General features: G+C 63.3%; 59 protein-coding genes and 1 tRNA gene (1 of these 60 only partly in view). 44 read left to right on the top strand and 16 right to left on the bottom strand.

What is annotated here, in order from left to right; all coding sequences use genetic code 11:
- Positions 1-35: 35 nt before the first annotated feature.
- Positions 36-935, bottom strand: a complete 900-nt coding sequence (htpX, locus tag HJA_RS14840; protein ID WP_035583716.1) for a zinc metalloprotease HtpX — start codon at positions 933-935, stop codon at positions 36-38.
- 102 nt (positions 936-1,037) lie between these two features.
- On the opposite strand from htpX, the gene HJA_RS14845 reads away from it, so the two are divergent.
- Complete coding sequence (locus HJA_RS14845; RefSeq protein WP_035583718.1) at positions 1,038-1,268, top strand: DUF1674 domain-containing protein; 231 nt, start codon at positions 1,038-1,040, stop codon at positions 1,266-1,268.
- Between the two features lie 329 nt (positions 1,269-1,597).
- Here HJA_RS14845 and HJA_RS14850 read toward each other — a convergent pair whose 3' ends face one another.
- On the bottom strand, positions 1,598-2,782 hold the full coding sequence (locus tag HJA_RS14850) for an acyl-CoA dehydrogenase family protein (RefSeq protein WP_035583720.1): 1,185 nt from the start codon (positions 2,780-2,782) through the stop codon (positions 1,598-1,600).
- Between the two features lie 94 nt (positions 2,783-2,876).
- Positions 2,877-4,754, bottom strand: a complete 1,878-nt coding sequence (locus HJA_RS14855) for a DUF885 domain-containing protein (protein ID WP_035583722.1) — start codon at positions 4,752-4,754, stop codon at positions 2,877-2,879.
- Between the two features lie 105 nt (positions 4,755-4,859).
- On the opposite strand from HJA_RS14855, the gene hemC reads away from it, so the two are divergent.
- From hemC to HJA_RS14895, 8 genes are all read left to right on the top strand, one after another.
- On the top strand, positions 4,860-5,816 hold the full coding sequence (hemC, locus tag HJA_RS14860; RefSeq protein WP_035583725.1) for a hydroxymethylbilane synthase: 957 nt from the start codon (positions 4,860-4,862) through the stop codon (positions 5,814-5,816).
- Entirely contained in the window at positions 5,813-6,517 is a 705-nt protein-coding gene (locus HJA_RS18185; protein ID WP_051597748.1) for a uroporphyrinogen-III synthase, read from the top strand. Before hemC ends, HJA_RS18185 begins: the two co-directional genes overlap by 4 nt.
- A 48-nt stretch (positions 6,518-6,565) precedes the next feature.
- Positions 6,566-7,729 (top strand): COG4223 family protein, encoded by a 1,164-nt coding sequence (locus HJA_RS14870; RefSeq protein WP_035583733.1) that lies wholly within the window; start codon positions 6,566-6,568, stop codon positions 7,727-7,729.
- Positions 7,726-9,165 (top strand): heme biosynthesis protein HemY, encoded by a 1,440-nt coding sequence (locus tag HJA_RS14875; protein ID WP_035583734.1) that lies wholly within the window; start codon positions 7,726-7,728, stop codon positions 9,163-9,165. Before HJA_RS14870 ends, HJA_RS14875 begins: the two co-directional genes overlap by 4 nt.
- Before the next feature lie 93 nt (positions 9,166-9,258).
- Positions 9,259-9,334 (top strand) — tRNA-Thr (locus HJA_RS14880).
- A gap of 329 nt (positions 9,335-9,663) precedes the next feature.
- Positions 9,664-10,821, top strand: coding sequence for a DUF4852 domain-containing protein (locus HJA_RS14885; protein WP_035583736.1), 1,158 nt, complete (start codon positions 9,664-9,666; stop codon positions 10,819-10,821).
- A 21-nt stretch (positions 10,822-10,842) separates the two neighbouring features.
- Entirely contained in the window at positions 10,843-11,844 is a 1,002-nt protein-coding gene (locus tag HJA_RS14890) for a hypothetical protein (protein WP_035583737.1), read from the top strand.
- A 178-nt stretch (positions 11,845-12,022) separates the two neighbouring features.
- On the top strand, positions 12,023-13,567 hold the full coding sequence (locus tag HJA_RS14895; protein WP_051597749.1) for a serine hydrolase domain-containing protein: 1,545 nt from the start codon (positions 12,023-12,025) through the stop codon (positions 13,565-13,567).
- A 4-nt stretch (positions 13,568-13,571) separates the two neighbouring features.
- Here HJA_RS14895 and thpR read toward each other — a convergent pair whose 3' ends face one another.
- Together thpR and HJA_RS14905 are read right to left on the bottom strand one after the other, a co-directional pair.
- Entirely contained in the window at positions 13,572-14,108 is a 537-nt protein-coding gene (gene thpR / locus HJA_RS14900) for an RNA 2',3'-cyclic phosphodiesterase (protein WP_035583738.1), read from the bottom strand.
- 96 nt (positions 14,109-14,204) lie between these two features.
- Positions 14,205-14,540, bottom strand: a complete 336-nt coding sequence (locus HJA_RS14905) for a DUF2853 family protein (protein WP_035583739.1) — start codon at positions 14,538-14,540, stop codon at positions 14,205-14,207.
- A 358-nt stretch (positions 14,541-14,898) separates the two neighbouring features.
- Between HJA_RS14905 and HJA_RS14910 the strand changes: the two genes are divergently transcribed.
- The 12 genes from HJA_RS14910 (at position 14,899) to HJA_RS14965 (ending at position 26,095) form a co-directional block, all read left to right on the top strand.
- The gene (locus tag HJA_RS14910; protein WP_035583740.1) at positions 14,899-15,675 is read left to right on the top strand and encodes a Bax inhibitor-1/YccA family protein; all 777 of its coding nucleotides are present in this window, start codon (positions 14,899-14,901) and stop codon (positions 15,673-15,675) included.
- A gap of 118 nt (positions 15,676-15,793) precedes the next feature.
- The gene (locus tag HJA_RS14915; protein WP_035583741.1) at positions 15,794-16,333 is read left to right on the top strand and encodes a GNAT family N-acetyltransferase; all 540 of its coding nucleotides are present in this window, start codon (positions 15,794-15,796) and stop codon (positions 16,331-16,333) included.
- Positions 16,334-16,417: 84 nt separating this feature from the next.
- Positions 16,418-17,029 carry a peroxiredoxin family protein gene (locus HJA_RS14920; RefSeq protein ID WP_051597750.1) on the top strand — a complete coding sequence of 204 codons (612 nt, stop codon included), beginning with the start codon at positions 16,418-16,420 and terminating at the stop codon, positions 17,027-17,029.
- Between the two features lie 70 nt (positions 17,030-17,099).
- The gene (locus HJA_RS14925) at positions 17,100-18,530 is read left to right on the top strand and encodes a M28 family peptidase (protein WP_035583742.1); all 1,431 of its coding nucleotides are present in this window, start codon (positions 17,100-17,102) and stop codon (positions 18,528-18,530) included.
- A 6-nt stretch (positions 18,531-18,536) separates the two neighbouring features.
- Positions 18,537-19,067, top strand: a complete 531-nt coding sequence (locus tag HJA_RS14930) for a hypothetical protein (RefSeq protein ID WP_035583743.1) — start codon at positions 18,537-18,539, stop codon at positions 19,065-19,067.
- Positions 19,068-19,102: 35 nt separating this feature from the next.
- On the top strand, positions 19,103-20,338 hold the full coding sequence (locus HJA_RS14935; protein ID WP_035583744.1) for a murein hydrolase activator EnvC family protein: 1,236 nt from the start codon (positions 19,103-19,105) through the stop codon (positions 20,336-20,338).
- A gap of 26 nt (positions 20,339-20,364) precedes the next feature.
- A complete protein-coding gene (locus tag HJA_RS14940) occupies positions 20,365-21,696 on the top strand; it encodes a S41 family peptidase (protein WP_035583794.1) in 1,332 nt (443 codons plus the stop codon).
- Between the two features lie 94 nt (positions 21,697-21,790).
- On the top strand, positions 21,791-23,113 hold the full coding sequence (locus HJA_RS14945) for a divergent polysaccharide deacetylase family protein (protein WP_051597751.1): 1,323 nt from the start codon (positions 21,791-21,793) through the stop codon (positions 23,111-23,113).
- Entirely contained in the window at positions 23,110-23,625 is a 516-nt protein-coding gene (locus HJA_RS14950) for an RNA pyrophosphohydrolase (RefSeq protein WP_035583745.1), read from the top strand. Before HJA_RS14945 ends, HJA_RS14950 begins: the two co-directional genes overlap by 4 nt.
- Positions 23,626-23,655: 30 nt before the next feature.
- Positions 23,656-24,432, top strand: coding sequence for an alpha/beta hydrolase (locus HJA_RS14955; protein ID WP_035583796.1), 777 nt, complete (start codon positions 23,656-23,658; stop codon positions 24,430-24,432).
- Positions 24,429-25,358: an aminotransferase class IV gene (locus tag HJA_RS14960; protein WP_035583746.1), complete on the top strand. Its 930-nt coding sequence runs from the start codon at positions 24,429-24,431 to the stop codon at positions 25,356-25,358. Before HJA_RS14955 ends, HJA_RS14960 begins: the two co-directional genes overlap by 4 nt.
- A gap of 8 nt (positions 25,359-25,366) precedes the next feature.
- Positions 25,367-26,095, top strand: coding sequence for a sulfotransferase (locus HJA_RS14965; protein ID WP_241764379.1), 729 nt, complete (start codon positions 25,367-25,369; stop codon positions 26,093-26,095).
- Positions 26,096-26,111: 16 nt separating this feature from the next.
- On the opposite strand, the gene folE is transcribed toward HJA_RS14965, so the two are convergent.
- Complete coding sequence (gene folE, locus HJA_RS14970) at positions 26,112-26,729, bottom strand: GTP cyclohydrolase I FolE (RefSeq protein WP_035583798.1); 618 nt, start codon at positions 26,727-26,729, stop codon at positions 26,112-26,114.
- A 363-nt stretch (positions 26,730-27,092) separates the two neighbouring features.
- Here folE and cysS point away from each other — a divergent pair, with 363 nt between their 5' ends.
- The 6 genes from cysS (at position 27,093) to HJA_RS15000 (ending at position 33,786) form a co-directional block, all read left to right on the top strand.
- Positions 27,093-28,478: a cysteine--tRNA ligase gene (gene cysS / locus HJA_RS14975; protein WP_035583747.1), complete on the top strand. Its 1,386-nt coding sequence runs from the start codon at positions 27,093-27,095 to the stop codon at positions 28,476-28,478.
- Positions 28,479-28,539: 61 nt separating this feature from the next.
- The gene (locus tag HJA_RS14980) at positions 28,540-28,998 is read left to right on the top strand and encodes an iron-sulfur cluster assembly scaffold protein (RefSeq protein WP_035583748.1); all 459 of its coding nucleotides are present in this window, start codon (positions 28,540-28,542) and stop codon (positions 28,996-28,998) included.
- Entirely contained in the window at positions 28,982-29,329 is a 348-nt protein-coding gene (yidD, locus tag HJA_RS14985) for a membrane protein insertion efficiency factor YidD (protein ID WP_051597753.1), read from the top strand. Before HJA_RS14980 ends, yidD begins: the two co-directional genes overlap by 17 nt.
- Before the next feature lie 377 nt (positions 29,330-29,706).
- Positions 29,707-31,671, top strand: coding sequence for a threonine--tRNA ligase (thrS, locus tag HJA_RS14990; protein ID WP_035583749.1), 1,965 nt, complete (start codon positions 29,707-29,709; stop codon positions 31,669-31,671).
- A gap of 64 nt (positions 31,672-31,735) precedes the next feature.
- Positions 31,736-32,980, top strand: a complete 1,245-nt coding sequence (locus HJA_RS14995; RefSeq protein WP_035583750.1) for an O-antigen ligase family protein — start codon at positions 31,736-31,738, stop codon at positions 32,978-32,980.
- Positions 32,977-33,786 (top strand): glycosyltransferase family 2 protein, encoded by an 810-nt coding sequence (locus HJA_RS15000; protein ID WP_051597754.1) that lies wholly within the window; start codon positions 32,977-32,979, stop codon positions 33,784-33,786. Before HJA_RS14995 ends, HJA_RS15000 begins: the two co-directional genes overlap by 4 nt.
- A gap of 12 nt (positions 33,787-33,798) precedes the next feature.
- Here the strand turns inward: HJA_RS15000 and HJA_RS15005 are convergent, their stop codons facing one another.
- Together HJA_RS15005 and gloB are read right to left on the bottom strand one after the other, a co-directional pair.
- On the bottom strand, positions 33,799-34,245 hold the full coding sequence (locus tag HJA_RS15005; RefSeq protein WP_035583751.1) for a cupin domain-containing protein: 447 nt from the start codon (positions 34,243-34,245) through the stop codon (positions 33,799-33,801).
- Positions 34,245-35,018, bottom strand: coding sequence for a hydroxyacylglutathione hydrolase (gene gloB, locus HJA_RS15010; protein WP_035583752.1), 774 nt, complete (start codon positions 35,016-35,018; stop codon positions 34,245-34,247). Before gloB ends, HJA_RS15005 begins: the two co-directional genes overlap by 1 nt.
- Positions 35,019-35,069: 51 nt before the next feature.
- On the opposite strand from gloB, the gene HJA_RS15015 reads away from it, so the two are divergent.
- Positions 35,070-35,813: a class I SAM-dependent methyltransferase gene (locus HJA_RS15015; RefSeq protein WP_035583753.1), complete on the top strand. Its 744-nt coding sequence runs from the start codon at positions 35,070-35,072 to the stop codon at positions 35,811-35,813.
- Positions 35,814-35,869: 56 nt separating this feature from the next.
- Positions 35,870-36,214, top strand: coding sequence for a P-II family nitrogen regulator (locus HJA_RS15020; RefSeq protein WP_035583754.1), 345 nt, complete (start codon positions 35,870-35,872; stop codon positions 36,212-36,214).
- A gap of 8 nt (positions 36,215-36,222) precedes the next feature.
- On the opposite strand, the gene HJA_RS15025 is transcribed toward HJA_RS15020, so the two are convergent.
- Positions 36,223-36,627, bottom strand: a complete 405-nt coding sequence (locus tag HJA_RS15025; protein ID WP_051597755.1) for a DUF983 domain-containing protein — start codon at positions 36,625-36,627, stop codon at positions 36,223-36,225.
- 149 nt (positions 36,628-36,776) lie between these two features.
- Here HJA_RS15025 and HJA_RS15030 point away from each other — a divergent pair, with 149 nt between their 5' ends.
- From HJA_RS15030 to msrB, 3 genes are all read left to right on the top strand, one after another.
- Positions 36,777-37,742, top strand: coding sequence for a prephenate/arogenate dehydrogenase family protein (locus HJA_RS15030; RefSeq protein WP_277813110.1), 966 nt, complete (start codon positions 36,777-36,779; stop codon positions 37,740-37,742).
- Positions 37,739-37,978 carry a DUF2164 domain-containing protein gene (locus HJA_RS15035; protein WP_035583756.1) on the top strand — a complete coding sequence of 80 codons (240 nt, stop codon included), beginning with the start codon at positions 37,739-37,741 and terminating at the stop codon, positions 37,976-37,978. The genes HJA_RS15030 and HJA_RS15035 overlap by 4 nt, the downstream gene beginning before the upstream one ends.
- Positions 37,979-38,044: 66 nt before the next feature.
- A complete protein-coding gene (gene msrB, locus HJA_RS15040) occupies positions 38,045-38,575 on the top strand; it encodes a peptide-methionine (R)-S-oxide reductase MsrB (RefSeq protein WP_035583757.1) in 531 nt (176 codons plus the stop codon).
- 6 nt (positions 38,576-38,581) lie between these two features.
- Here msrB and HJA_RS18720 read toward each other — a convergent pair whose 3' ends face one another.
- Genes HJA_RS18720 through HJA_RS18195 form a run of 4 tightly spaced genes read right to left on the bottom strand, consistent with a single transcriptional unit; the run spans position 38,582 to position 43,307 of the window.
- A complete protein-coding gene (locus HJA_RS18720; RefSeq protein WP_051597756.1) occupies positions 38,582-39,769 on the bottom strand; it encodes a M23 family metallopeptidase in 1,188 nt (395 codons plus the stop codon).
- Positions 39,769-40,425, bottom strand: a complete 657-nt coding sequence (locus HJA_RS15050; RefSeq protein ID WP_155840035.1) for a hypothetical protein — start codon at positions 40,423-40,425, stop codon at positions 39,769-39,771. The genes HJA_RS18720 and HJA_RS15050 overlap by 1 nt, the downstream gene beginning before the upstream one ends.
- Before the next feature lie 5 nt (positions 40,426-40,430).
- Complete coding sequence (locus HJA_RS15055) at positions 40,431-41,036, bottom strand: hypothetical protein (RefSeq protein ID WP_035583759.1); 606 nt, start codon at positions 41,034-41,036, stop codon at positions 40,431-40,433.
- Positions 41,037-43,307, bottom strand: a complete 2,271-nt coding sequence (locus HJA_RS18195) for a S8 family peptidase (protein ID WP_081814749.1) — start codon at positions 43,305-43,307, stop codon at positions 41,037-41,039.
- Between the two features lie 224 nt (positions 43,308-43,531).
- Here HJA_RS18195 and HJA_RS15065 point away from each other — a divergent pair, with 224 nt between their 5' ends.
- Entirely contained in the window at positions 43,532-44,809 is a 1,278-nt protein-coding gene (locus HJA_RS15065; RefSeq protein WP_035583760.1) for an MFS transporter, read from the top strand.
- 1 nt (position 44,810) lies between these two features.
- Here HJA_RS15065 and HJA_RS15070 read toward each other — a convergent pair whose 3' ends face one another.
- Positions 44,811-46,157, bottom strand: coding sequence for a lytic murein transglycosylase (locus HJA_RS15070; protein ID WP_241764381.1), 1,347 nt, complete (start codon positions 46,155-46,157; stop codon positions 44,811-44,813).
- A gap of 111 nt (positions 46,158-46,268) precedes the next feature.
- Here HJA_RS15070 and ykgO point away from each other — a divergent pair, with 111 nt between their 5' ends.
- The 9 genes from ykgO (at position 46,269) to HJA_RS15115 (ending at position 51,844) form a co-directional block, all read left to right on the top strand.
- Complete coding sequence (ykgO, locus tag HJA_RS15075) at positions 46,269-46,394, top strand: type B 50S ribosomal protein L36 (protein ID WP_034762314.1); 126 nt, start codon at positions 46,269-46,271, stop codon at positions 46,392-46,394.
- 31 nt (positions 46,395-46,425) lie between these two features.
- The gene (locus HJA_RS15080) at positions 46,426-47,034 is read left to right on the top strand and encodes an HAD family hydrolase (RefSeq protein ID WP_035583761.1); all 609 of its coding nucleotides are present in this window, start codon (positions 46,426-46,428) and stop codon (positions 47,032-47,034) included.
- Between the two features lie 56 nt (positions 47,035-47,090).
- On the top strand, positions 47,091-47,627 hold the full coding sequence (locus tag HJA_RS15085) for a tetratricopeptide repeat protein (RefSeq protein WP_035583763.1): 537 nt from the start codon (positions 47,091-47,093) through the stop codon (positions 47,625-47,627).
- A gap of 4 nt (positions 47,628-47,631) precedes the next feature.
- A complete protein-coding gene (locus HJA_RS15090; protein ID WP_035583764.1) occupies positions 47,632-48,573 on the top strand; it encodes an alpha/beta fold hydrolase in 942 nt (313 codons plus the stop codon).
- Positions 48,574-48,637: 64 nt separating this feature from the next.
- Positions 48,638-48,898 (top strand): DUF2312 domain-containing protein, encoded by a 261-nt coding sequence (locus HJA_RS15095; protein WP_051597758.1) that lies wholly within the window; start codon positions 48,638-48,640, stop codon positions 48,896-48,898.
- A 7-nt stretch (positions 48,899-48,905) separates the two neighbouring features.
- Positions 48,906-49,439, top strand: a complete 534-nt coding sequence (locus tag HJA_RS15100; RefSeq protein ID WP_155840037.1) for a DUF4269 domain-containing protein — start codon at positions 48,906-48,908, stop codon at positions 49,437-49,439.
- Positions 49,440-49,448: 9 nt separating this feature from the next.
- Positions 49,449-50,000, top strand: a complete 552-nt coding sequence (locus HJA_RS18680; RefSeq protein ID WP_199285805.1) for a hypothetical protein — start codon at positions 49,449-49,451, stop codon at positions 49,998-50,000.
- Positions 50,001-50,030: 30 nt separating this feature from the next.
- A complete protein-coding gene (locus HJA_RS15110) occupies positions 50,031-50,879 on the top strand; it encodes an SDR family oxidoreductase (protein WP_035583765.1) in 849 nt (282 codons plus the stop codon).
- An 83-nt stretch (positions 50,880-50,962) separates the two neighbouring features.
- Positions 50,963-51,844, top strand: coding sequence for an SDR family NAD(P)-dependent oxidoreductase (locus HJA_RS15115; protein ID WP_155840039.1), 882 nt, complete (start codon positions 50,963-50,965; stop codon positions 51,842-51,844).
- 3 nt (positions 51,845-51,847) lie between these two features.
- Here the strand turns inward: HJA_RS15115 and HJA_RS15120 are convergent, their stop codons facing one another.
- A complete protein-coding gene (locus HJA_RS15120; RefSeq protein ID WP_035583767.1) occupies positions 51,848-52,132 on the bottom strand; it encodes a hypothetical protein in 285 nt (94 codons plus the stop codon).
- On the opposite strand from HJA_RS15120, the gene HJA_RS15125 reads away from it, so the two are divergent.
- A complete protein-coding gene (locus tag HJA_RS15125) occupies positions 52,131-53,063 on the top strand; it encodes a DMT family transporter (protein ID WP_035583768.1) in 933 nt (310 codons plus the stop codon). The two genes, HJA_RS15120 and HJA_RS15125, sit on opposite strands and share 2 nt — an antisense overlap.
- A gap of 75 nt (positions 53,064-53,138) precedes the next feature.
- Positions 53,139-54,161, top strand: a complete 1,023-nt coding sequence (locus tag HJA_RS15130) for an SDR family oxidoreductase (protein WP_035583769.1) — start codon at positions 53,139-53,141, stop codon at positions 54,159-54,161.
- Here HJA_RS15130 and HJA_RS15135 read toward each other — a convergent pair.
- Positions 54,158-54,663, bottom strand: the 3' portion of a protein-coding gene (locus HJA_RS15135) for a disulfide bond formation protein B (protein ID WP_035583770.1). It continues 13 nt past the right edge of the window; the window shows 506 of its 519 coding nt (coding positions 14-519); its start codon lies beyond the right edge, outside the window; the stop codon is at positions 54,158-54,160. The genes HJA_RS15130 and HJA_RS15135 overlap by 4 nt on opposite strands.

Below are 54,663 nucleotides of genomic sequence, written 5' to 3' on the forward strand. Positions count from 1 at the left end.
CCCGCCGCACCAGTGCGCCGCTCATGATGTGGTCCTTATCCCCAGGGGCCGGCTTCGCGGCGCATGGCCGGGGAGGCGGGTGCTGCGGTCACGCCCATTTCCGAGGCGAGGCGGCGCAGCGCTTCGATCCGGTTGGCGGTGGCCGGGTGAGTCGAGAAGAGATTGTCGGCGCCGCGCCCGTTCAGCGGGTTCGCGATATACATATGGGCCATGGCCGGGTTGCGCTCTGCGGCGGCATTGATCGTGGAGCGGGCGCCGCGTTCGATCTTTTCCAGCGCCGAGGCGAGCCAGAGCGGATTGCCGCAGATTTCCGCGCCCATCCGGTCGGCCTCGTATTCGCGCGACCGGGAGATCGCCATCTGGACGAGACCGGCGGCGAGTGGGGCAAAGATCATGATCGCGATGGAGCCGATGAGCCCCGTGCGCTCGCGTCCGAAGAAGAGCGCAAAGTTTGCCAGCATGCCGATGGCACCGGCGATGGTGGCGGTGATGGTCATGGTCAGCGTGTCGCGGTGTTTCACGTGTGCCAGCTCATGCGCCATCACGCCGCGCACTTCGTCGCGGTTCAGCATGCCCAGCAGGCCTGTCGTGGCGCAGACAGCCGCATGCTGCGGGTTGCGGCCCGTGGCGAAGGCGTTCGGCTGGGGCGTTTCGATGATGTAGACGCGCGGCGGCGGCAGGCCAGCCCGGTCGGCCATCAGGGCGACGTCCTTGGCGAAAGTCCGCAGCATGGGGGAGGCGGTCTGCGGATCGATCTCTTTCGCGCCCTGCATCGACAGGACGATCTTGTCGGAATTCCAGTAGGAGAAAATATTCATCGCGGCTGCCACGACGAAGGCGACAGCCATGCCGGCGGTGCCGCCGATCAGATAGCCGACGCCCATGAAGAGCGCGGTCATCGCCGCGAGAAGGATGAAGGTTTTCAGCGTGCCCATCGGGCCTTAACTCCAGTCGTTTCTCCGCGTATGTACGCGGTGCGTTAGCACTCCCCAACCGCCACACCTATATGGCGAGCGTTAACGAAAAGAGGAGTCTTCATGGCCAGCGATGACAAAGCTGTAATCCCTGCGCTGACGGACGTGGAAATCGAGCGGCGCAAGGCGCTGCCGGACGCAGCGCGCCGCGCGCTGGAAGAAGCCGATGCCCGCAAGGCCAAGGAGGCTGCAGATGCGGCTGCCCTGCCGGAAGACGAACATGGCGGGCCGAGAAGCATCGAGCCGACAAGGTTCGGAGACTGGGAACGCAAGGGGATTGCGTACGACTTCTGATCCCTCGAAGTCCCCCTCCGACCCGCTTCGCGGCCCACCTCCCCCGCAAGCGGTGGAGGATTGAGCCCGGTGCGGGCGGCAGGCATATCCTCCCCTGCGAAGCGAGGGAGGTGGCAGACGGCAAAGCCGGCTGACGGAGGGGGGGTGTTTCAGCCCGCGGATGGCACCGAAGGATGAAGCGGCACGAACTCTCTCTTCTGTGTCATCCCGGAAAACCCGCAGGGTTTATCCGGGACCCCGAACGATATGGCAGGCCAGCGCTGGGCCCCGGATATTTGCTGCGCAAATTCCGGGGTGACACGGAGGGTGAATCGGGCGCCCCGCCTTTGTCAAAGCCCCAGCACTTTCCGTGCAATGATCGTCCGCTGGATTTCGTTCGTGCCGCCATAGATGGACTGCGCCCGCCCGGCAAAATAGGTTGCCATGTCCCGGCCGGGAGAGCCGCCGGGGTCGTTCTGGCCTGCCCAGAAACTGAAATGCGGCTGGGCGTATGCGCCGGCGGCATCCACCATCAGTTCGGTGATCTGCTGGTGCGTCGTGGTGGCGAGGATCTTGACCGTTGAGGCCGCATCGCCGGGGGAGCCGCCCTGGGCAGCCGCCGAGAGAACGCGGAACACCGTCATCTCCAGGCCATCGACCGCCATTTCCGCTTCGGTCAGGCGGCGGGCAAAGCCTTCATCGTCGATCAGGCGCTCGCCGCTGCCGTCCGGCGTCGTCATGGCGACGTCGCGGATATGGCGCAGCATGGCGCGCTTGCCGCCGATGCGGGCGTAGGACGTCCGCTCGAAGCCGAGCAGGTATTGCGAATAGGTCCAGCCTTTGCCCGCTTCGCCGATGCGGTTGTCCTCGGGCACTTTCACATCCTCGAAGAAAACCTCGTTCAGGACATGATTGCCGTCGATCGTGATGATCGGCTTCACCGTCACGCCGGGCGCATCGATGGGGCAGCAGATGAAGCTGATGCCCTGTTGTTTCTTCTCTTCCTGCGACGTGCGGGCCAGCAGGAAGATCCAGTCCGCATGCTGGGCAGCCGACGTCCAGATCTTGTGGCCGTTCAGCGTGTAAGTGCCGTTCTCCAGCTTGGCGCTGAACTGGAGGGAGGCGAGGTCGGAACCTGCGCCGGGTTCGGAATAGCCCTGCGCCCAGCCGACGGAGCCGTCGCGGATGCCGGGCAGCCAGCGGGCTTTCTGCTCGTCCGATCCGAAGGTGTAGATCACCGGGCCGACATAGATGACGCCCATGGGCGTGACCGTCGGCACACCGGCGCGCTCAAGTTCCTCGTCGAAGACGTATTGCTCTTCGATTCCCCAGCCGGGGCCGCCATATTCCTCCGGCCAGGCGGTGGCGAGCCAGCCCTTCTTGCCGAGGGCCATTTCGGATTTGCGCACTTCCGCCGTGGTGAGCGGCAGGCCGGCCTTGTTCTTGCGGATAATGTCTTCGGGAAATTCGGTTTCGAACCATGTCCGCACCTTGGCGCGGAAGGCTTCGATCTCGGGGCTGAAGGAAAGGTCCATCTTTGGCTCCGTAGCTTTCCCCAAAAGCGTAGGGCAGGGCCTGCCTGATGCAAGCCCTGCCCCGACGTCGCCCGATTGGCGAAATATCCGGTGCTTACGCGGCCTTCTGTTCGGCGATCCACTGGTCGACGCGGCGCTCCAGCAGGTCGAGCGGCATGGCGCCGCCGCCGAGCACGGTGTCGTGGAAGCCGCGGATGTCGAACTTGTCACCCAGCTCTTCCTCGGCGTGCTTGCGCAGGTCCTGGATCTTGATCATGCCGATCTTGTAGGCCGTCGCCTGGCCCGGCATCACGATGTAGCGCTGCACTTCGGACCGTGCCTGCGCTTCGGTGATAGCGGAATTGTCGAGGAAGTACTGCACGGCCTGTTCCTCGGTCCAGCCCTTGGAGTGGAGGCCGGTGTCGAGGACGAGGCGAACGGCGCGCCAGAGTTCGGAGCCGAGACGGCCGAAATCGGAATAGGGGTCTTCATAGGTGCCCGGGAATTCGGTGGCGAGCCATTCCGAATAGAGACCCCAGCCTTCGGCATAGGCGGTGAAGTTGATCTGGGTCCGGAACTTCGGCACGCCGGTCAGCTCCTGCGCGATCGAAATCTGCATGTGGTGGCCCGGAATGCCTTCATGATAGGCGATCACTTCCAGCTCGCCCTTCGGCATGGCCTTCATGTCCGACAGGTGGGCGTAGTAGACGCCAGGGCGCGAGCCATCCGGCGTGCCCGGGAAATAGTGCTGGGCGGCGCCCGGCTGTTCGCGGAAGGCTTCGACGCGCTTCACGACCAGGTCTGCCTTGGGCAGGATGCCGAAGAATTCCGGCAGCTTGGTCTTGATGTTCTCGATCTTCGCCGTGGCGTCATCGATATAGGCCTGACGGCCCTCATCCGTGTCCGGATAGTAGAAGCGGTCGTCGTCCTTGGAATCGCGCTGGAAGGTGAAGAACTCCTGCAGCGTGCCCTCGAAGCCGACCTTGTCCTTGATGGCTTCCATCTCCTTGTGGAGGCGCTCCACTTCGGCCAGGCCGATATTGTGGATCTCGTCGGCGGTCATCGACGTGGTCGTGTTGTTGGCGAGGCGTTCCTCGTAATAGGCTGCGCCATCCGGCTGCAGGAAGGCGCCGACGGCCTGGGAGGAATCCGGCGAATTCGCCATGTCCTCGGTGGCAAAGGCGATGATGTTCTCGAACGCGGTCTTGAACTCGTTCGTCATCGCGTCGGTGGCGTCGGCGAGGATGACGTCGGACTCTTCCTGGGTCAGATCGCCATTCTCCACCAGCGTGGCCAGTTCGGACTTCACATCGGCCATCAGGGCGCTGTCTTCGCCAGCGGTGAACGGCGCGCCTGTGATGACTTTCTGCGACTGGTCGATCACGCCTTCATAGGCAAACTTCGGCGCATGCGTGCCGTGTTCGGCGCTTTCGCGGGCCACATCGGTGGCTTCGTTCAGGGCGCGGGCGGCTTCCCGGATGCGGGACACATAGGCGCGCATGTCGTCGGCATTCTCGACATTGTGGAAGCTGATCAGGAATTGCGGGATGAAGCCCTGCGGGCCGTTCATCTGGTCATAGACGAAGCCGTTATAGCGGAACTTCGCGGCCTCGGCGGCCTGGTTGTACTGGTATTCGAACAGGTCCCAGGAGAGTTTGTCGGCGTCCGACAAATCGTCGTAATTGAAGGTCGCCTTCATTTCCTCGACGGCGGCTTTCTGGCGGGCGAGCTGTTCGTCGGCGCAGGCAAAGGTGAAGCAGTCGATCTTGTCGTTGAGGTCCTTCCGGCCGAGGAAGGTCATCATGATCGGGCTTTCCTGCAGCGCCTCTTCATATTTTGCGTCGAACCATTCGTTCAGCTGCTTGCTGATCTCGGCCTTCTGGTCGGCGGTCAGCTCCGTCGCGGCCTCGGGGGCTGCGGGTTTGTCGGCGGGCTGTCCGCAGGCGGCGAGAGCGAAGGCCAGCGCCAGCGCTGATACGGCAGGTTTGATCATGGGGGTCTCCGAAAAGGGATTTGTCGATAAACGATAAGACGTCGTAGCCCTTTCCGCGGCGCTCTGTCAATTGGCAAGCGGCACGCCCGGCGCTAGGGGAGGGAGATGACTGAAACAAATTCCCCCAGAACGCTCCGGATCGGGACACGTGGTTCACCGCTGGCCCTGATTCAGGCAAATCAGATCGCCGCCGGAATCGAGGCCGCCTCCGAAGGCGCCATGAAGGGCGAGATCGTCACCTTCACCACATCCGGCGACCAGCTGACCACCGAACGCCTGATCAATTCCGGCGGCAAGGGCCTGTTCACCCGTGAGCTGGATGCGGCGCTGACCCGCGGCGAGGTCGACCTCACCGTCCACAGCCTGAAGGACGTGCCGTCCGTGCTGGAGCCGGGGCAGGTGTTTGCCGCGTTTCCGGAGCGGGAAGACCCGCGCGAGGGCTTCCTCTCGCCGCATGCGAAGAGCCTGAAAGACCTGCCGCGGGGCGCCAAGGTCGGCACGGCGTCGCTGCGCCGGGAAGCGCAGACCCGCGCTTTGCGTCCGGACCTCGAGATCGTCACCTTCCGCGGCAATGTTGCGACCCGCATGCGCAAGCTGGAAGAAGGCCTCGCTGACGCGACTTATCTCGCCATGGCCGGTCTGACGCGCCTCGGCCAGCCGGAAGTGGCGACGCCGATTCCGCTGACCGACATGCTGCCGGCCGCCGCGCAGGGCATTGTCGGCGTGGTCATGCGCGAGGATGCCGACGCCGACACGGCCGCGGTTTTACACAAGCTGAACCATGTGCCGACCGCCGCTGCCGCCATGATCGAGCGGGCGTTCCTGCTGGCGCTGGACGGGTCCTGCCGCACACCGATCGCGGCCCACACGTTCGACAAGGGCGAGGAGTGGCATCTCGTCGGCGAAGTCCTGGCCATGGATGGCAGCGCCCGCTGGCGCGCCGAGGGCGTCTGCCGGAAAGGGGCCAGCGAGCTGCAGCTTGAGGCGCTCGGCAAGGACATCGCAAACGAGATCCGCCAGCAGGCAGGCGGCCAGCTGCCGGCCTTCGAGGGGGACTGGTGAGCCTGCCGGTCATCGTGACACGCGCCGAGCCTGGCGCGTCCGACACCATGGCCCGGCTGAAGGCGATGAACCTGCCGGCCATCGCGTCGCCCATGCTGGCGCTCGCGCGTCTGAAGGTGGACCTGCCGGATCTCTCCGGCGTTCATCATCTCGTCTTCACCAGCGCCAATGGCGTGCGTTTCTTTACCGAGGCCAGTACACTACGCGCGGCAAAGGCCTGGTGCGTCGGCCCGTCCACCGCTGCCGCAGCACGGGAAGCGGGGTTCGCGGCTGTCTATGAAGGTGCAGGCGATGCGGCGGCTCTGGCGGCGGACATTCTGGTCGCTCTGCCGGAAGGCACCGAAGGCGTGCTGCATGTTGCCAATGAGGCTGCGGCCGGCGAGCTCGTCGCCCGGCTGAAAGAGGGCGGCATTCCGGCGGACTTTCTGGCGCTCTACGAAACCCGCCCGTCCGAAGACCTGACGCAGGAGGCTGAAGCGGCGCTGGCGGCGGGACCTGCCTGCGTGCTGATCCATTCGGCGAAAGCAGCGGCGGCCTTTGCCTGGGCGGCGGGCGGACTGGAACATGCCATCATCGTTGCCATATCAGAGGCCGCCACCCGTCCGCTGCAGGGCCGGGAGGTTGCCGCGATCCACATTGCCGACGCGCCGAATGAAGATGCGCTGATGGCGGTCCTCGCAGAGGTGGCGGACGGCCTTTGAGCCGCCGGAATCCTGTGCGAGTGTGCTGGGTCAGAAACCGGATTCGAAATGACAGACGATTCTATCCCTGAAAGCTCCGTCGACCCGGGCGAACCGATCGACGCGGATTTCGAACTGGCCCCGGAAGAGGGGAAGGCGCCGAAGTCCGGCAGCGGACCGGGCTGGCTGGGCGCAGGCCTGATGAGTGTCGTGGCGGCCGGACTGGGCGGCATGATCGGCATTGGCGGGCACCTGATGATGCCGAGCGGCCTTGGCGATGCAAACGAGGAAGTCGCCGCGCTGAATGACCGGATCGGCAAGCTGGAACAGTCTGCCCCGGATGATCGCGCCGCGCTGAAAGCCGGTATCGATGCGCTGGCCAATCGGATCGACAATCTTCCCAAAGGCGGCGGCAATAGCGAACCGGTCGATCTGACCGGGATCATCGCCCGTCTCGACGCGCTGGAATCGGTGGAAGTGGGCGACACGGTTGCCCCCGAAGACCTCGCCCGTGCGCTTGGCGCCCTGTCCGACCGGCTGGATGTGCTCGAAAACCGCCCGGTGGCGCCAGACATGAGCGCCCGCATTGTCGCGCTGGAACGGGAAATCGAGACGCTGCGCGATTCGACCCTGGAACAGACAAAGCAGGGCCGCTCTCTCGCCGACATGCTGGCGCGCGTTCAGACAGAACAGAGCGATGCCCGGGCCGAAGCGGCCTCGGCCAGTTCGGTTGCGGAAGCGGCGCTCGCCCTGTCGGCCATCGAAGCGGCGTCCCGCCGGGGGGAGCCGTTTGAATCGGATTACCGCTCTCTGCGCTCAGCCCTGCCGACCGTGGATGATGTGCGGGCGCTTGGCCCGCTGGCCACTTCAGGCGCGCCGACCCTGGCGGATCTGAAAGATGCCTTCGGGGCGGCGGCAGATGAAGCGCGCCGCACGGTGCCGACGGAAGACTCCGGGCGCTGGGGCTGGATCAACAAATTTTTCGGCGGCGCGGTCACTGTCCGCAAGGCCGACGGCACGGATGCCGATCCGTTCGCGCTTCTCTCGCGGGCGGCAGAGGCCCTCGAAAAGGGTGACCTCGAAGAGGCCGTATCCTATACAAGCCGGCTGGACGGACCGCCGGGCACGGCAATGTCCGGATGGACCGAAGATGCGAAACGCCGCATCACTCTGGAAAACTCGCTGGAGGCCGTGCGCCTCGCCCTGGCGGATGGGGGCGCCAAGACACCATGAACCGGATCATCGTGTTCCTCGTGCTTCTGATCGTGCTGATCGCGGCCCTCGCTTTCGGCTGGTGGGCCTATACGCTTCCCGGCAAGGTGACCGTTCCGATCGGGGCAGAAGAGATTTCCATCAAGTCCGGCGCCGCCGTGGCGCTCGTGCTGGCCCTGTCTGGCCTGATGGCCGCCGCCTGGTGGGTCATCTCCGGCATCTTCGTGCTGCCGGGCCGGATCGCCCGCTCGCGCCGCCGCTCGAAATCGCGCAAGGCGAATGCCGCGCTGACCGAAGGCCTTCTGGCCGCGGAAGCCGGCGATGCCGAGGCCGCGCTGAAGCTTGCCCGCAAGGCCGCGAAACATGCCGAGGACGAACGCCTCAAACTGCTGCTGGAAGCGCGCGCCGCCGAAGCCAATGATGACTGGGCCGGGGCCGAACGCGCCTGGAGCCAGCTGACCCGTCTGCCGGGCGGCCAGCTTGCCGGTCTGCGCGGCTCTGCCATGGCGGCCTCCGAACGCGGCGACCAGCTAACGGCGGAGACCCGCGCCCGCGAAGCGCTTGGCCTCAAATCTTCCGCCGACTGGCCGTTCAATTCCCTGTTCGACCTGCAGGTCTCGAAAGGGGAGTGGGAGAAGGCACTCGACACGCTGACCACGGGCGAACGCCGCGGCATGATCAAGGGCGACAGTCTGCGCCGCCGCCGCGCCGTGCTGCTGACCGCCCATGCCGTTGGCCTGCCGCATGACGAAAAGAGCGCGGCCCAGAAGGCGCTGGCCGAAGCGATCCGCTCCGCGCCGGGCTTCCCGCCGGCGGCCTTCCATGGCGCCAAGGCGCTGATGGTGGACGGCAAGGCGAAGGCCGCGCAAGGCGTGCTGGAACTTGGCTGGAAGGCGCGCCCGCACCCGGCGCTGGCGCAGCTCTCCCGCCGTCTTGTGCCACAGGACACGCAGGCCAACATTGCCCAGCGCCTGCAGGCGCTGATCGCGGCCCAGCCGAACCACCGCGAAAGCAAGATCCTGATGGCCGAGATCGCCATGGACAAAGCCGAATGGGTGGGCGCCATCCGTTCGCTCGCCCTGCTGGTGGAAGAGAATCCGACCGCGCGGCTCTGCCTGCTGATGGAACGCGCGCTGAAAGGCTATGGCGACCCGTCCGAAGCGGCCCGCTGGGGCCGTATGGCGGTGTCGGCCTCACGCGAGCCGGACTGGTCGGACATCGACCCGAAGGGCAATGCCTTCGATTTCGACAAGCAGGGCTGGTCGCGTCTCGTCTATGCTTTCGGCGATGTCGGCGACCTCGTGCACCCGCGCTACGAATCCTATGGCCGCGAACTGGAAGCGGGCCGCGTGCCCGCACTGCCGGGGCCGGAACTGGACGAACCGGCCGCCGAAGCGCCGAAAACGCCGGACCGTCCGCTCAGCCCGCCGCTGGACTATGCCTCCGACGACGACTGACGGCGCCGGCCGCCTTGCTGAAATGGGGTGGCAAAAGCGTCTTGCGAAACGGGGCATCTGCCGGTATGAGGCGGGCCTTCAGAATGGTCTTAAGCCGCTATAGCTCAGCTGGTAGAGCATCGCATTCGTAATGCGGGGGTCAGGTGTTCAAGTCACCTTAGCGGCACCATTCCTTCCTTCCCTTGCGAAAACCTGATCCTGTTGATTCCGTAGCAGAATCGACGATCAATTTGTCCATGAGCCAAATTCACATTACGTTCATGTTAGCTGAACAAGCTTGTGGGTGGTGAGGGCGCAGATCAGGGGCTTAATCCAAATTGCATAACCTTCTGTGGCAGGGCGCTCGCCCTGACCAACAACCGCTTTTACCGCTCGTGCGTCCGGCTCGCGCCCTGCAGGCGTTTCCGCACAAGACATTTCTCATGCTGGCTCTCCCTCGTTCCCTGGCGACCTGAAACCAGCACTTCTTCTTTCGCAGCAGACCCGGAGTCACTTCCCATGCTTCACTTTCTCAGCCCGAAACGTTCCCTGAAAGCTGGCAGTCTTGCCGCAGTTGCCACGGTCCTTGCCGCCACATCTCTCTTCGCCGCTCCGGCAAGCGCGAAGGAATTTGAGTATGAGAACATGCTGTACTCGTGGATGAAGCTCGACAGCTATTTCGATTATGAAAGCAACGTCGATTGCTACATGCGTCTCTACCGCAGCGAAGTCTGGCAGCGCTCGCGCGAGGACGAATTCCTGCGCCAGGACAAGCGCGACGAGACGATCGAGATGATGAAGGCCCGCGTCGGCGAGGCAAATCTTGAAGACGTCTATACCGTCCGGACCAACAAGGATTTCGGCGACTATGATTTCGACACGAACGTTTTCGAATTCGCGCCGGTGTCCAAGACGACTTACTTCTATGTCCGCAACAACAATTCCTGCGGGCTGCCTTCTGAAATCCGGGTCAAGTTCGACAATCCCGAAATCATCGATGGAATCGCCATGTCGCGGGATGACGCCCAGGCGCTGCTGACATCCCGCAAGCGCTATGGCGACATCGACCGGAGCGTTTCGCTCGAAATCGATTTCGTCCTGCAGGCCCGCGATGGCCAGATGGTGCAGGCGCATATTCTGGATGCGCGGGTGCTGAACGCGGCGCGCAACAGGGATCTCGATGGCCGCAAGCTGGCTGAATATACCGGGTCGCCCGTCACGGCATCGTCTTCGGCTGCGGCGCCGGCGTCCGGCGGCCTCAGCCTGTTCGGCATGTTGCCAGGCGGGTCGCTCCAGTCGATCAAGGACGAGCTGCCGCGCGGCAGCGTGGTCTGCAATCCGGCGGGCGGGGAGTGCGAAGTCAATCTGAAGACCGGACAGAAGCTCATCGCAAAAATCGACAGCAGCAAAAATGTCACGGCCCTGGAGCACCGCGTGGACGCCGGCAATGAGTCGCCCGGCAAAGTCGCGGATGATCTGAAGGCGGTCTATGGCCTGCCGATCAACGACACCAACAAGGACCCGCAGGCCGGCGGCTTCACGGCCTATGGCCAGGTCCCGCATGTACAGGGCGAGCGCCAGCTGACCTGGCGCTCTGATAGCTATGAGATGGTCGCGACGATTTTCTATGGCGCACATGCGAAGACGAAAGTCGTCACATCGATCCGGCCGCGCTAGGCAATAAGGGGAGCAATCATCATGAAGAAACTCGTTTCTGCGGTCCTCGCCGCACTTATGCTCGCGGCCGTTCCGGCCTGTTCTGCCGGTGATGACACCGGAGGCAGCAATTCCGTCAGCGGAGAAACCGGTGGCAAAACCGCTGCGAAGACGCCGAAGGAAAACAAGCTGGCCGAGCTGTCACCGGCCGATGCGCGCCAGCAATTGATGGAGCGGGGCTACACGCTCGATCAGAATGGCTTCCGTGAAGCGGTTGATTTTCTTGATCCTGACGCAGTCGCCCTGTTCGTTGCCCTGGGGTTCGATGTGAATGCCATGGCCGACGCGCTCAGCTATCCGGTCAACCGGGCAGGGGCCTATGAGGAATCGAAGCTTCCCGGACATCTGGAAGCGAACCTTGCCGATCCTGCCTACCGGGCGATTCTGGCAATCCTGTTCCAGAACGGCTTTTCACCAATGGAACCGGTACGCGCCGAAGCCTCCACGACAAGTCTCTTCGCTGAGAGCCTGCGTATCGGCGACGAGGACTTCATCAGTTTCCTGCGGGGCTTTGATGCAGACTGGGTCACCAAGCCGGGCTGCTACCAGCATAATCCAAGATGCCGGAATGAGGGCACCCTGGACGGGTGGCTGTTCTATATTCCGGACAGGGAGCCGTCCTGGGATGTCGATACGGCATTGGCCGCCTATGCGCGCCTGACGGATCTTGGCATGGCGCAGCCGGTCGCGGGGGAGGACTCCGATCCCTACCTCATGGCATCGCTGGCGTTCCAGAAATTCCTCTGGGCGCGGGACAATGCCGAAATCGATGCGCTCTGGCAGCAGGTCGGCAGCCCGCGCATCATCCTGCCCTATGGAACCGACGTCGAAGAGGAGGCGAAGTGGGCTGATCCGGAGAGGGCCATGGCCGCCAGCGGGGCGCGGTCGCGCCAGCGCAAATACCTGCTCGACAAGGTCTTCAACTGTATCGCTGACAATGGCGACGATTACTGGGGCTGCCTTGAAAGTCCGCCGGCAAAGTAGCTGGCTCAGCAACGGTAAAGTAAGCCCCGGTCAGATGGCCGGGGCTTTTTTCTGGGTGAGGGTTGGCACCCTTTCGTTTTCCTTCGCTTTTTGCCGCCTTGCGCTTGCTGCGCATCCGGAACCGCAGCTAGGGTCGGCAGCGTGCGCGCATGGCGCGGGAAGAAGGAAAAGGATTGCCATGATGAAGCTCCACCCGATGAAAACCCTGCTGGCCGGTACGGCAATTGCCATGGCCGCGCTGGGGGCATCTGCGGACGAGAGCGTCCGTGCGCAGGAGGCCGCCGCGCCCGCCATTCCGGAGGAGGTCACTGACCGCATCGATGCGCGCTTCCTGGACTACCAGACGGAGCAGCACGTGCCGGGCCTTGTCTGGGGCATCGTGAAGGATGGGGAACTGGTCTATTTCAAAACCTCCGGCGTCGGGAACCTCGAAACGGAGGCACCTGTCACCTCGGATTCGCTCTTTTCCATCGCGTCCATGAGCAAGGCGTTCACGGCACTTGCCATCCTGAAGCTGCGCGATGAAGGCAAGCTCTATCTCGATGCGCCGGCCGAATATTACGTGCCGGAACTGAGGGGCTGGACCTATCCGACTACGGACTCGCCGCGCATTCGCGTGCGGGATCTTCTGGCCCATGTCAGCGGGCTGGTCACCGACAATCCCTGGGGCGACCGCCAGCAGGACATGCCCGAGGACGTCTTTACCGAAGTCCTGAAAGAGGGCGTTCCGTTCGAGCGTGCCCCGCAGATGGCTTACGAATATTCCAATTTCGGTTACGCCCTTCTGGGCCGGATCGTTACCAATGTCTCGGGCATGCCGTATGAGGATTATATCCGCACCGAGATCATGCTGCCGCTGGGCATGACGTCCACCGGCTATGACGTTTATGCTGTCGATCAGAACCGCCGCGCCCTCGGCTATCGCTGGGAAGAGGGGGCCTTCTCGAAAGAGCCAGCACTCGGTCCGGGCGTCTTCGGCGCCATGGGCGGGGTGATGACCAATGCCGACGATTACGAGAAATGGGTCACCTTCCTGCTGGACGCCTGGCCGCCGCGCGATGGCGAAGAAACCGGACCGGTGAAACGCTCGACCGTGCGCGAGCTTTCCCAGGGACTGAACTTCCCGCGTGTCTACGAGCGTGATGGCCTGGAAGAGGGCGAGACCTGCGATGTCGCGATGACCTATGCGATGGGCTTTGCCGTCAGCGCCGAGTGTGATCTCGGCACGACGCTGGCGCATTCCGGCGGCTATCCGGGTTATGGCTCGAACGTCCTGCTGATGCCGGACGCAGGCGTCGGTATTTTCGCTTTTGCGAACCGGACCTATGCCGCCCCGTCGCGGATCGTGCGCGAGGCTGCGCTGGAACTGGCGAAAGCGGGCGAAATGCCTGCCCGGGAGTGGCCCGTCAGCGATGTGCTGGCCGATGCCTATGCCGCCACTGGCGATGTCTATGAGCAGGACAGTCTTGCGCCGCTGGATGGCAAGCTGGCCATGAACTTCACAATGGATGCGTCCATTCCGGTACGTGAACGCGTGCTGGCAGACCTGAAGGAACAGGCCGGCGCCTGCGAGACCGATGCGCCGTTCAAGGCCAACGGCCACCTCAGCGGCACTTTCACCTGGACCTGCGAGAATGGACAGATGGACGGCTGGCTCCTGATGTCGCCCAACAATCCGCCGCTGGTCCAGGAGCTGGACCTCAGTTTCACGCCCGCGATCTGATCATCTATTCCAGCACATAGTCCGCCTCTGCCTCATACCGGCTGGGGCGGCCTTTGGCACTGTGGCTGGAATAGAGGTGGAAGCGGTCTGCGATGAACGGCCCGCTGCGGTAATCGTGGTGGCGCTCCACCCAGCGGCGGGTGTCCTCCAGCGTGGCATTGTGGAGATAGGCGAGCGTCACATGCGGCGTAAACGGGCGCCGGTCCGGCTCGAAGCCGAGGCGCCGCGCGGCCTGTTCGCACCGGGCCGAGAGGCTGCGCAATTCGTCGCTCTCGCGCACGCGTGCCCAGACCGCGGACGGTTCGCGCCGTCCGAACCAGCCGGCGCCTTCGATCGAAACCTCGAACGGGGCGCACTGGATGTCGCCCAGCAGATCGTCGAGGTCGCGTGCCTGGCGATGCGTGAGATCGCCGAAGAAGCGCAGCGTGATGTGGAAGTTTTCCTCCGGGCGCCAGCTGGCCCCGGGCAGGTCATCCTGCAGGTCTGTGAGGTCATCCCACAGGTCTTCCGGCACGGGCAGGGCGGCAAACAATCTGTACATGACCCGCTGTCTGCCTCCTGAGGCGGAAAAAGAAAACCCGGCCAAAGAAAACCCGGCCAGTGAGGCCGGGTTTGTCCGTTGGTCTGTGAGGCCGGATCAGCTTGCGAGTTCTGTGAGCTTTCCGAAGTGTTCGGCCAGAAGGTAGTAGAAGGTGACCCGTGACTTCTGCCCGCCTTCGGCATTCATGCGATCACAGACCGTCTTGATGGCTGCGTCCAGCTCTCCCTGCTTTTCGGCAAGGCCGAGCTTCCCGCGGCACCACTTTTCCCGCACGCGGTCCAGTTCGCCGGAGTCGCTGCAGGCGACGATGGAGCTGTCCTTGTTGCGCAGGGCGATGCCGAGATGTCCCACGATCTTCTCGGCGGCGGCCTGGTTGTACCCGCCATTTGCGTATTTCTTGATATTCTCGGCGTAAGCCGATGCGTCTGCCATAACTGTATCCCCTAGTGCTTTGGCGCCCCCACTGCCGGAACTGCGCCAGATTCAGCAGATTAACTCTGTGCAAGGCTTAGTCAATCCACTTACGAGTAAGCGCAGGGAACATTGGTGCGTCAGTGCAAACTGTATTGCGAATACTTGCTGAATTTTCTCGCATAGAAAGTATTGTTTTGCCGTATTTAAAATATTCGTAGCAAGTTCTTGAAGTCTAATTCGTGACCTGCCCCAGGCCGGTGTATGAACAAGTTGCAGGAAATTCCGGTTTTGCTTGCGAACGGGGGCAAGCTCTCCCATATTTCGCCCATGTTCCGGGCAAATTCTCCGCCCGGTGAAGAGAAAGGGCTTGAATCTTATGAATGATTTCAATCGTGCTTATACGCCGTCCACCGGCGCAGGCTCGATGGACATGGCGGTCAATGAAGGCCTTCGCGCCTTCATGCTGGGCGTTTACCAGAAGCTGGCCTATGGCATCGCGCTGGCAGGTGGCCTGGCTTTCCTGGTCGGATCCAACACGTTTCCGCCGCTGACCGAATTCGTGCTGTTCTCGCCGTTCCGCCTTGTTGTGCAGTTCGGTCCGATCGCGCTGATCCTGATTTCCGCCTTCGCGATGAAGCGGCCATCGCCGCTGGGCACGGCCGTCCTTTACTGGACCATCGTCACCTTGCTGGGCCTCAGCCTGTCGGTCTGGGTGCTCATGGCCACGATGAACACCGAAGCGGCCAGCCGCGCGGGGATTGTCTACAGCACCACATTCATCACCATCGCCAAGGCCTTCTTCCTGACGGCCACGGCCTTCGGTGCCCTCTCGCTGTACGGCTACACGACCAAGCGTGACCTGCAGCCGATTGGCGTGGTTGCCATCTTTGCCCTCTGGGGCATTGTCGGCATGTCGCTGCTGAGCTTCCTGTTCCCGCCGTCGGGTTTCTTTGAAACCGCGGTCACCGTGGGCGTGCTGGCGATTTCAGGTGTGCTGGTCGCCTTCGACACGCAGAACCTGAAGCGGTCCTATTTCGCCTTTGAAGGGGACGAGCGCGGCCTTGCCGTGATGACGAATTGGGGTGCGCTGAATTTCTTCATCCTGTTCTACAACATCTTCGTCACGATCATGTCGCTCCTGTCCCGCCGATAGGATACCGATCGCAAAATCCATGAAAGCCCCGCCCGGAAAGGCGGGGCTTTTTCTTTGCGGCAGGCGCAGAATCCGGCGACATCCGCGATCGTTCATATCCAGCCCGGAAAGGATCCCCATGCGTACCCCCGGCCCGACCATTGAAACGGAACGCCTGATCCTGCGCCCGCCGCAGGCGGAGGATTTCGAGCCCATGTGCGCCATGATGGCGGATGAGGAGACTGCGCGCTTCATTGGCGGCGTGATGGCACCGTCTACCGTCTGGCGTTCGCTTTGCGCGCTGGCCGGGGCGTGGACGATCCGCGGTTATTCCATGTTCTCGGTGATCGAGAAGTCCACCGGCGACTGGATCGGGCGCCTCGGCCCCTGGCAGCCAGAAGGCTGGCCGGGCACCGAGATCGCTTACGGCCTGACCCGTGCCGCGCAGGGCCGGGGCTATGCACAGGAAGGCGTCTCGGCGGCAATCGACTATGCGGTGGACATTCTCGGCTGGGACGAGATCATCCATTGTATCGATGCGAAGAACGACGCCTCCCTGCGCGTCGCAGAGCGGCTCGGGGCGCGCAAGCTCAGGCAGGCGCAGGCCCCGGCGCCGTTTTCCGACATGTACTGGGATGTCTACGGCCAGAGCGCTGATGAATGGCGTGCCCGGCGGTAACGCATGCGTGAGCTCACGCGCTCGTGCATCGCCTGCCGGGCAGGGGGCGGGTTAGGGCTGGGGGTCAAAGAAAAGGAACCGCCCATGATCCGTACTGCTTCTCTCGCGTCTCTTCTCGCCTTGCTGCCTGCCGCCGCCGCGGCGCAGGAGCCCTCAGATACTCAGATGGCGGCAAAATCCGCCGAAGCGGAACGCGCCGCCATGGCAGAGGAGATGCGGGTTGGCCCCATTGTCGGTCAGCCCGCACCGGCCGTCACGGTGACGGGACCGGAAGGCAGTGTCAGCTTTACCGACCTTGCCGGAGAGAAGGGGACAGCCATCGCCTTCTTCCGTTCGGCCGATTGGTGCCCTTACTGCAAGAAACAGCTGATAGACCTGAAAGCGGCGGCGGCTCCGCTGGCCGAAGAGGGCTGGACGCTGATCGGTGTCTCCTATGACAGCCCGGAGACGCTGGCAGATTTCAAGGCGGCGAAAGACCTGCCTTACGGGCTCTATTCCGATGCCGGGTCTGCAGCCATCGATGCGTTCAACCTGCGCAACCCGGATGTGCCGGCGGGCTCGCGCTATGACGGCATTCCGCACCCCGCCATCGTCTTCATTGCTGCAGATGGCACGGTGAAGGCCGTGATGCGGGAAGAAGGCTACAAGGACCGTCCGGCGGTCGAATCCGTGCTCGCGCTGGCTGCGGCGCTCTGATTTTGCCTGGCGGGTTCCAAGTCTGACCGGAATGGCCTAGCGTCCGCGCAAGCTGTTCCGGAGAGACCTGATGAGACCTGTTGCCCTCGTTGCCATAGGCGCGCTTGCCGCCTGCCAGATGATGACCGCGGCCGCCGAGACGCCCGCCGACCGGGAAGCGGAGATCCTGAAAACGGCGACCTCGCTGGCCAATGCCGGGACGTGGGACAATGTCGGCCTGCAGTTTGTCGAGGACCTGACAACCGAGATCGGCCCGCGCCTTGCCGGTTCCCCGGACGAGAAACGCGCACGCGACTGGGCTGTCGCGGAGCTGACGGAAATGGGCTTTGCGAATGTCCATGTCGAAGACTTCACCGTGCCTTACTGGAAGCGCACGCACGAAACCGCGCGTGTGGTGGGCGCCAGTGCCCAGCCGCTGATCATCACGGCACTTGGCGGCAGCGCGCCGACCCCCGAAGGCGGGCTGGAAGCTGACATCGTCCGCTTCGAACTCCTGGCCGACATGCTGGCCGCGGATGACGTGGACGTTGCCGGGAAGATCGTTTTCATCGACGAATACATGACCCGCACCCAGACGGGCGCGGGCTATGGCCTGGCTGTTGCGAAGCGCGCGGCCTGCCCGAAAGCGGCGGCAGCGAAAGGCGCGGTCGCCTGCCTGATCCGGTCTGTCGGAACAGATCATTTCCGCCGCCCGCATACAGGCGGGATAGACCGGCGCGGCCCGGACGGCGTGGCAAAGCCGATGGGGCCGATCCCGGCCGCGGCGCTGTCTGCGCCGGACGGTGACCAGCTGGCCCGCCTGCTGGAGCGGGGGCCGGTGACCGTCAATCTCGACATTGGTGTCGAGACGGCTGATGCCGCGCCCTCCGGCAACGTCATTGCCGAGGTCGAAGGCGGCGCCAACAAGGACGAGATCGTGCTGCTCGGCTGCCACCTCGACTCCTGGGACCTCGGCACCGGCGCCATTGATGACGGGGCCGGTTGCGGCATCGTTGTCGGCGCGGCCAAGCTGATCGACCAGCTGCCCGGCAAGCCGGACCGGACGATCCGTGTCGTGCTCTACGGGTCTGAAGAGATCGGCCTGTTCGGCGGCGATGCCTATGCCCGTCAGCATGCAGATGAACTGGACAAGCATGTCCTCGCTTCGGAAAGCGACCATGGTGCGAGCTATATCTGGCAGTTCCAGACCAAATTCGGCGAAGGTGCGCTGGATTACGCGAACAAGATCCAGGGCGTGCTGGCCCGCTATGGCGTTGCGGCCGGCGACAATCTGGCAGGCGGCGGGCCTGACATCGGCGTGCTGGCGCGCTCTGGTGTGCCGGTCGTGACCCCGGCGCAGGATGGCTGGGACTATTTCGACTATCACCACACGCCCGACGACACGTTTGACAAGATCGAGCCGGATGCCTTCCGCCAGAATGTCAGCGTCTATGCCGCCTTCGCCTATATCGCGGCGGAGTCCGGCTGGGACTTCCGCAAGCCGGCCGACCCGGAAGAATAGGCGGCCATGGCGCCGCGGCAGCGGATCGGCCCGGCCCTAGGCGCCGTGCTGGAAGGGCTGAAACTGGCCCGGCGGGAATTTGAAGGCAGCACCGCAGACCCGCCGCGCCAGCGCTGGGTACCGGTGGCGCTGGTCTCGGCGCTGCAGGCCGGGCTTGTCGCTGCGCTCTCCGGTTATGAAAGTGCGGGGGAGGGGGATGTGACAGACCCCGCCCAGCCGGACCGGACGGCGCCGGTCGCGCTCCTGCTGCGCCGGGCCCGGTCAACCGAGTACCTGAACCCGCCGGAATTGCTGGAACTGCCCGGACGCACAGTCCGTGACATCGAAACATTGGTGACTGCCCGCAATGCCGTGCTGCACGGACCGGACGTCTCCGAAATCCCTGTGAGGAACGATGCGTACCATTCCGTCCTGCAGGTCCTGCAACAGGTTTGTCTTATGCATCCGGCATTCCCGGTAGAGGAGCACGGAATACTGCTCGCCCTGATCCGGGATGAAATTTCCGCATTTGAACGGGCGCTGGCCGGAACTGGTTAATGTGCAGGTCATGATCTTTCGGCAAGACTGGCCGGATGATGCCCGATTCCCGCGTATCCTCTTTCGGTGCCCGGCTTGTCCGCGCCCTGGCACCGGCGGTTTCGCTGCTGCTGCTTGCGGCTGCGGCGCCGGACACATTTTCGCGCGAAGAACTCGAAGCGCTGGAGTCGGAAAAGCGCGTCGCCGAGCAGAAACTGGCAGCCCTTCAGGCGAGCGGCGAGGATGCGCAAAAAGACCTCAAGAATGTCGACGCCGAACTGATCGCGGCGGCCATGGAATCCCGCCGGCGTGAGGATCAGGCAGCTGAGGCCGAAAAGAGCCTCGCCGATCTCGGAACCCGCCGGATCACGGCGCAGATGCGGCTACTGGAAGACCAGCAGGCGTTGGAAGACCTGCTCGCGGCGCTGGCGGCGTCGAACCGGCGCAAGCCGCCCGCACTGGTGATCTCTCCCGGCAAGGCGAATACGGCGGTGCGACGGGCGATCCTTATGAGTGAAACGACCCCAAGGCTCGCTGCGCGGACCGAAACAGTCCGCGCCGAAATTGATGAGCTGAATACGCTGGAGCGCCGGATCCGGGGCGAAAAGGCCCGGTTGGAAGCCGCCGAAGCGACGCTCGCCCTGAAACAGGTGGAGATCGAACGCCTCGCTGCCGCCAAGCGGGGTGCCTTCGAGGACCTGTCTGGCGACATCGCCAGGCTGAAATCACGTTCCGCTGAGCTTGGCGCGCAGGCCGACACGCTTCGGAACCTGCTGCGCGCGCTGGAATCCGACGCGCCGACCGCGCCGGGTGTGAAACCGTCGCTCCGGCCGCGCCTTGTTTCATCCTCACCCAGTGCGCCAGCGACCAAACCTGTCTCTCCTGCGACCCGCCCGCTTGGCAAGGCGGCGCTGGGCGGTCTGGAGCAACCGGTTTCCGGCAATGTGCTGCATTCCTTCGGCGACAAGCTCAACACCGGCGGAAAAGCCGAATGGATCACCTTCACGACCCGGGCCGAGGCGCAGGTTACCGCACCGGTGGCGGGTACGGTCGAATATGCCCGTCCATTCCGGTCTTACGGCACAATGCTAATTTTGCGGACGAGTGACGGATACCATGTTATTCTGTCCGGAATGAGCCGTATCTACGTCACCGAAGGCCAGAAAGTGGCCACGGGCGAGCCGGTAGGCCGTATGCCTGACCGGTCAGACCCGCCTCCGGAACTCAATATGGAATTGAGACTTGGCGACACGGTCATGAATCCTGCAGACTGGTTACCAAGACGCGGATGAGGTCACTCATGAAAGAGGTTTGGAACATGCGTTCATTGATGATTGGCACCGGTGTTGGTTTGATCCTCGGCGCGACGGCTGTCGGCCTGTCCGCGATCGCCGCACCACAGAGCGCGCCGCCGCCTTCCGATCCACGCACGGTAACCTATCAACAGCTTGAATTGTTTGCAGAAATTCTGGCTCGCGCCCGTCAGGACTATGTCACGGAGATCGACGAGCCGGAAGCCATGGAAGCGGCCATCAACGGCATGCTGACCTCGCTGGACCCGCATTCCGGCTATCTGAATGCCGACGATTTCAAATCCATGCAGGTGCAGACGTCCGGCGAATATGGCGGTCTCGGCATTGAAGTGACGATGGAAGACGGCTTCGTGAAAGTTATTTCACCCATGGACGACACGCCCGCCAGCCGGGCCGGGATTCAGCCGGGCGACCTGATTACTGCCATCAATGGCCAGCCGATCATCGGCAAGACCCTGAATGACGCGGTCAAGGAAATGCGCGGCGAGCAGGGCACGCAGATCGACATTACCGTGCTGCGCGAAGGCGTCGACCCGTTCGACGTGACGCTGACTCGCGAAGTCATTGAACAGAAATCCGTGACCTGGGAGCTCGACGAGGACGATATTGGCTATATCCGTATCTCCACCTTCAACGAGCGCACCACCCCTCTGCTGGAAGCAGCCGTGAACGGCATCTCCGAAGAGACCGGCGGGCGTCCGCGCGGCATTGTCATTGACTTGCGCAACAATGGTGGCGGCCTGCTCGACCAGGCCGTGTCGGTCAGCGACATGTTCCTGTCGGGCGGCGAAGTTGTCTCCACGCAGGGGCGGCGCGCGGCGGACATGGAAAGCTACATGGCGCACAATGGCGAAGTGTTCAAAGGCGTGCCGATGATCGTACTGATCAACGGCGGGTCGGCTTCGGCTTCCGAAATCGTGGCCGGCGCCCTGCAGGACCGCCGCCGCGCGACCATTGTCGGCACGACCAGCTTCGGCAAGGGATCGGTCCAGACGGTGATCCCGCTGGGCGCAGATCGCGGGGCGCTGCGCCTGACCACGGCGCGCTACTACACTCCGTCCGGCCACTCGATCCAGGCGCTCGGTATCGAACCGGATGTCTCGATCTCACCGGCCCGTCTGACCGAGGAAGAGCTGGCGAAGATCAAGCGCTTCTCCGAAGCAGACCTGCCGCATGCCCTTCAGAACGAGGAAGGTGCAGAGCGCCGCGCCCTTCAGATGCCGGACGAGCAGCCGCCGGAAGGCTATGAAGGCAAGGACTTCCAGCTGGAACGCGCGAAGCAGATGTTGAAGGACGGTGCCATCACCGCAAGCAACGGCCTGAAACGCGCCGGATAACAGCATTCGGTTAACCTTCGTTTGCAACCTGTTAACCGGATTGAGGCAAATCTGGTCGTTCACAGTCGACTGGATTTGATTACGAGGTTGCCACATGGCAAATCGCCGGGATGCTGAGCCGTCACCGCTGCGCGCAGGCGTCATGCATACGGGTCTCAGCCTGTTGGTGTTCGGCGGGATCGCAGGCGCGCTCGGCGCTGGTATGTACCTCATGGGCGATCCGTCGGAGGCCGGTCCGAAACAGACCCTGGCCCTGTTCGAGACCCAGGACACGGCCGCCCCGCCGCTCAAGACCCGCCTGAAGACCGACATCGCCACAGCGAACCTGTCGATCGAAACGCCAGACTACAGCGAAGAGGGTGGATCGGGTGATCTGCCGGAGTCCGGGCCGGACCTCGGCATCGACGCACCGGAGGAAACCCGCACAGCGCAGCTCGAAGCGGACCTGCCCGCCGGGCAGGGAGATGCTGACGAGGCTGGTGTTCGCATCAATGGCAAACTGGTCAAGCCCGGCGAATCCTATGGGGAAGTCACCCGGATCGTCTCGCTGGAGCGCGCGCCCATCGCCGGCATGACCGAGCGGCTGAACGGCATGACGCTGCCGCGCATCTCGCCGGATGGTCTTGCCCCGGCCGATGCCTATGCCCGGCCCTTCATCAATCCCGGTGACAAGCCGGTCGTGGCGATCGTGGTCGGCGGGCTTGGCATCAATGCCACGCACACACGCTCTGCCATCGATGAATTGCCGCCGGAAGTGACACTGTCTTTCGCGCCGGATGCCACCAGCCTGCAGACCTGGATCAATCGTGCTCGCGCGGCCGGTCATGAAGTGCTGATCGAGACGCCGATGGAGGCCTATGATTACGGCCGGATGAAAATGCATCCGCTGACCCTGCTGGCCAGCGAGGATGAGGCCCGCAACCGGGCACGGCTCGACCGGATCCTAAGCCGCTCGACAGGCTATTTTGGCCTGATCAATTCGCAGGGCTCCAAGATCGGTGACGATGATGCTGCGATGAAGCCGGTCCTGCAGGCGGTCTCAGACCGCGGCCTGGCCTTCATCGATGATGGCGGTCTCAATGCTGCCCATATGAAACAACTCTCCGGTGAGACCGGCCTGCGCTATGTGCGCGCCGATTCCGCGATTGATGCGAAACTGTCGGCAGAGGAAATCTCGTCCGAGTTCATGGAGCTGGAAAGTCAGGCGCTGAAGAATGGCGCGGCACTGGGCTCCGGCTTTGCCTTCCCGATCACGATCGAGATGGTGAAGACCTGGACGGCGGGGCTGGACCAGAAAGGCATCGTCCTGGCGCCGGTCTCTGCTCTGGCGGCGGCGCCTCCCCCGCCGGAAATTCCCAGTGAAGACAGTGTTCGCACTGGCAGCCTTGAGCTGCCTCCTGTAAATCCTCACGGGTGACACAGGTAAAGCAAGACCCCGACCGCTATCGCGCCAATGTTGGCCTGGCCCTCTTTTCGAAGGCCGGGCACGTCTTCATTGGCCGCCGCATCAATGGACGCGGCTCCTTTCAGTGGCAGATGCCCCAAGGCGGCGTCGACAAGGGCGAAGACCCGGCCGAAGCCGCCCTGCGTGAGCTGGAAGAAGAAGTCGGCGTGCCGGCCAAACTCGTCGACACGCTGCAGGAAACCGAAGACTGGCTTTACTACGACTTCCCGCCGGATCTGAAGAAGCGCCTGCCGGGGCCTTATCTCGGCCAGCGGCAGAAATGGTTCGCTTTCCGCTTCAAGGGATCTGACAGCGATGTGCGGCTGGACCGGCACACGCCGGAATTCGATGCCTGGCGCTGGGCCCGGCTTGAGGAGACGCCTTCGCTGGTCGTGCCTTTCAAACGTGCGGTCTATGCCGAAGTGGCTGTCCGGTTCGAACGCTGGACGGCGCCGGTCCTCGGCGGCAAGGTGCCTCAGGGCTGAGGCTGGACACAGGCCAGAGGAGGGATGGGCATGTCAAAGACCCTGTTGATGATTCACGGCGTCGGATGCGGCGGCGACGTCTGGGACCGGATGATCCCGTTCTTTGAGGCAGACGGCTGGACGTGCGAGGCGCCGACCCTGTTTCCGGGCCGAAGGGTCAAATCGAACCCGCCCCAGTCGCTCAGCGAACTTGGCATCGACGATTATATCTCTGCCATGTCTGCGAAGGCGAAAGAGATCGAAAAAACGACCGGGGAGAAACCGGCCGTGATCGGTCATTCCATGGGCGGCCTGATTGCGCAGGTTCTGGCCGAAAAGGGGGATGTGTCGCAGGCCGTGTTCCTGACGCCTGCCCAGCCCAAGGGCTGCGCCGTCATCGGGCCGAGCGTGGCGATCACCTTCCTCAATATCCTGATCCAGCAGAACCGGAAGAAATCCTACAAGGTCTGGCGGACAGGCTTCGATTTCGGGGTGACGAACTGTGTGCCCAAGCGGCTGCGCGAAGACATCTATGCTGAGGCGCTCTACGATTCCGGAAAAGTCTATGGCGACCTGACCGACGGCGTGGAAGTCGACGAGTCGAAGATCAAAATCCCGACCCTGACAATCGCGGCCGGCAAGGACCGGGCGACGCTGGCCTCGGCCGTCCGCAAGGTCGCCGAGAAATACAGCCGCGCGCCCGTCGCCGGTGATTTCCTGGAGTATCCGAAGAACGGACACTGGATCGTCGATGAACCGGGAACGGACAAAGTCGCTGCCGACATTGCCGGCTGGCTGGAGCGCACACGTGCAAAGGAAACCGCATGATGGAAGACGACGCCCACGGCGTTCATGATTATCTCACCGACCCACGCAATGCGGACATTCTCATCTCGGTGAATGGCGAATTGAAGAAACGGGACGAAGCGGTCGTCTCTGTTTTCGACAGCGGTTACATTCTGGGTGATGGCGTCTGGGAAGGTTTGCGGGTCATGGATGGCGGCATCGCCTTCCTGCCGGAACACCTGAAACGCCTCTGGGCGGGCGCCAAGACGATCGACATGGACATCGGCCTGACGAAGGATGAGCTGACCGCGCGGTTGGTCGACTGCCTGAAGGCCAACGGCATGGATGATGGCGTCCATATCCGCCTTATGGTCACGCGGGGGATCAAGAAGACCCCTTATCAGGGGCCGCGCTTCACCATCACCAAGCCGACCATTGTGATCATCCCGGAATACAAGACGCCGGTGCCGGAGATCGTGAACGCGGGCGTGACGCTGTTCACGGTACATGTGCGCCGGACCGGCCCGGCCGAGCAGGACCAGAAACTGAACTCGCACTCGAAGCTGAACTGCATCCTCGCCTGTATCCAGGCGGACAAGGCCGGCGCCGACGAGGCGCTGATGCTCGACCCGATGGGTTTTGTCGCGACCTGCAATTCCACCCACTTCTTCATCGTGCGCGACGGGGAAGTGTGGACCAGCCCGCCGGAATACTGTCTTGGCGGCATCACGCGCGGCAATATCATCCACGTCTGCCGTGAGGCAGGCATTCCGGTGTTCGAGAAACGCTTCTCCCTGTTCGATGTCTATTCGGCAGACGAGGCCTTCATCACCGGCACGTTCGCGGGCGTCACGCCTGTGCGTGAGGTGGACGGACGATCCATCGAAACCATCGATGGTCCGGTCTCGCAGAAGATCCGCGAAGCCTACAAGGCGCTTCAGGCCCGCAGCCTGACCCCGATCGCATGAGTGTGGACATGACGCAGACGATCCGGATCGCCATGTGGTCCGGCCCGCGCAACATGTCGACGACGATCATGCGCAGTTTCGGCGCGCGGCCGGAAGCCGTCTGCGTGGACGAGCCTTTCTATGCCGCCTGGCTGGCCGCGGCGGGGGAGGTGCACCCGATGCAGGAAGAGATCCTCGCCTCCCAATCGTCCGATCCGGCGGTTGTCGCGCGCGAATTGCTGGCCCCGCTGCCACCGGGCAAGACGCTGCAATACCAGAAGCAGATGACCCACCACATGCTGGAGAGCTTCCCGCTCGATTGGGTGAGCGGTGTGCGCCACGCGTTCCTCGTGCGCCATCCCGGACGGGTGATTGCGTCCTATACGAAGAAAATGGGCGATGTCAGCCTCGACGCCATCGGCGTGCCCCAGCAGGAGCGGCTGTATCGGGAAATCACCGAACGGACGGGCAAAGCCCCGCCGGTTGTGGATTCCGACCAGCTGCTGGCTGACCCGCCTGAAGTCCTGCCGCGCCTTTGCGACGCGCTCGGCATCGACTGGGACCCGTCCATGCTCGGCTGGGCACCAGGAGCGAAGCCGGAAGACGGTGCCTGGGCACCACACTGGTATGATGCGGTCTGGAAGTCTTCCGGCTTCGGCCCGCCGCCCGGCGACCGGCCGGTTCTGGAAGGCAAGGCGGCCGACATAGAAAAAGAGGCGCTCGAAAGTTACGAGCGCCTCCTTCAAAATCACGTTTGAGACGGGGCTTCAGGCCTCAGCCGCGGCCGGTCATCCGCAGGAAGCGGTTGCGCAGGTCCGCGTCCGATTTGAAGACGCCAGTGAACTGGGTCGTGATCGTGGACACATCCTTGTGGTGCACGCCGCGGGTCGACATGCACTCATGCACCGCGTCGATCAGCACGGCCGTGCCCATCGGGGCGAGGCTTTCCGTGATGGCGTCGCAGATCTGGGACGTCATCGTTTCCTGCGTCTGCAGGCGCTTGGAGAAGATCTCCACCACGCGTGCCAGCTTCGAGATGCCGACAACGGCTTCGGTCGGCATGTAGGCGACATAGGCCTTGCCGAGGAAGGGGGCCATATGGTGCTCACAATGGCTTTCCACGTCGATGTCGCGCAGCATGACGATGTCGTCATAGCCCTGAACATCCTCGAAGGTCCGCGAGAGGTATTTCACCGGGTCTTCGGTATAGCCGGAGAACCATTCCTTGTAGGCATTGACCACGCGCTTCGGCGTATCGATCAGGCCTTCACGGGCCGGGTCGTCACCGGCCCACGCGATCAGCGTGCGAACCGCTTCTTCAGCTTCTTCCTGCGAGGGGCGTTTCACTGGGTTCGCGCGCGCAATTTCATTCTTGGGTGTAATGGCGTCCATGGCCATGATGTCGGAGTCCTTCGACTGAGGGACGGGGGTCGAGCCGGGGCGTCCCTTGAAGGTCTTTCACGCCTTCTGCCCGGACTTAACGCCCGCCCGGAGTTTGTACCCTCAGGGCGATAATCTGGAACATAAGGGCCATAAGCCCCGGTTTCCAGCTGATTCTACGGTGACGGCGCGTCACTGGATCAGCCGTCAGTTGCTTTTCGCTGCGTTAACTGGTACCGCCCGGCCCATGTTCGCGCCCGCTTCTGCCCTTTGTTGTCCTTGCTGTTGTTGCCGCTGAGGCCACAACGCGCCATTAGGTCTGTCAGACACTGACCCTGCCGGCATTTCCCGAACAAACCCGATCCAGAGACACAAATGACCATCCGCCTTTACGACACCGCTGCGCGTGAAAAACGCGTTTTCGAGCCGCAGGACCCCAAACGCGTGACGATGTATGTCTGCGGCCCCACGGTCTACAACTACGCCCATATCGGCAATGCGCGTCCGCCCATCGTGTTCGACGTGCTGCGCCGCCTCTTGGTCCGTACCTATGGCGCCGACGCGGTCGTCTATGCCCGCAACATCACGGACATCGAGGACAAGATCATCAAGGCCTCGCTGGAGACCGGCGAGCCGATCGCGGACATCACGAAGAAGTTCGCCGAAATCTACAATGCTGACACCACCGCACTGAACGTGATGGCGCCGACCATCGAGCCGTGGGCGACGGGCCATGTGGCCGAGATGATCGACATGATCGAGAAGCTGGTCCGCCGCGGCTATGCCTATGTCGGCAAGGAGGGCGTCTGGTTCTCGGTGAAGCAGATGAAGGATTACGGCAAGCTGTCGGGCCGCAGGCTGGAAGACAATGAGGCCGGCGCCCGCGTTGAAGTCGATGCCGACAAGCGCGACCCGGCTGATTTTGCCCTCTGGAAATTCGCCAAGCCCGGCGAGCCCGAAGACGCGATCTGGGACAGTCCGTGGGGCAGGGGCCGCCCCGGCTGGCACATCGAATGCTCCGCCATGGCGGCAAAGCATCTTGGCAAGACGATCGACATTCATGGCGGCGGTATCGACCTGCAATTCCCGCATCATGAGAACGAAATCGCCCAGTCCGAATGCGCGCACGGCGAGGTCATGGCGAACTACTGGCTGCACAATGGCTTCCTCGACATGGGCGGGGAGAAGATGTCGAAATCGCTCGGCAATGTCGTGCTGGTGCATGACCTGCTGAAGGCATGGCCCGGCGAAGTGCTGCGCCTCGCCATGCTGAGCGGGCATTACCGCGCGCCGCTCGACTGGACCGAAGACCTGCTGAAACAGGCCAAGACGACGCTCGACCGGATCTATGGCGCCCTGCGCCGGGTGTGGGAGGCAGACGGCGGCGAGGCCCGTGACACGGGCGTTTTGCGCGCGCTGGAAGATGACCTCAACACGCCGGAGGCGCTTGCGGAACTTTCCCGCCTTGCGAGCGAAGCCAACACGGCGGCCGACCAGAAAGATGCCGCCGCCATGGCGAACGCGAAGGCGAACCTGCTGGCCGCCGGCAAGCTGCTTGGCCTGCTGACGCTGACCCCGAAAGACTGGGAGCAGGGCGGGGACAATGACGAAAACGCCCGCATAGACGCCCTCGTGCAGGCCCGGGTCGATGCCCGCGCTAACAAGGACTGGGCCGAGGCCGACCGGATCCGCAATGAACTCGCCGCCGAAGGCATCGAGATCATGGACGGGGCGGGCGGTTCGACCTGGCGCCGGGTCTAGCACGGCTACAAGCCCTTTCGCCGCCTTGCGCTGGCGGAAGGGCAAGGCCATCTTGCCGACGATGAGCGAGCTTTACCACAACCGCATTCTCGAACTGGCTGCCGGCATCCCGTATGTCGGACGGCTCAGCGACGCCGAAGGCTCGGTGACCAAAGTCTCCCGCGTCTGCGGATCGGTCGTGCATGTCGACCTGAAACTGGACGAAACAGGCGAGACCGTTACGGAAATCGCTGTCGATCCAAAGGCTTGCGCCCTCGGGCAGGCGGCAACGGCAATCCTGGCTGAACACGCCGTCGGCGCGCCGGTGTCCGAGATCATCGCCGCGCGCGATGCCCTGAAAGCCATGCTGAAAGACGGCGGCCCGCCGCCCGAAGGCCGCTTCTGGGAGCTGCGCCACCTGGAGCCCGTGGCCGACTATCCGCCCCGCCACGCCTCCACCATGCTCGCCTTCGAAGCCGCCGTCGCCGCCATCGAGGAAGCGCTGCAGAAGCGCGCCGCCGCCCGTGAAGCCGCCGAATAACCGCCTGCGCCGCCGGGCAGCTTATGCGCTGCTCTGGGTCTACAAACATGGGCCGAGCCAGGTGATGTGGGCCTTTGGCGCGCGGTGCCAGCACACGCCAACCTGTAGTGAGTACGGGGCTGAATGCATCTCCCGCTTTGGCTGGTGGCCGGGTTTCTGGATGACGCTGGCGCGGTTCCTGCGCTGCCGTCCGGGCGGGACGATGGGCTGCGACCCGCCGCCTGAAACGAAACCCCAAGTGCCGCTCTGGCAGCCCTGGCGCTATGGCGACTGGACGGGCAGGGGCATGAAGCATGCCTGCAAGCCAGTTGAAAAGCGCCCGGAGGCATGACATATCGCCGCCATGCATTTTCGTCTGATCACCGCTCTGACCACACGAACCCGCCGGGGTGCCTGACGCGCCTTCGGCCCGCACGCTCGTGCGCGCCCGCCTCATGCACCCGCCAAAAGCCCTGAAAACCGAGCCCTGAATGGTGCCGCCAAATCCGGCCGGAACACCATAAACAGGACCATATATACACCGTTTATGGACCATTTAGAGCTCGCCCCATTCCCGGAAGCCGCCTGACTGCATGCCGCCCGCTTTGAGGGTGGGAAAAGCGGTAAAGAAGCGCTAAGCAAGCCGCCGCATAAGGCTTTCAATCAAGGCTTTCCGGGCCCCTGGAGTTTGCGCCCCGCGCGGGCGACCGAAATCGAAGAAGAAGACCGATGATCAAAGTAACGCTGCCTGATGGCTCAGAGCGGGAATATGCCGAAGGCGCCTCGCCGCTGGACGTGGCCGAGAGCATTTCCAAATCCCTCGCCAAAAAGGCCCTCGCCGCCAAGGTGGATGGCGAGATGTGGGACCTTGTCCGCCCTCTGGAGGGTGATGCCGAGGTGGCCATCATCACCGACCGCGACCCCGAAGGCCTTGAACTGATCCGCCACGATGCCGCCCATGTGCTGGCGCAGGCCGTCCAGGATCTGTATCCAGATACGCAGGTGACGATCGGCCCGGTCATCGATGACGGCTTCTACTATGACTTTGCCCGCGAAGAGCCGTTCTCATCAGACGATTTCGAGAAGATCGAAAAGAAGATGCGCGAGATCGTCGACGCCGATTACCCGATCGTGCGCGAAGTCTGGGACAAGGACGAAGCGATCGAGACGTTCAAGAAGATCGGCGAGGACTATAAAGCGCAGATCATCGACGACATCATCCCGCCGGGCGAGGCGATCACGGTCTATCGCCAAGGCGACTGGTTCGACCTCTGCCGCGGCCCGCACCTTCCGTCCACGGGCAAGCTGCCGAAGGCGTTCAAGCTGATGAAGCTGGCGGGCGCTTACTGGCGCGGAGACTCGAAGAACGAGATGCTGCAGCGCATGTACGGCACGGCCTGGGCGAACGAGAAAGACCTCAAGGCTCATCTCGTGCGTCTGGAAGAAGCCGAGAAGCGTGACCACCGGAAGCTTGGCCAGCAGCTGGACCTGTTCCACCTGCAGCCTGAAGCGCAGGGGTCTGTGTTCTGGCACCCGAAAGGCTTCATGATCTGGCGCCAGCTGGAGGCCTATATCCGCCGCGCGCAGGATGAAGACGGCTATGTCGAGGTGAAGACGCCGCAACTGCTCGACTCTGTGTTCTGGGAAAAATCCGGCCACTGGGACAAGTTCCGCGAGAACATGTTCGTGGTGCCTGACTTCATTCCGAATACGGATGAGGACGAGGTCAAGATTCCGGCGGAAACGAGCCTGATGGCGCTGAAGCCGATGAACTGCCCGGCGCACGTTCAGATCTTCAAGAACGCCCAGCGCTCCTACCGGGACCTGCCGATCCGCATGGCGGAATTCGGCTGCTGTCACCGCAACGAAGCGCACGGCGCGCTGCACGGGCTGATGCGCGTGCGGCAGATGACGCAGGACGATGCCCACATTTTCTGCCGTGAAGACCAGATCGGTGAGGAAACGCTGCGCTTCCTGAAGCTGTTCTCCCGCGTCTACAATGATTTCGGCCTGACGGAGATTTCCTACAAGCTCGCCACGCGCCCGGACGTACGCGGCGGAACGGATGAGAACTGGGACCGCGCCGAAAAGGCGCTGGCCGACGCCCTGACCGAAGCCGGGCTCGAATTCGAGATCGCCGAAGGGGAGGGCGCCTTTTACGGCCCCAAACTCGAATTCCACCTGACGGACGCCATCGGGCGGACATGGCAGTGCGGCACGTTCCAGCTGGACTATGTCCTGCCGGAACGTCTGGATGCGGAGTATACCGGTTCCGACGGCGCCAAGCATCGGCCGGTCATGCTGCACCGCGCCGTGTTCGGCACGTTTGAACGTTTCATGGGCATCCTGATTGAGAACTATGCCGGGGCGTTCCCGATGTGGCTTTCCCCGGTTCAGGTCGTCGTGGCTGCCATCACGGATGCCGCCAATGATTATGCCGAGGAAGCCGCCGCGGCGCTTCGCAAGGCTGGCCTGCGCGTGGAGACGGATCTTCGCAATGAGAAGATCAACTACAAGGTCCGCGAGCATTCGCTGCAGAAAGTGCCGGTGATTGCCGTTGTCGGCGGGCGCGAGGCGGAGGAGCGCACGCTGGCGCTGCGCCGGCTTGGCTCGAACGGCCAGCAGATCATCGCGCTGGACGAAGCGGCCGTGTCATTGGCACAGGAAGGCCTTGCACCGGACCTGAAGGCCTGAGACGATTCTGAACGGCTGATCAGGGCAGCTGACAAGCGGGGCGAGTAGAATAGAAGTGCGACTCATGTCCTACGCGCCTGTGCTTGCTGCTGCTTTCGTGCTCTGGCCCCTGATGGGCCTGCTCGGCGCGCAGGGCTATACCCCGCTTCTCGGCCTGGCGGCCCTGCCGGCGCTGGCGCTCGCCCGGCCGAAATGGCCCCCGGCAGTCTATGCCATCCCGGCCTTTCTGTTCGTGGTCTGGGTGGTGATCGGCGAGGCATGGTCGCCGGTCTCTACCGGCCTCGTCAGCGGCAGTTTGCTGGAAGGCAATTTTGCCGTGAAGGCCTCCAGCCTGCGGATCTTCCTGACGGCCGTCTTTGCCCTTCTGGCAGTCGGCGGCGCATTGCGCATTGCGGAAGGTGGCGCGCAGATCACCACACGCGTGATGCTGGGCGCGTTCGCAGCGCAGGGGCTGATCCTGGCGATCACGGTGATTTTCTCCGGTCCGTTGCTGAGGATGGTCTATGGGACGGACCCGAACGAACTGAACTCCGGCATCCAGAATCTGGGGCGCAATGCGAACGCGTTTGCGCTCGTCCTGCCGATCCTGATCGCTTATCTCTCGGCCCGCCCGCAATTCTTCTGGAAGCCGGTGGTGGCGCTACTGGTGGTCACCAGCCTGCTGATCTTCGCCCGGCTCGATGCGCAGAGCCCGATGATCGGGCTGGTTTTCATGATGGCGGCGATCGGCCTCGTTCAGGCGATGCCGAAACTCGGCTTCCGGGTCCTGTTCACTTCGCTTGGCGCCTATGTGGCGGCGGCGCCCATGCTGATCGGGACGACGCTGAAACTGCTGGAGGCGTACAACATCCACCTTCCGGGCTCGTTCCAATCGCGGGCCTGGGCCTGGCATGTCGTGATCAACAAAGTGTCCGAACGGCCGGTGACGGGCCATGGCATCTCCGCCTCGAAGACCTGGAACCAGACCTATGCCGACTATCCCGAATGGGCGGCGCACCTGCCGGAGAACTGGCAGTATTATCCCGTTGTTCCGGGACATCCGCACAATATGGCGCTGCAGATCTGGGCCGAAACCGGGATGATCGGCGCGGTGCTGGTGGCTTTCTCGCTTGTCCTGCTGGGCTTCCGTCTTCCGGCGCCGGGCCAGATGCGGGCCGATGTCCGCTATGCCATCGCAGGCGTGATGGGTGTGGCGCTCAGCGTGTTCAGCTTCGCCTACAATATGTGGAACGAGGCTTTCTGGTCGAGCGTGGCACTGGCGGCGATCGCGATTATCCTGCTTGCCAAACGCCGGCGGGAATCTCTGTGAGCCTGCCGGCGATCAGCGCGCTGGTCGTGTCCTACAAGACAGGCCCGCGTCTGCATGAGGCGCTCTATGCGCTGAAGGGCGATCCGGACATCACAGAGATCATCCTTGTCGACAATGGCAATCCGCCAGCCGATGAGGCCTGGATCGACCGGTTCGTGGCAGCTTGTCCGAAGGCGCGGCTGATCCGGGAAGGGGATAATCCGGGCTTCGGCGCGGCCATGAACCGGGCGGCGGGGCAGGCGAGGGGAGACCTGCTGCTCGCCTGCAATCCGGATTGCGTCATCAAGCGCGGCGCGATGCGGCCGATGGCCGATGCACTGGAAAGTGCGCCGCGCCCGGCCATTGTGGGGGGGCGGATATTTGGCCTCGATGGGCGGGAAGAACGCGGCGCGCGGCGCAACACGCTGACGTTGTGGAACGCCATTGGCCTTGGCCGCTGGGCGCTCGACGGCACGCCGGAGCCGGACGGGCCTGTCCGCGTCGGCGCGGTCACGGGCGCCTTCTTCCTGATCCGCGCAGAAGATTACCGCGCGCTGGGCGGGTTCGATGAAGCCTATTTCCTGCATGTCGAGGATGTGGACCTGTGCCGCCGGGCGATTGAGGCGGGCGGTTCTGTTACCTACCAGCCGAAGGCGGGTGCGCTGCACTACACCTCCACCTCGGATGCGCCGCGGGACAAGGTGCAGGCTCACAAGGCGGCGAGCCTGAAACGCTATTTCCGGAAGTTCGCAAAGACGCCGGGGGAGAAGATTGCTGCCGCGCTGATGGTGCCGCTGATTGGTCTTGCGATGCGCCTGCGCGGCTAGGTCAGGTCTGTTTCAATTCTGGGGCCTCCAGTCCGGCGGGGCGAGTTCGAAGCCTGCAAAGTCGAAGCCCGGCGCCACCACGCAGGAGACCAGCGTCCAGGCGCCCAGTGTTTCGGCAGTCTGCCAGTGATGCGCAGAGACAACGCCTTGCAATGACTGCCCCGCGCGCAAGTCCGGCCCGAGCGTGATGGTGCGCGGATCGGCGCCGTCCGGCGTAGCGGTCGTCAGCACCAGCGGCCCGCCTGCCTGCCACAGCCACATCTCGTCGGCATCGACCCGGTGCCAGGCGGAGACCTCATCGGCTTGCAGCAGGAAATGGATCAGCGTGGAGGCCGGGCGCTCGCCCTCAGCTGCAGCGGCACGGAAAGTCTCCACATAATGCCCGCCCTCCGGGTGCGGCGCCATGTTCAGGAGACGGATCACCTCCCGTGCGCCAAGGTCGCCGGAGATGGCCTGCATCAAAACTTGTCCTTGCGGCCGCGGATTTCGGCGAAGGTTGCGACCGCGTCGCCGGGGTGGCCCATCGCGGCCTGAAGCTCCGGCACATCGGCGCGCAGGAAGGGGTTGGTGGCGAGTTCCCGGCTGAGTACCGTCGGTACGGTCGGGATGCCCTTGGCGCGGCGCTCGTCGATCTGTCTCACATAGGCGGCAAGGTCTGCATTGCCGGTCTCGATCGTCTCGGCAAAGCGGGCATTGGCCTGGGTGTATTCATGCGCGCAATAGATCGTTGTCTCCGGCGGCAGGGCCTTCAGCTTGGAGAGACTGTTCCACATCATTTCCATCGTGCCTTCGAAGACGCGCCCGCAGCCGAGCGCGAAGAGGGCGTCTCCAACAAAGGCTTTGTCCTGCTCCGCGAAGTGATAGGCGATGTGGCCCAGCGTATGGCCCGGCACGTCCAGCACACTTGCTGTCGCGCGGCCAAACTCGACTGTGTCGCCTTCCTTCAGCGTCACATCAATGCCGGGGATCTTCTCTGCCTCACCCGCGGGGCCGTAGATGGTGCAGCCGGTGGCTTCCTTGATCTTCATGTTCCCGCCGGCATGATCGGGGTGCCAGTGCGTGTTGAGGATATGGCTGATATGCCAGCCCATCCGCTTCGCCTCGGCCAGGTATTTGTCGGCGTCAGGCGTGTCGATGGCGGCGGTCTCGCCTGAATAGGCTTCATGCACGAGATAGCCGTAATTATCGTTCAGGCAGGGAAATCGGTGTACGTCGAGGGTGATCTTGGTCATCTTTGTCTCCTGAAGACGTCTCCAGAGGACTGGCCTAGCACAGGGAAACTCATGCGTCAGGATGCTGTCACGCTCGAACGTTTTTACTCTGCCCAGCTGGGGCAGGCGGCGGCGCGTATCCTGTCCGGCAAGCTGACGGATCTGTGGGGCGAGGCGCGGGGCCTGTCGCTGCTGGGGCTCGGCTTTGCCATTCCGGTGCTGGATGCGTTCGGCGAGGCGCCATCGCGCATCATTGCCGGTGTGCCGCACGAGCATGGCCCGGTGAAGTGGGACTATTCCGGCCGGGGCAATGCCACGGTCGGCGTCGGTGATGACCGGCTGCCCTTTCCGGATGGCATGTTCGACCGGGTGATCGTGCTGCATGGGCTGGAAGAGGCGGGCAATCCGCGTACTTACCTGCGCGAAATCTGGCGCATCACGGCGCCGGAAGGGCGCATCGTACTGGCGACGGCCAATCGGGGCGGGCTGTGGTCGCGGGCAACGCGTACCCCGTTCGGGCAGGGACGGCCCTGGACCCGGCCGCAGCTGATAAACCTGCTATCCTCGGGTCTGTTTCAGGTCACCGCATCGACCAGCGCGCTCTATATGCCGCCAGTGTCTGCCGCGCTGGTGACATCGGCGGCCGAGGGCTGGGAAGCGATCGGCAGCCTTATCGCCCCCGGCTTTGGCGGTGTCGTTCTGGTGGAAGCGGTGAAGCGTCTTTATGCGAGCCCCGGTGGCGGGGCACCCGCGCCTGTGACCGAAAAGGTACGGATTCCGCGTCCTGTACCGTCCCCGAAACGCGAAAGTCATTGACGTGTCATATAAGCGGCAGATACTTCGCACCTGCAGCAACTATTAGGAGTAGCGCCATGAAGCTTGTCACAGCCATTTTCAAGCCCAGCCGGCTCGACGCAGTGATCGATGCGCTCTCCGAAGTCGGGGCCACCGGCCTGACTGTTTCCGAGGTCCGCGGCTATGGCCGCCAGCTCGGCAAGACGGAGGTTTATCGCGGCGCCGAATACGAAGTGCGACTACTTCCGAAGGTCAAAGTGGAGGTCGCCTGTCCGGATGATGCGGCAGAGCGATTTGCCGACGCCATCAGCCAGGCGGCCAATACCGGCACGATCGGCGACGGCAAGATCTTTATTCTGGACCTTGGCTCCGTCATCCGCATCCGCACTGGCGAGCGCGACGAACTGGCCGTTTCCGGTTAGATCAAACCTCAGGACGCGTTTCTGTCCGCGCCGGAATCGCTGGCTTTGACGTCGGTCGCTGTGACCTCGGTCGCGCCATGGTGAAGCTGCAGGTTCAGCAGGATTGCCTTGGCTATCGGCAGCAGCGCCAGGATCAGGCCGATCATGATGGCGCACATCACCACGAAAGCCAGGATCTTCAGGCCCACCGGCATCGGGATCATGGGCACGATGAAGATGAAAGGCGCAGTCAGGATCAGCACACCAAAGCCGACAAAGAAAGCAGGGCCGTCGGCAGTGTCGTCATTGCTCATTTCACGGCCGCAGACAGGGCAGGCATCGTTCAGCTTCAGATAGCTCTTGAACAGCTTGCCTTCGCCGCAATTTCCGCATTTCAGCTGCAGGCCGGACAGGATGGGGGAAGGTTTCGACATGGAGGAACTCCGGGGAACTGACCCGACACATCGGGCCGCAGGCGTCATTCTTCAATGCGACAGATGGAACGCGGGGGACGGGCGGCTCTTGACGGGCGGGGCGGCATTGCCCACCAGAGCGGGCTGAAAATCGCCAAAAGCTTCAAGCAATATCGCAAGACGGAACAGTCCAGATGTCTGACCCCATATTCGAGCGGATCGCCATTGTCGGTGCGGGCCTTATCGGCTCTTCCATCGCGCGGGCCGCCACGGCCTATGGCGCGGCGGGGTCTGTCTCGCTGTATGATGCCAGCGACGATGTACGGGCCCGTGCGGAGGGGCTGGATCTCGGAAATGTGACCGCAACGCTGGCCGATGCCGTGCAGGACGCGGACTGCGTGATCCTCTGCGTGCCGGTCGGTGCACTGGCGCCGGTGGCAAAGGCGGCGGTGGCACATATGAAGCCCGGCGCGATTCTGACAGATGTCGGCTCGGTCAAGAAACAGGCCGCCGAGGCGCTGATCTCGGCGGACAATGGCGCGGTGCTGATCATTCCGGGCCACCCGATTGCCGGCACGGAACAATCCGGCCCGGAAGCCGGTTTCCCGACCCTGTTCAAGGGCGCCTGGCATATTCTCACTCCGCAGGACGGCAAGGACGCAGTCTATGCCGATGCCGTGCAGAAGCTGACGGATTTCTGGACCGCGCTTGGCGCAAAGGTGGAAACCATGGACCCCGCCCGGCACGACCGTGTGCTGGCCATCACTTCCCACTTGCCGCACCTGATCGCCTTCAACATCGTCTCCACCGCGTTCGACATGGAAACGGTGGAGGAGGGCGAAGTGGTGAAATTCTCCGCCGGTGGTTTCCGGGACTTTACCCGTATCGCGGCCTCCGACCCGGTGATGTGGCGCGACGTGTTCCTGAACAACAAGGAAGCGGTGCTGGAATGCCTCGGCCGGTTCTCGGAGGACCTTGCCGCCCTGCAACGGGCAATCCGCTGGGGTGACGGCGATTTCCTGATGCAGGAGTTCACCCGTGCCCGGACGATCCGCAAGGCTGTCATCGATGCCGGGCAGGATTCCGGCGCGGTGAACTTCGGCCGGAACCAGAATGGTGTTAAAGACGGCGGATGAAACCGCTTACACTTTCAGACGACCGGCGCGAGGCGCTGGCCGGCCACCTGCAGCGCCTGTTCGCGTCCGAATTCGATGAGGACCTCAGCAGTTTCCGGGCCGAGGCCATCATCGACCTGATGCTGAAACAGCTGGGTCCGGCGGTCTATAACCAGGCGGTCGAAGATGTGCGCGCGCATTTTCAGGACAAGCTGGATGACCTCTCCGGCGAAGTCTGGGTCGATGGTGGTGTCTGAACCCGCTCACGAAACCTCACACGAATTTGTGTCGCCTGCGATGCGGGCCCGCGCTAGGGAAGGGGCATGAAACCGATGACTGCTCCTCTTTCCCGCCGCCGCCTGCTGTTTGCAGGCACAGCTTCGCTAGTGATCGCCGCCTGCTCGGGCGGGTCGCGCAGCGCCGCGGCTGAAGCCGAAACCAGCGACAGCGACCCTTATGCAGACAGCGAATGGCGCAAAGTGACAGAAGCGGAGTGGAAAGAACGGCTGGACCCGAAGGCTTTCGCCGTGCTGCGCAAGGAAGACACCGAACGGGCCTTCACCTCACCGCTGGAAAATGAAAAGCGCGCCGGAACCTATCACTGCGCCGGGTGCGACCTGCCGCTGTTTTCCTCGGAAACGAAATTCGACTCCGGAACGGGCTGGCCGAGCTTCTGGAAGCCGCTGCCGGGCGCGATGGGTACCAAGGACGACCACAAGCTGTTCTATACGCGCACGGAATATCACTGCGCGCGCTGCCTTGGGCATCAGGGCCACGTCTTCAATGACGGGCCAGCGCCGACAGGCCAGCGCTGGTGCAATAATGGCGTCGCGCTGACCTTCCGGCCCGCCTGACACCGCCTATTCGATGATCTCGACGCCTTCGGGAATGACGAAAGCCGGAACGGAGGCAATCGCGACGTCACCATCGTCGATCAGCTCGCCGGGGCCATTCTCGCGCCGCTCATAGGCTGCCACCAATGATGTATAGGGCGGAACATAGTCCCAGCCGCCATTGCCATTGTTCTGCGTAATCTCGAAATGCAGATGCAGCACGGTCGGCGTGCCGCCGAAATCGTTCGAGACATAACCGATCGTGTCACCAGCCTGGACCGTGTCGCCGATGGAGACGGCGAGTTTCTTCATGTTTAGGTGCAGGTATTTGTAGATCCGTCCGCCGGAGCGGAGGTTTACACTATAGGAGCCGACATTCGAGATGACGCCATCCTCCACGGCCACGACTTCATGGGCGTCCCTGTCGGCAGCCGAAGTGGAGCGTTCCGACTGACAGCTTTCCGGCGTGCCGACCCGGATGTCCTGGCCCTGGTGGATCTTGTTCATCGGGCAGTAGGCTGAGTTGCGGTTGGATGTGCGGGTTTCGCAGAAATTGTCCCGCCACGGATATTCGAAATTGCGTTCGTCGCACTGATCGCCGCCGACCATGCCGCCGCCGAAGGTAAATACCATGGACTGGAGATAGGCTGGAGAATCCTTGATCGGGAAAACCATGTCCGGCGCGAAAATGGTTTCATTCTCCGAGCCTTCGCCCGTGCCGGGCAGCAGGGCGCCCGGCCCGTAGAAGGAGAAGGCCGGTTCGACGGGCGCTGGCGGTTGCGGATCGTCGGTCACATCCGGCGTATCCACCGGCGGGCTGGTGTCTGTGTCGGCCGTATCGGTTGTATCGTCCGGCGTATCGGCGGGGGTATCCGTGGGTGTATCCACATCCGTGCCAAGGTCTGTGTCCCCCGTGCCGGTATCTGGCGTGTCGGCCGGGTCTGTCGGGGTATCCGTCATGCCGGGATCTGTGTCTGTGCCCGTGTCTGGATCCGTAACCGGCGTACCCGTGTCGGTGGGCTGGTCACCATTGCCGTAGGGGTCTGTTACAGGCGCGGTCGGTGGCGGCGGGCCGGGGGCGCCGGGCGGGACTGCCGGGCCGGCTTCCGGCGTGGCCGGCGGCGGGCCGCCATCGCCCGGAAAGCGGATGAAATCACAGGCCGAAACGGTCAGCAGCGTGGCTGCGCCGAGCAGGAGAGAACGCATACGGGCCATCAGCGCGACCTCACCGCAACGAGCGAATCTGCGATGGACAGGGCGTCGTCCTCGCTGATGCAGTCGGCATGTTCACCGTCCGCGTGGGTGCATTCAAATTCGATCAGGTAATCTGCGCCATATTTGGTGAACGCTACCTGTGCACCGCTCATCGTGGGGATGAAGCGCTTCGGCGTGTCCGTTGTGCCGGGCGCGCGGTCGCCGATGATCTCATTGGTGCCATTGACGACAATGTTATAATCCGTACCGGGATAGAAAGCGAAATAGCCATCGCTCAGCGGCTGGAATTTTACATCCGACTCGGCGCCCTGAGGCAGGACGATGCCCGTCGGCAGCATGACCGGCACAGGCGGCGGGTCACCTTCCTGCGAGGCGGTCATGAAATTGCCGCTGGTGCCGGAATTCGAGGCGACGTCGTTGCGGGCAGCGGCCCAGTCAATGGTCGCTTCCTGGCTCATCGCCTGGGTGTAGACGGGTGTGTCCACAGTCTCCGCGGGGAGTGTGTCTTCCGGCGTCTCGTCCGCCAGCGCGACCTCTTCCGGTTCGGAAATCTCCGTGGCCGGGTCGTCGCCCATGCCCCGGATGAACTTGTCACAGCCTGCAAGGCCCAGCAGGGCGCAGGCAGGCACCAGCACGAAGGCAATCTGCTTCCTCATGGCGGTCATTCCTTTCCGGGTTGAGCCACATAGTCCGGATCGGCATAGGCGACGCTGTCGACCTGCATGATCCGGTTCTGAATTTCGTTAATGGTTGCGCGGGTCGGCTCAAGGCCGGGCGGCAGGCGGTAGCCAAGCCGGATCTCTCCCGAATAGCTGGCGCCGACCAGATGAAAATCCTGCAGGACAGGATAGCGTGCCTGAAGATTGGCCCAGGCAATGTCGGCGGCGGCACGGTCGCGCTTGAAATTGCGGGAGATGACATCGATCTCCGGTTCGCCCTTGATGCGGACGATATAGACGATCTCTGACCCGTCCTGGCTGACCTGCGCGAGCTTTGTGCCGGCCGGTTGCCGCGTTTCGGCGGAGGCCGGGATTTCAGCGGGCCGGACCATCGGCAGCGGATCGCCTGGGTGGAGTTCCGGAACCGGCTTTACCGACTCAGGCGCGCCGGGCTGCGACACGACCGTTTGGGACACAGCCGGCTGGGCTGCAGGGCCCGTTCCGCCCGATCCGGCCATGACGAAGATGCCGGTTGCCCCGGCCAGCATGGCGAGGCCTGCAAGCCCGAGCGGACCGCCGAGGTGCAGGGGGGGCTGGCCGTCGCTCATTCAGTCTCCAACGCCTGTCGTGCCGACGGGTTCCGGAACATTGGCGAGGTTCAGGATGCGTCCGCCGCAAGGGCGCCGGCACATATTCTCGGAGCCCGGGATCGGCGTCGTTCCCGGATAGTCGGAACAAAGCCCGGCGCATTGCATGTCCGTGCGCGGATCTGTGGCGGCCATCAGGGTTTCGATCAGCTCGTCTGAGGAGGCTTCCGGATCGCGGGCCTTCAGCAGGGCCAGCGCAGCCGAGACATGCGGGGCCGCCATGGAGGTGCCCTGCTCATAGGCATAGTAGCAGTCCTGCACCGCTTCACCGGTGACCGGATCGTAGCAATCGGTCGAGGCCTTGGTCGAGAGAATGCCATCGGGGCGGGAGTCATTGTCGTCGTCGCGGGCCATCTCGCCGCCAGGGGCAAGGATGTCGACGCCGTCGCCGAAGTTCGAATAGGCGGTGATCTCGCCCAGCGCATTGCCGGCCGCGACGGAGATGACATTGTCACATCCGCCGGGCGCATAATAGGCCGTGTCGATGCGGGCGTTACCGGCCGCGGAGACGACGACTGCACCGCGCTCTGTCACCGAGTCGATCGCATCCTGCAGCGAGGCCGGGCAGTATTCGAACAGGCCGATGGACAGGTTGATGATGTCCGCCGGATTGTCGTTCCACACTTCGCTGCCGTCTTCGCCTTCGGCAGGGATCAGGCCTGCGGCCCAACGGATGGCATCGTTGATGTCGGACAGGCGCCCGCCGCATTTTCCTAGCGCGCGGACCGGCACGATCTTGACGTTCCACGCGCCGCCCGCGACGCCTGCGCCATTGTTGGAGGCAGCTGCGCCAATGGTTCCGGCGACATGTGTTCCGTGGAAGGAGTCTGCGGCACCGGGAACGGCCGGATTGCAGAGATCCCCCGGATCGTTCGGATCGGAATCGCGTCCGTCGCCGTCATTGCCCATGCGCGGATCGGAGACCATGTCCCAGCCCGGCGCGATATTGGCTGAAGCGGCAATGTCCGGATGGTTCATCTGCAGGCCGGTATCGACGACGGCGACCACGACATCGGATGAGCCTTCAATGCCCTGACGGGTCCAGAAATCCTGGAAACCGGCGCCGCCAAGCGACTGGCCTTCGCCCGAACCTCTGGGCTTCATGTCCCATTGCAGATCCCAGAGCGGGTCATTCGGGGTCACTTCCACGTTCACCGGCGTTGTGCTGCCCGTGGACGGCGTGACGCCATTGGACGTGGACGGGGAACCTTCCGGTGGCCGCCGAACGAACTGGTTTTCGAAGATGAAGTCCTTCTCGACATATTCGAACTGGCCGGAGGCACGCAGATCGTCGACGAAGCAATTGGTGGCAAGGACGGGGTCAGCCTCAATGGCATCCAGATCGTTCGGGTCCGGACATCCTTTGCCTTCATCAATGGCCAGGAAGCTGAGCGACGGGTCTTTCGCATCCTCCGGCGTGAACAGGGTAGGGCCGGCGCCGGCCACCTGGATCACCATCTGGCCTTCGCGGGACAGGGTGACCTCGGCATTCATCTTGTACTTGGCCAGCGTGTCCAACATCACGGCATTGGCGTCGCGCTGGGCGACGATGGCATCGCGCGTCACCAGAGACCGGCGGGCCAGCTTGCGGGCGGCCATCTGTTCCTCGACCGGGGCGGACTCCAGCGAGCGCGGCTGCAGCGAGCGGGTCTTTTTAAGGGGGGCGGGTTGCGTCTGCGCGGTCGTTTCCAGGGCCCGGGTTGCCTCCTCGATCTGTTGCAGCGACTGCTCGCGCGCTTTCGGATCCAGTTTCACGCGCGGGGCGATACCCATTTCGGGCTGGAAAAGTTCCAGCGAGCGCGAGGCCGGGGCACGGGGGGCAGGGGCTGCTGCGACCGGTGCTTCCTCCATGGCATCTGCGAGGGCGGTTTCATCCTCGAGGAACAGCTCACCATCATCAATTTCCGCCATGGCCTCGGCGGGCGGGATGTCGGCCGGTTTGGCAATGACGGACAGAACGGCAAAGGCCGGCTTGTTGGTCGGCTTGCCCGAGATGTCGCTGATCACCTTGCCGGCAATCGCGCGTGCCTCGACCGGGACAGACCGCATCGGATCGGTCTTGTTTGCCTGTTCCACAACCGTTTCGCCGGAGATCTGCTTGAGTGAGGCGTCAGCGATTTCGCGGGCCCGTTCAAGGCGTTCGCCCTGGCGGTCGCAGGCCGAGACGAGCAGCAGGCTGGTCAGCGCGGCCCCGAACAGGAGGCGGGCCGATTTGGTGGACTGGTTCGACATGAGAACGTTCCCCGTGAATTTCCCAAACAACATCCCAGCCTGCCTAGATTAACCCTATGGAAAGATTATGACGCCGTTTCCCTCCTGTCCAATCCAAAGGCATTTATTGACACGCCAATCCGGTGGCAGATGCGCCTTCGGGCACCTGTTCTGACCGGGCAGGATAACCCTGCGGGATAGTTTTCCTGTCTGGACAAGTCTCAAGACGCGGCGGATGAAGGGGCATGAGCGAGGGGAGCAAGGAGCCGCCAGACCTGTCGCGCCCGGATCGCCGTGGCGCGTTTTTCCTGTTGTTTTTCTGCCTGATGGCCATCGGGGCGGGAAATACGATGCTGATGGCGGCTGTGCTGCCGCCTCTGTCGCGCGAGGTTGGCCTTCCGGACTGGATGGCGGGCGCCGTTTTTGGCCTGTCGGCCTTTTTCTGGTCGGTCTTTTCGCCATTCTGGGGCAAGCGGTCGAACCGGTATGGGCGCAGGCCCATCGCGGCGCTGGGGCTGGCGGGCTATTCGGTCTCGATGCTGTTCCTGTTCCTGTCGGGCCTGGCGGCCAAGACGGGGCTCATCACGAACACGCTCCTGATCTTCGCCTGCCTTGCCATTTCGCGGTCGTTTTTCGGTATTTTCGGATCCGGGGCGAACCCGGCGGCGCAGGCTTATGTCGCTGACCGGACAAGCCAGGCCGAACGGCGCGACGAGATTGCGTTCATTTCCTCCGGCTTCAGCGTCGGAACCGTTGTAGGCCCGGCCTTCGCTGCTGCCCTCGTTGCCTTTGCGGGCATTCTCAGCCCGCTGCTTCTGACCTCCGTGATCGCTGCGGTTATGGCGGGCATGATCTGGTTTCGCCTGCCGGAACAGAAAGAACCGGTCACGGACGCGACGAATCTGGATGTCGAAACCAGTGCCCGCGGCCTTTGGCATTCGCGGGACGTGCTGCCCTTCCTGGTGTTTGCAGTCTGTCTGTCGCTCGCCACCGGCATCCTGATGCAGGTCTTCGTCTTCGCCGTGATGGACAAGCTGGACGTCGCAGGGCCGCAGGCTGCCCAGTATACCGGCCCGGCCTTTACCGTCGGCGCGATGGCTGTGTTGCTGGCGCAGCTGGTGCTGATCCCGCGCCTGAAGCTGCGCAACAAGACGCTTATGTGGGTGGGTTGTATCCCGCTGCTTTGCGGAGCGCTTCTGATGATCGTGGCGCAGGATTTCGCTACGCTGGTCATGGTGCAGTTCCTGCTGGGCCTCGGGCAGGGGCTTGCCCGGCCGGGCTTTTCCAGCGGGGCGTCGCTCGCCGTGTCACCCCAGCTTCAGGGTAATGTCGCCGGCCTGGTCATTTCAGCGAACGGTATGGGCTATATCGTGACACCCTTCTTCGGCCTGTTCGTGTACCAGTATGTCGGACCGAACATTCCCTTCATGATCGCCTCCGGCCTGCTTGTCTTTATGGGCCTCTACGCCTATCACGCCCTACGTGACGGCGTGGGCGAGTTCGATCCGGAAACGGATCTCTAGCTCAGTTGGTTGAGGCGACAGCCGCAGATCCGCCGGTCAGCAGGGCCAGCATGTCCTTGGTCGGATAGCCATCTGCCACGACGCCTTGCGACTTCTGGAACCCTTGCAGCGCAGTACGGGTCCTGCGGCCGGGAATCCCGTCCACGACGCCGGCATCATAGCCGCGCGAGTTCAGGCTTGCCTGCAGGATCTTGATCTCCGCCACGGTCAGCGGCTCGATGTCCGTCGGCCAGACGGCGACAGGCACTTTCTTGCCAGTGAAGGCATCGCCCGACAGGCCAACCGCCAGAGCGTAAGAGTCGGCATTGTTGTACTTCTTGAACACCTTGAAATTGTTGAAGATCAGGTATTTCGGTCCAGTGGCGCCAGCTGGCAGCCACAATTCGGCATACTCCGCCCCGCCGGTCTGGAAGTCGCCGCCACGGATCGGGATGAGACCGTGGCTGCGCCAGGTCTCCATCCGGCGTTCATTCCCGTCGGCCAGGGCGAAATCGAAGCCGGTCGGCACGATCACCTCGATGCCCCACGGCTGACCCGGCGACCAGCCGGAAGCTTTCAGGTAATTGGCGGCAGAGGCCAGGGCATCGCCTTCATTCTTCCAGATGTCTTTCTCGCCATCACCGTCAAAGTCCTGCGCGTAGGCGTAGTACGTTGACGGCATGAACTGGGTCTGGCCCATCGCGCCAGCCCAGCCGGCGATCAGATCGTCCCGGTGGGCATCGCCGCGTTCGACGATTTTCATCAGCGTCAGCAGTTCGCGTTCGGCAAAGGATTTGCGGCGGCCCTCCACGGCCATGTTGGCCAGCGTGTTCGGCCCGTCGAAATTGCCGATGACTGCGCCGAAGCTCGACTCCATGCCCCAGATGGCGGCGATATATTCAGCATCGACGCCGTATTTCGCTTCGATTTCAGCGAAAAGCTGGCTCTCATTGGAGAGGTGGGAGGCACCATTGGAGACCCGGCTGTTGCCCAGCGGCACTTTCAGATAATCCCAAATCGGCTTTGCAAACTCCGCCTGATCGCCCACGCCGACTGCAGCGGCCTGGAAGGTCGAGCCGAGATACAGGTCCAGTGGCCGGATGTTTTCAAGGAAGGATTTGACCAGGGCGCGGTCATGCCCTGCCGCGATGGCGCGGGCGGAAAAATCATCCCGCCAGGCGTCCATGTCGCTGTTTCCGGTGGATTTATAGTGGATTGGCCCCGTGTCTGGCGCCGGCTGACTGGGAGCAGGCGGCGGGGAAGACGGTGTACCAGGCGATGCCTGCGGACTATGGGCGCAGGAAACCAGCAGGCCGGCAAGAATTGCCGCACCGGCGATGTGCGAACGCGCGATCGCATGGCGTGCCACGTTATATGCTCCTGAAAACAGCCGCGCATGACAGCGCGTGTCCTTGACTCTGATGACTGGATTCATTACTCGCACCGCTTTCCAATTCCTTATGACCCACGGGGCCATCCCATGAAAGTCCGTTCGTCTCTCAAATCGCTCAAGTCGCGTCACCGCGATTGCAAGGTCGTGCGCCGCAAGGGCAAGGTCTATGTGATCAACAAGACCGATCCCCGCTTCAAAGCAAAGCAGGGCTGAGCGGAACGTGAATGGGCAATAAGGCGGGAAAATGACCGCCCAAATTGCTCTTTTCGATCTTGGACGGGTCGTGCTCGATTGGGAGCCGGCCCGTTTATATTCTCGCCTCCTGCCTGACGCAGAAGAGCGCGAGCGATTTCTCTCCGAAATCTGTACGATGGCCTGGCACACCCGCCACGATGCGGGCGTGAGCTTTGCCGACAATGCGCCGCCGCTGATCGCGCAATACCCACACTATGAAGCCGAAATCCGGGCCTGGGGCGGGCGCTGGATGGAAATGTTCGACGGCTATATCGACGGCACGCCTGCGCTGATCGACCGGCTGGAGGAACGCGGCGTGCCGCTGTACGCCCTTTCCAACATGCCGTCGGAGACCTGGCCGCTGATGCTGGAGCATTTCCCGCTGGTGAAGCGCTTCCGGCACACGGTCGTTTCCGGCGACATCGGTCTCGTGAAGCCGGACCCGGCGATCTTCATGCATGCGCTGGAAAAGCTCGGTAATCCGGCGCCGGGCGAGGTGTTTTTCATCGACGATAGCGAAAAGAACATCACCGCCGCTGACGCGCTCGGCTTCCGTACGCATCTTTTCCGTTCGGCCGAGGGGCTGGAGACGGCCCTGAAGGCAGAAGGCCTTCTCTGACAGTCTGACAGAAAGAGGACATTGCCCGGCCGTATTGGACGGGTAGTATCGCGCCCATGCTGAGAGCCCTCTTCCTTGCCCTTGCCTTCATGGCCGCCTGCCTGCCCGCGCTGGCTGTGCCGACGGACGAGATGTTCGAGAAACTGAAGAACGCGCCGAGCGAGAGCGAAGCCAATGATGCGGCGCAGGACATCTGGGCCTCCTGGATGGAGTCCGGCTCGCCGACGGTGGACATGATCATGCAGCGCGGGGTCGAAGCGCAGATGATTGGCGACACCGAAACGGCCCGCACATTTTATGACCGCGCCATCCTCATCAAGCCGGACAATCCGCAGGCATGGTTCCGCCGGGCAGGGATCTTCCTGGCCGAAGAGAATTTCCCCGAAGCCCTGCGCGACCTGAACGAGACGCTGAAACTGGAGCCGCGCCATTTCGGGGCCTGGGCGGGGCTCGGGTCCATGTTTGAGACAATGGGCGCCAATGACCAGGCGCTGGAAGCCTGGCGCGAGGCGCTGGTGATCTATCCCCATATGCGTGACGGGCTGCAGGCGGAAAAGCGCCTCGCCAAGATCGCCGAAGGGCAGGGGCTCTGAGGCCTTGCTGACGGCAACGGCCATCACGCTGGCAGGCCTCGGCGCCGCGCTCGGTCTCTCGTCGGGGGCCTATACGTCCCGCATCCAGAAGGCCCACCCGCCTTCCGGCCGCCGCATCGAAGTCGGCGGTTATGACGTCCATGTGCTTGAAGCGGGCAAGGCTGGGCCGCCCGTCCTGATGATCCATGGCGCAAGCGCCAATGCGCGGGAGTTCAGCTGGACGCTGGCACCGCGACTCGAGAAGGATTTCCGTGTGCTGATGGCTGACCGGCCGGGTCATGGCCACTCCCGCCGCCCGCCGGGTGCGGAGGCGCTCGGCGTTCAGGCCGCGCAGATGGCAGGTGTGCTGGAACAACTCGCGGCGGAAGAGCCAGCCATCGTGGTCGGCCATTCCTTTGGAGGCGCGGTGGCCCTGCGCCTCGCGCTCGACCGGCCGGAGCTTGTGAAAGGCCTCGTCCTGCTCGCCCCGGTGACACATGACTGGGGCGGCGACGGCCATGCCTGGTACAACCGCTTTGCCGCTTCTCGCCTGATCGGCCCGGCGTTCAGCCAGGTCGTGCCGCTGGTCGGCCCGTCGCAGGTGGGCGCGGGCATTGGCGGCGTGTTCGACCCGTCGCCCGCGCCGGAAGGCTATTTCGAGAAGTCCGGCATTGGTCTTCTTTTCCGCCCGCCCGCCTTTCGCGCCAATGCCCGGGACGTGCGTGTGCTGGACCGGGAACTGGCCGCGCAGTCGAAGCGCTATGGCGAACTGTCGATGCCCATCACGGTCTTCTCCGGCAGCAAGGACACGGTGATCACACCAGCGAAACACACGGCCCGCCTGAAGAAACAGGTCGATATTGACCTCATCATCCTGCCAGAAGAAGGCCATATGCCTCACCATAAACACGGGCCTGACGTGGTCGATGCCATCCGGCGTCTGGCCAGCTTGCCCGGGAGCCGCTAAGACGCGGCTCCTTTCATTTCCAATTCCGATTCTGCCGCCTGCCGGCCAATAACTGGAGTTCCTCATGGACGACGCCCCGATCGAGAACCTCACCGAAGCCAGCCGCGAGAAACTGCGCCAGACCGTCGCCAAGATCGAGCGCCTGGAAGAAGAAAAGAAAGAGGTCGCCGAGCAGATCAAGGAGATCTATGCCGAGGCCAAGGCGTTCGGCTTTGACACCAAGGCGCTGCGCCAGGTGGTCAAGCTGCGCAAGATCGACAAGGCCGACCGCGAAGAGGCCGAGATGATGCTCGAAACCTACCTCATCGCCCTGGGTGAAGCCTGAGCCGGATGTGACGCGGGACGAGATTTCCCGGCTAATCGAGGCCTCCGGCCTGATGCGCCGGCTGGCCCGGTTCGATCCGCACTGGGTGGGGTCGACCTATCTCGGCCTGCATGACGACTTCTCCGACATCGACATCTGCTGCAGCTTCGCGCCGTCGCTGGAGGCGACCCGGACTGACGTCGAAGCGGCGTGCGGTGTGTTCGGCGACTATGATCTGACAGATGAGATCTATGGAGGTCAGCCCTCCCGCATCGTCCGGTTCCGGATGGGCGGGATACCAGTCGAGGTCTGGGGCCGTGCCCATCCAGTCCACGAACATGAGTTCTATCGCTTCACGCAGGTTGAGCAGCGCCTGTTGGCCCTGCACGGACCGGACCTGAGGGAAGACGTTGTCCGCCGCCGGCGGGGCGGCGCGGATACGGAAACGGCTTTTGTCCGGGCGCTCGGCTTTGATGCCCCGCCGCACGTTTTCCTGCTGGACCAGTTCGACAAGGACGATAGTGCGCTGAGGGATTTGCGGGAGGCAGGCCCTTCGGCCTAAACTGCACCTATGGGCCGGGATGTCGACGAACGGAAGAAGCGCGCCGCGCTGCGCAAATTGCGCAAGGCAGCCGAGCTTGCCGAACAGGGCAAGGGGCCGCCCCTGTCCGACTGGGAGCGTGAGTTCCTGGAAGAAGTCGAAGAGCGGATCGAGAAATATGGCTCGGCATTCGCAGACCCGATGAAGGGCGATGAAGGCGAGGCGCTCTCCGCCCTGCAGCAGGTAAAGCTGAAAGAGATCGACAAGAAAGCCCGCGGCAAGGCCCGGAAAGGCTTTGGCAACAAGGCGGGGCCCGGCAAGAAATCCACCAAGGGCGGGTTTGCGAAGCGAGCCCCGCCGCGTGTGCGCCAGATCGACGATGACATCGAAGAAGAGGCCATAGAGACCGAGACGCCACCACCCCCCGCACCTGTGCGACGCGGCAAGCCTGTGCTGAAGGCCGTTCCGAAGGACAAGACGTCCGATACCGGGCCCGATGCGTACAAGGAACAAGCCCCGAAACCACGTCCTGCCGGGAGGCCGGTGTTCCGTGTGATAGATGGGGGCAAGGACGGGGCCTGATGCCTGGCTCCGCGTTCAGGGAGCTGGCTTATGAAGACCGTCATCATCACAGGGGCCTCCACCGGGATCGGGGCAGGGGCCGCGCGTCATCTAGCGGCAAAGGGATGGCGCGTCTTCGCAGGCGTTCGCAAGCATGCCGATGGCGAGATGTTAAAGCTCAAATCTTCCGGTGTGCTGTGCCCGATCATCCTTGATGTGACGAAACCTGATCAGGTCGCCGCAGCCGTTGAGACGGTGTCTGAGGCGCTGGGCGGCGAACGCCTTGCCGGTCTCGTCAACAATGCAGGCATCGCGAAAATGGGCCCGCTGGCGATCCAGCCCATGGAGGATTTCCGGGCACATTTCGAGGTCAACGTGTTTGGCCTGCTCGCCATGACACAGGCCTGCGTGCCGCTGCTGGGGGCTGACCCGGCCCGCAACGGCCTGCCCGGGCGGATTGTCAACATCACCAGCGTCGGCGGACGGTTGTCCTCTCCTTTCCTCGGTGCCTATGCCGCCACCAAGCATGCTGTGGAAGCAATGACGGATTCGCTGCGCCGGGAACTCGTCATCTATGGCATCGATGCCATTGCCATCGGACCAGGCTCTGTGAAGACGCCGATCTGGGACAAGGCCGAAGCGGACAATACCGAAGGTCCCTATGCGTCGAGTGATTGGGGAGAGTCTCTCAAACAGTTCGAACAGGTCATGCTGTCGGGCGGACGATCGGGCCTCGCCCCGGAAGAGATCGCCGGCTACATCGAAACCGCGCTTGCGGCCGACAAGCCGAAAGCGCGCTACGCGCCGGTTCCGGACAAGCTGACCAACTGGACCATCCCGACCCGCCTGCCCAAGCGCCTCCTGGACAAGATTTTCTGGAAACGTTTCGGCCTGAAATAATCGTGACGCCCCTGTCAGGTTTTGCTTGACGGACCACACGGAACCCACGTGCATGATGCCCGGACCATAAGGGAGGAAACATCATGGCGGATCTGAGCGGCAAGGTTGCTGTCATTACAGGCGCAGCAAGCGGTATCGGCCTGGCAGGCGTGGAGACGTTTGTGGAGGCAGGCGCGAAAGTCATCGCAGCCGACATCCAGGACGAAAAAGGCCGCGCGCTGGAGACGCGCTTTGGCGTGGACAAGGTCCGCTACGTCCATTGCGACGTGATGGACCTGGCCGACCTCGACGCCCTGATGGAAGGCGCTGTCAGTCATTTCGGCAAGCTGGACGTTGTCTGGAACAATGCCGGCAGTGGCGGCACCCCGGCCACGATCGAGGAACTCGACGAAGAAGGCTATGACAAGACGATGGACCTGCTGCTGAAGCAGGTCTTCTTCGGCACGAAATACGCCGTCGAGCGGATGAAGGAGTCCGGCGGCTCCATCATCAACACATCTTCCATCAGCGCGCTGGAAGCCGGCTGGGCGCCGATTACCTATTCCGTCGCCAAGATCGGTGTGGCGCACTTCTCCCGCATCGCGGCCGCGCAGGTCGCCAAGCACAAGATCCGCGTGAATGCGATCCTGCCGGGCTTCATCGCCACCTCCATCTTCGGGGCGTCGCTCGGCATGTCGCGCGAAGTGGCTGATCAGATGGCAGAGATGCTGGCCCAGCAGGGCGGTTCGATGCAGCCGGCGGGCCGGACGGGCAAGGGCCGCGACATTGCTGAAATGGCGGCCTTCCTCGCTTCCGATGCGGCGGAATTCATCACCGGCAGCCAGTTCACCGTCGATGGCGGCATCACGGTCGGCCCGCGCCATTCCTGGGATGAGACGGCGGGTGGCCCGGTCCTCGAAGCGCTGGGCATCACGCCGGAACAGGCCGAGCAGATGGCCGAGGCCATGAAGGCACAACAGGGATAGGGATCAGCGTTTCCGGTCCGGGTCGAGGCCGGGGATGGCCTCGACAGCGGACAGCAATTCCTGCAGGGAGGCGGCTCGGATCACCCGGCGGCCTTTCTCATCCGACAGGGCATAGCCCTCATCGGATTTGAAAAGCGGGAAGCGGCGCCAGTGCGCCCGGGTGCGGAAGATCCAGATCTGATCGGGGGACTCGCCAGCGGCAGCCCACCCGGTCCACATATGATCCGGCGGCAGGCTGCGCCACAGGGCGTCGATCTCGTCGACTTCGGAAGGCGAAAAGGCGGTCATGGCAGTCAGTCCAGATCAATCGGGTATCGCTGACGTTACTGCAGCTGAGGCCCCCCGCAACCTCGAAGGTGCACTCTGGATGACGGCGTCAGGCCTCGTCTTCACCGTGTTCCTCACCCTGTCCAAGGTTCAATCGGCCGAATACGATCCCGGCTTCCTCGCTTTCTTCCGGTCATTCATCGCCCTGATCCTGACGCTGCCGGTCATCGTGCAACAGGGCTGGGGCATCATGCGCATCCACCAGCCGGGCATGGTTCTGCTGCGCAGCCTGTTCGGAACGATGGGTTTCATTTTCGGCTTCTATGCCGTCTCCGCCCAGTTCGGACTGCCGCTGTCGGAGTTCAATGCGATCAGCTTTTCCCGCGCCATGTTCATCACGGTGCTGGCGGCGGTGCTGCTGAAGGAGACGGTCGGCTGGCACCGCTGGGGCGCGACACTGGCCGGGTTTATCGGCGTGCTCATCATGACCCAGCCGCAGGCAGGCGTCAGCCTCGGCACATTGCTGGCGCTGGCGGCCGCCTTCTGCATGGCCGGTGCGATCACGCTGGTGAAGCTGCTGTCGCGCCGGCACCGGCCGGTGACCCTGCTGATCTGGGCCAATCTGCTGTCTTCGGCGATGCTGTTGCCGCTCGCGATCTGGAAGATGCCGGAAATGATGCCCTCCTGGCAGGACTGGGCGCTGATCACGCTGATGGGTGGCTGCGGTGTGGCCGGGCAGTATTTCTACATAAGGGGCATGGCCATCGGGGACGCTTCGTTCCTGTCTCCGATCGATTATCTGCGCCTGCCCATGGCGGCGACGGTGGACTGGTTCCTGTTCAAGGCCCTGCCGGGGCCGTGGACCTGGGCCGGCACGGCCATCATCATCGGCGCGACGGCCTATATCACCCTGCGCGAACGCCATGTGCGCCGCCGCGCCAGAGGCGCCTGAAGCGCCTCTTCGAACTCTTCCCTTGTGAATAATGGCGAAATCGTTCATTGATCACGCCTGAAAAGGGAGACTCGTATGGCCAAAGTTCTCGTCACCGGTGCTACCGGCTTCATTGCCGGTCATGTCATCCACCAGCTGCTGGAAGCCGGACATGAAGTGAGGGGTACGGCCCGTTCCGTTTCAAGGGAAACACCCCTGAACACGATTTTGAGCGACTATGCCGGCCAGCCCGTGCACATCGACATCGTCGAAGCGGACCTGAACAGCGATACCGGCTGGGCAGAGGCTGTCGAGGGCATGGATTATGTTCAGCACCTTGCCTCGCCTTTCCTGGCCGTGATGCCGAAAAACCATGATGAGCTGATCCGACCCGCCCGCGACGGGGCCCTGCGCGTGTTGAAAGCCTCGAAGGCCGCGGGCGTTAAGCGTGTCGTGATGACCTCGTCCATGGCGGCCATCGCCTATGGCTGGGGCGATGCCCGGCCAAATCCGCTGACCGAGGAGCACTGGTCCAATCCGGACAATATGAAGGATAACACGGCCTATACCCGCTCGAAGACGATCGCGGAGAAGGCCGCCTGGGACTATATGGCCGGGGAGGGCGCCGGGATGGAGCTCTCCGTCATCAATCCGTCTGCCGTGCTCGGCCCGGCAATGAGCGCGGATGTCTCCACCTCGCTGCAGATCATTACCCAGCTGATGACGGGCAAGGCGCCTGCGTCCCCGCGCGTCGGCTTCTGCGTCGTCGATGTGCGCGATGTCGCGGACGCCCATGTGAAGGCGATGACCGTGCCGGACGCGGCAGGCGAGCGCTTCCTCGCCGCCGGCCGGTTCATGTGGATGAGCGAAGTTGCCGATGTGCTGCGCGAGCAATTCCCGGACTACCGGAAGAAATTGCCGAAGGGCGAGCTGCCGGACTGGCTGCTGAAAGCGCTGACACTGGTGAACCCGCCGCTGAAGGCGGTCGTGCCCGAGCTTGGCCGCGAACGGCATTGCTCGAACGAGAAGGCGCGGCGTGTTCTCGGCTGGACGCCGCGCAGCGAGGAAGAGGCCATCATCGAGAGCGCGCAGACCCTGATTGATCTGAACGTGATCTAGGCCTCGTTCCGGCCCCTGAACGTCGCACCAGCAGACATGAAGCTGGCGACAGCGAGAATGGCGGAGACGACGCCGTTCCATCCCGCCATGGACAGGCCCAGAATATAGAAAGGCGCGTCGGTACAGGATGGCACGGTCATCGGGCGGTCCAGCGAGTCCATGTTCATGAGATCAATCTCGCCGCCGCCTGTGCAGCCGGTCGGCGGCGGGAAAATCTTCCACTCGACGCCGGAATGATAGAAGGCAACGACCACGCCGACCCCGAAGACGAGGCCGATCAGGACGTTCAGCGCCACGAGGAAACGCCGGGTTGGCCGCAGCTTCCACAGCGCAAGGCCCGTCAGCGTCATGGCGATCAGGGCCCAGTAAACCTCCCGCTGGCGCAGGCAAAGCGGGCAGGGATAGAGCTTGCCAAAGGTCTCGAAGGCATGCGCGGCGGCAAGCATCAGGGCGGACACCACGATTGCGGTGACCGGCCATTTCCAGTCTTTGAGAAGGCTCT

This window comes from Hyphomonas jannaschiana VP2, assembly GCF_000685215.1.
In the GTDB taxonomy this organism is placed as follows: domain Bacteria; phylum Pseudomonadota; class Alphaproteobacteria; order Caulobacterales; family Hyphomonadaceae; genus Hyphomonas; species Hyphomonas jannaschiana.

What these genes read in the sequence shown, in the direction of transcription:
- HJA_RS14895 (WP_051597749.1), top strand. Translation starts at nt 12,023, where the DNA reads ATGATGAAGCTCCACCCGATGAAAACCCTGCTGGCCGGTACGGCAATT.
- HJA_RS14905 (WP_035583739.1), bottom strand. Translation starts at nt 14,540, where the DNA reads ATGGCAGACGCATCGGCTTACGCCGAGAATATCAAGAAATACGCAAAT.
- HJA_RS15005 (WP_035583751.1), bottom strand. Translation starts at nt 34,245, where the DNA reads ATGCAGGCCATCTCCGGCGACCTTGGCGCACGGGAGGTGATCCGTCTC.
- HJA_RS18720 (WP_051597756.1), bottom strand. Translation starts at nt 39,769, where the DNA reads ATGGCCCGTATGCGTTCTCTCCTGCTCGGCGCAGCCACGCTGCTGACC.
- HJA_RS14850 (WP_035583720.1), bottom strand. Translation starts at nt 2,782, where the DNA reads ATGGACCTTTCCTTCAGCCCCGAGATCGAAGCCTTCCGCGCCAAGGTG.
- HJA_RS15050 (WP_155840035.1), bottom strand. Translation starts at nt 40,425, where the DNA reads ATGAGGAAGCAGATTGCCTTCGTGCTGGTGCCTGCCTGCGCCCTGCTG.
- HJA_RS15035 (WP_035583756.1), top strand. Translation starts at nt 37,739, where the DNA reads ATGAAACCGCTTACACTTTCAGACGACCGGCGCGAGGCGCTGGCCGGC.
- HJA_RS14965 (WP_241764379.1), top strand. Translation starts at nt 25,367, where the DNA reads ATGACGCAGACGATCCGGATCGCCATGTGGTCCGGCCCGCGCAACATG.
- ykgO (WP_034762314.1), top strand. Translation starts at nt 46,269, where the DNA reads ATGAAAGTCCGTTCGTCTCTCAAATCGCTCAAGTCGCGTCACCGCGAT.
- gloB (WP_035583752.1), bottom strand. Translation starts at nt 35,018, where the DNA reads ATGACCAAGATCACCCTCGACGTACACCGATTTCCCTGCCTGAACGAT.
- HJA_RS18195 (WP_081814749.1), bottom strand. Translation starts at nt 43,307, where the DNA reads ATGTCGAACCAGTCCACCAAATCGGCCCGCCTCCTGTTCGGGGCCGCG.
- HJA_RS14925 (WP_035583742.1), top strand. Translation starts at nt 17,100, where the DNA reads ATGAGACCTGTTGCCCTCGTTGCCATAGGCGCGCTTGCCGCCTGCCAG.
- HJA_RS15125 (WP_035583768.1), top strand. Translation starts at nt 52,131, where the DNA reads ATGGCAGTCAGTCCAGATCAATCGGGTATCGCTGACGTTACTGCAGCT.
- HJA_RS15120 (WP_035583767.1), bottom strand. Translation starts at nt 52,132, where the DNA reads ATGACCGCCTTTTCGCCTTCCGAAGTCGACGAGATCGACGCCCTGTGG.
- HJA_RS14935 (WP_035583744.1), top strand. Translation starts at nt 19,103, where the DNA reads ATGATGCCCGATTCCCGCGTATCCTCTTTCGGTGCCCGGCTTGTCCGC.
- thpR (WP_035583738.1), bottom strand. Translation starts at nt 14,108, where the DNA reads ATGTACAGATTGTTTGCCGCCCTGCCCGTGCCGGAAGACCTGTGGGAT.
- HJA_RS14875 (WP_035583734.1), top strand. Translation starts at nt 7,726, where the DNA reads ATGAACCGGATCATCGTGTTCCTCGTGCTTCTGATCGTGCTGATCGCG.
- HJA_RS14930 (WP_035583743.1), top strand. Translation starts at nt 18,537, where the DNA reads ATGGCGCCGCGGCAGCGGATCGGCCCGGCCCTAGGCGCCGTGCTGGAA.
- folE (WP_035583798.1), bottom strand. Translation starts at nt 26,729, where the DNA reads ATGGACGCCATTACACCCAAGAATGAAATTGCGCGCGCGAACCCAGTG.
- HJA_RS14915 (WP_035583741.1), top strand. Translation starts at nt 15,794, where the DNA reads ATGCGTACCCCCGGCCCGACCATTGAAACGGAACGCCTGATCCTGCGC.
- HJA_RS15015 (WP_035583753.1), top strand. Translation starts at nt 35,070, where the DNA reads ATGCGTCAGGATGCTGTCACGCTCGAACGTTTTTACTCTGCCCAGCTG.
- msrB (WP_035583757.1), top strand. Translation starts at nt 38,045, where the DNA reads ATGAAACCGATGACTGCTCCTCTTTCCCGCCGCCGCCTGCTGTTTGCA.
- HJA_RS15065 (WP_035583760.1), top strand. Translation starts at nt 43,532, where the DNA reads ATGAGCGAGGGGAGCAAGGAGCCGCCAGACCTGTCGCGCCCGGATCGC.
- HJA_RS15020 (WP_035583754.1), top strand. Translation starts at nt 35,870, where the DNA reads ATGAAGCTTGTCACAGCCATTTTCAAGCCCAGCCGGCTCGACGCAGTG.
- HJA_RS15055 (WP_035583759.1), bottom strand. Translation starts at nt 41,036, where the DNA reads ATGAGCGACGGCCAGCCCCCCCTGCACCTCGGCGGTCCGCTCGGGCTT.
- HJA_RS14995 (WP_035583750.1), top strand. Translation starts at nt 31,736, where the DNA reads ATGTCCTACGCGCCTGTGCTTGCTGCTGCTTTCGTGCTCTGGCCCCTG.
- HJA_RS15095 (WP_051597758.1), top strand. Translation starts at nt 48,638, where the DNA reads ATGGACGACGCCCCGATCGAGAACCTCACCGAAGCCAGCCGCGAGAAA.
- HJA_RS15080 (WP_035583761.1), top strand. Translation starts at nt 46,426, where the DNA reads ATGACCGCCCAAATTGCTCTTTTCGATCTTGGACGGGTCGTGCTCGAT.
- hemC (WP_035583725.1), top strand. Translation starts at nt 4,860, where the DNA reads ATGACTGAAACAAATTCCCCCAGAACGCTCCGGATCGGGACACGTGGT.
- HJA_RS18680 (WP_199285805.1), top strand. Translation starts at nt 49,449, where the DNA reads ATGGGCCGGGATGTCGACGAACGGAAGAAGCGCGCCGCGCTGCGCAAA.
- HJA_RS15115 (WP_155840039.1), top strand. Translation starts at nt 50,963, where the DNA reads ATGGCGGATCTGAGCGGCAAGGTTGCTGTCATTACAGGCGCAGCAAGC.
- HJA_RS14885 (WP_035583736.1), top strand. Translation starts at nt 9,664, where the DNA reads ATGCTTCACTTTCTCAGCCCGAAACGTTCCCTGAAAGCTGGCAGTCTT.
- HJA_RS14890 (WP_035583737.1), top strand. Translation starts at nt 10,843, where the DNA reads ATGAAGAAACTCGTTTCTGCGGTCCTCGCCGCACTTATGCTCGCGGCC.
- HJA_RS14940 (WP_035583794.1), top strand. Translation starts at nt 20,365, where the DNA reads ATGCGTTCATTGATGATTGGCACCGGTGTTGGTTTGATCCTCGGCGCG.
- HJA_RS14920 (WP_051597750.1), top strand. Translation starts at nt 16,418, where the DNA reads ATGATCCGTACTGCTTCTCTCGCGTCTCTTCTCGCCTTGCTGCCTGCC.
- HJA_RS15110 (WP_035583765.1), top strand. Translation starts at nt 50,031, where the DNA reads ATGAAGACCGTCATCATCACAGGGGCCTCCACCGGGATCGGGGCAGGG.
- HJA_RS14960 (WP_035583746.1), top strand. Translation starts at nt 24,429, where the DNA reads ATGATGGAAGACGACGCCCACGGCGTTCATGATTATCTCACCGACCCA.
- HJA_RS14870 (WP_035583733.1), top strand. Translation starts at nt 6,566, where the DNA reads ATGACAGACGATTCTATCCCTGAAAGCTCCGTCGACCCGGGCGAACCG.
- HJA_RS14910 (WP_035583740.1), top strand. Translation starts at nt 14,899, where the DNA reads ATGAATGATTTCAATCGTGCTTATACGCCGTCCACCGGCGCAGGCTCG.
- cysS (WP_035583747.1), top strand. Translation starts at nt 27,093, where the DNA reads ATGACCATCCGCCTTTACGACACCGCTGCGCGTGAAAAACGCGTTTTC.
- HJA_RS14945 (WP_051597751.1), top strand. Translation starts at nt 21,791, where the DNA reads ATGGCAAATCGCCGGGATGCTGAGCCGTCACCGCTGCGCGCAGGCGTC.
- thrS (WP_035583749.1), top strand. Translation starts at nt 29,707, where the DNA reads ATGATCAAAGTAACGCTGCCTGATGGCTCAGAGCGGGAATATGCCGAA.
- HJA_RS15085 (WP_035583763.1), top strand. Translation starts at nt 47,091, where the DNA reads ATGCTGAGAGCCCTCTTCCTTGCCCTTGCCTTCATGGCCGCCTGCCTG.
- HJA_RS14845 (WP_035583718.1), top strand. Translation starts at nt 1,038, where the DNA reads ATGGCCAGCGATGACAAAGCTGTAATCCCTGCGCTGACGGACGTGGAA.
- HJA_RS14980 (WP_035583748.1), top strand. Translation starts at nt 28,540, where the DNA reads ATGAGCGAGCTTTACCACAACCGCATTCTCGAACTGGCTGCCGGCATC.
- HJA_RS15025 (WP_051597755.1), bottom strand. Translation starts at nt 36,627, where the DNA reads ATGTCGAAACCTTCCCCCATCCTGTCCGGCCTGCAGCTGAAATGCGGA.
- htpX (WP_035583716.1), bottom strand. Translation starts at nt 935, where the DNA reads ATGGGCACGCTGAAAACCTTCATCCTTCTCGCGGCGATGACCGCGCTC.
- HJA_RS14955 (WP_035583796.1), top strand. Translation starts at nt 23,656, where the DNA reads ATGTCAAAGACCCTGTTGATGATTCACGGCGTCGGATGCGGCGGCGAC.
- HJA_RS15130 (WP_035583769.1), top strand. Translation starts at nt 53,139, where the DNA reads ATGGCCAAAGTTCTCGTCACCGGTGCTACCGGCTTCATTGCCGGTCAT.
- HJA_RS14855 (WP_035583722.1), bottom strand. Translation starts at nt 4,754, where the DNA reads ATGATCAAACCTGCCGTATCAGCGCTGGCGCTGGCCTTCGCTCTCGCC.